This window comes from Streptomyces sp. NPDC002680 (assembly GCF_042889145.1).
In the GTDB taxonomy this organism is placed as follows: Bacteria; Actinomycetota; Actinomycetes; order Streptomycetales; family Streptomycetaceae; genus Streptomyces; species Streptomyces adonidis.
This window is the reverse complement of sequence record NZ_JBIAQP010000023.1, coordinates 115343-172673: the sequence shown is the minus strand read 5'-3', so window position 1 is coordinate 172673 and position 57331 is coordinate 115343. Positions and strand designations below refer to the sequence as shown.

The following is a 57331-nucleotide window of genomic DNA, read 5'->3' as shown; positions in this document are numbered from 1 at the left end:
GTGCCTGACGCGAAGGCGGCGGCCCGTGCCATGGCCGCGGCCGGCATCACCCCGCTCGACGCCCCACTCTCCGTCGCCACCGGCTGGACCGTCGAGATCGCCGACCCCTGGGGCAACGTCATCGGCTTCACGGACTACCGGAAGCGGCCGGAGTTGGGGCGGTCATGAGGTCATGACGGGGACGGGCGCCAGCTGTTGATCGTCGTCAGGTCGATGTCGATGCCGAAGGGCGCGGACACCTTCAGGCGGTCGTGGAAGATGCCGGTGAGGCAGTAGGCCTTGGTGGCCGGGTCCAGTTCGTAGACGTACACGACCGGGAGACCCTTGTCGCCGTCCTCCTCGACCCGCCAGAAGTGCGGCACCCCGGCTGCCGCGTACTTACGGGGCTTGACCTCCCGGTCGCGTTGCAGGGTGTCGGCGGCAACGACCTCGACGACCAGGAGGATGTCCGTCGCCTCGTACCAGGTCTGGTCCGGGCCGGTGTTCGCCGTCTCCGGGAAGACCATGACGTCCGGTTCGGGGCGGTTCTTGGCGTCCAGCTTGACGGTCATCCGCGACAGGACGTCGAGGCTGTCCGGAGCCTGCCGCAAGAGAGCGTGCTCCAGCAGACGCAGCGCGCGGGAATGGAACCGTGTCTGCGGGCTGATGAAGACGAGGCTCCCGTCGAGCAGTTCCGTGTGCGACGGGAGACCCGGGATGCGGTCGAGGTCGTCGGCGGTCCAGCCTTCCGGGGGCGGGATCGGCCAGCGGTACGGGAGTTCGGCGTCGAACCACCACTCCCGCTCCCCCCTCTCTTCGGGTGCAGCGCCCACAACCCCTCCTTCCCCATGACCCGGTCCCGTCATCGGTTCAACGCGACCAGCCCGCCCCAGTTACTACTTGAACGTGTTCAAAAACAGGTCTACAGTCTCCCCCGTAAGCACTTTTGAACGCGTTCAAGTCGTTCGGATCGTGCAAGGAACACGGGGACAAGGACGAAGAGACATGGACCTCACAGTCGTCGCATACGTCATCTATCTGCTGGTCAGCGTCGCGCTGACCGTCTGGGTCGCGCGGACTCTCAGCAGCAACGGGCGGGTCTTTCTCGCCGATGTGCTGCGTGGGAACGAGAAGCTCGCCGATGCCGTCAACCATCTGCTCGTGGTCGGGTTCTATCTCGTCAACCTCGGGTTCGTCGCCCTCTATCTGAGCGGGGACGGGGACATCGGCAGCACCCGGGAGGTCTTCGAGGCCCTCTCGACCAAGCTCGGGGTCGTGCTGCTCGTCCTCGGTGTCATGCACCTCGCCAACGTGTTCGTGCTCAGCAAGATCCGGCGGCGGGGTGTCATGGAGCGGGAGCAGGTGCCGCCCGTCGCGCCGCAGGGGTGGGTCGCTCCCACCGCCGGGGCGTGAGCACCATGAGCCATCCGGACGCGGTGGGGTCGGGGGACACCATCGCCCGCGCGGACCGGCACGCCACGGGGGGCGTGCCGGTCCGCCGGCTCACCGTCCTGTACGACGCCGACTGCGAGTTGTGCGTCTTCGTGCGGGAGTGGCTCGCGCGGCAGTCGCAGTTGGTGCCGTTGGTGCTCGTTCCGGCTGGGTCCGAGCGGGCTCGGGCGCTCTTTCCCACCCTCGACCACTCCGCCACCCTCGCCGACATCACCGTCGTCGGGGACTCGGGGCAGGTCTACCGGGGCGCCGGTGCCTGGGTTGTGGTGCTCTGGGCCCTGCGTGAGCACCGAGCGCTCGCTCATCGGCTCAGCACCCCGGCCGGGGCCCGCGTCGCCAAGGCCGCCGCTCTGGCCGCCGCCAAGTGGCGCGGGGCGCAAGGGGGTGACCACAGGCGTGGTCGGCGTACGTACCAGCGGCCCGACGGATGGTCGTACGATCCCAGCCTCGGGTGGATCCACAGCCCGCCCGGCTGTGACAGCGGCTCCTGCTCCACTGGTTAGGCTCCTTTCCGTGCCAGCAGCAGCGAAAGACAGCCCCAGTCCTAGCCCCAGCCCCAGTCCCAAGAGCGAGCAGACCCGTGCGCTCATCCTGGAGACGGCCATGCGGCTGTTCAAGGAGCGCGGGTACGAGAAGACGACCATGCGGGCCATCGCTCAGGAGGCCGGAGTCTCCGTCGGCAACGCCTACTACTACTTCGCCGGCAAGGAGCACCTGATCCAGGGCTTCTACGACCAGCTCGCCCGGGAGTACCAGGTGGCCGCTCGGGAAGTCCTGGACAGGGAGACCGAGTTGGAGGCCCGGCTCGCCGGGGTGCACCGGGCCTGGCTCGATGTCGCCGCTCCCTACCATGAGTTCGCCGTGCAGTTCTTCAAGACCGCCGCCGATCCGAACAGCCCCCTCAGCCCGTTCTCCGCCGAGTCGGAGCACGCGCGCGTGCAGGCCATCGAGGTGCACAGGGAGGTGCTCGCCGGGTCCAAGGCCAAGGTGCCCGAGGAACTCAAGGACGTACTGCCCGAGTTGATGTGGCTGTCCCAGATGGGCATGGTCATGTACTGGATCTACGACCGTACGGAGGGCCGGGAGCGCACCTACCGGCTCGCCGGACGCGGTGCCCGGCTCACCGCCCGCGGTGTCACCCTGGCCCGGTTCCGGGTGCTGCGCCCGCTCGTCCGCGAAGTCCACGACCTGTTCAGCGACTTCCTGCCCGGGATGACCAACGCCCTTCCCGAGGAGACCGGGAAGGGCGCTTCGGCCACGGAGGGCTGATTCTCAGTTCACCGTGTCCATCTCGTCCTCCGACGTCTCCGACGTCTCCGTCAGCTCCACGTCGTACACCAGCGGACCGTCCTCCACCGTCACCTGGCGGGCCCGGGAGCCGTACGACGGTTCCGTCGCCGACAGCAGATACGCGCCCGGGGCCGGGACGGAGAGGATGTACGAGCCGTCCGCCAGGGAGGTGACCCGGTCCAGTTGGCGTCCGCCCTTGGTGAGGAGGGACACCGCCGCGCCCTCGACCGGCGCACCCTCCGCGTCACGGACGAAACCGTGGACCACCGAGGCGCCGCCCGCCGACCCGGCGGGTTCCCCGGTCTCCGGGGCCTCCTCCTTCGGCTCCACCGCCAGATGCGGCAGGCGCTTCTCCAGGCCCGCCGGCAGCCACCAGTTGGAGTTGCCGAGCAGATGCATCGCGGCCGGCACCAGGGCCGTACGGAGGATGAACGCGTCCAGCGCCACCGCCGCCGCGAGGCCGATGCCCGCCATCGCGCCCTCCATGTCGCCGCTCAGGACGAAGGCGCTGAACACGCAGATCATGATCAGGGCCGCGCAGTTGATGACCCTGCTTGTTTCGGCGAGGCCTACTCGGACCGCCCTCGCGTTGTCCTTCGTATGCACCCATTCCTCGTGCATACGGCTCACCAGGAACACCTGGTAGTCCATCGAGAGGCCGAAGAGCAGGGACAGCATGATTACCGGGAGGAACGCCGTGATCGGGCCCTCCTTTCCTATCCCCAGCAGCTCCGTGCCCCAGCCCCACTGGAAGATCGCGACCAGCACGCCGAACGAGGCCGCCGCCGCTATCAGGTTCATCAGTGCTGCTGTGAGAGGGACTACCAGGGAGCGGAATGCCACCAGGAGCAACAAGAAGCCCAGCGAGATGATCGCCGCCACGAAGTACGGCAGGCGGTCGCCCGTCACCGCCGCGAAGTCCTTGAAGATCGCCGTCACTCCGCCTACGTGGGCCTCCGCGCCCGACGCCGGGATGACCTCGTCGCGCAGGCGGTCGATCAGCTGGTCCGTCTGTTCCGACTGGGGTGAGGTCGTCGGGACGACCTGGATCACCGTGATCCCCTGGGACGGCGGCAGCGCCGCCGCCTGTGCCACGCCCTCCGTCGTACGGATCGTCGAGACGAGCGCGTTCGCGTCGCCCTCCGCGACCACCACCTGGAGCGGTCCGTTGAAGCCGGGGCCGAAGCCCTCCGCGAGCAGGTCGTACGCCTGACGGGTGGTCGTCGACTCCTGGTGGTTGCCCTGGTCGGTCGCGCCGAGGCGGATCGAGAGGACGGGGAGGGCCAGGATCAGCATCGCCAGCAGGGCCATTGCCGCTGTCGAGCGCGGGCGCCTTTCCACGTACGACGACCAGCGCGCCGCCAGCCCGCTCGCCTCGGCCGGTTCCGGGCCCGTCGCGGCCAGCTTGCGGCGCTGCCTGCGGCTGAGGACGCGCATGCCGAGCATGCCGAGGAGGGCCGGGAGGAGGGTTGTGGCGGCAAGGACGCTCAGGACCACCGTGAGGGAGGTCGCGATGACCACGCCGTCCAGGAAGCGCATGTTCATCACGAGCATGCCGGCGAGCGCGATGCACACCGTGCCGCCCGCGAACAGCACGGCGCGGCCCGAGGTGTTGAGAGCCGTGACCGCCGCCTCCTCGGGCTTCATGCCGCGCAGGATGCCCCGGCGGTGCCGGGTGACGATGAACAGGGCGTAGTCGATACCGACGCCCAGGCCGATCAACGAGCCGAGCAGCGGGGCGACTTCGGGGACGTCGGTGACATGGCTGAGGAGGGACGTCGCCATCAGGCCGGAGCCGAGGGCCGCGATCGCGACGACCAGCGGCAGCAGCATCGCGAAGAGGGAGCCGAAGGCGAGGAACAGGACGACCGCCGCGGCGAGGATGCCGACCATCTCGGCGATGCCGGTGGGCGGTTCCTGCGTCCTGGTGATGGCCTGGCCGCCCAACTCGACCTGGAGTCCGTCGCGTTCGGCGGACTGAGCCGTGTCGACGACGTCCTCGACCGTCTTCTTGGGTACGCCGTTCGCCTGCTCGGTGAAGGTGATCTGGGCGTAGGCGATCCGCCCGTTCTCACTGATCTGGGCGGCGCCGGTGCCGTCTGCGGCGTACGGGCTGGTGACCTCGCCGACGCCCGCCATCTTCCCGATCTCCGCCAGCTTCGGCTCGATCCGGGAGCGTACCGACTCGTCTCGTACCGAGCCCTCGTCGACCTTCCACACCACCGTGTCGGTGTCGCCCGCGCTCTGCGGGAAGGCCTTCTCCATCAGGTCGTACGCGCGGGTGGAGTCCGTGTTGGGGAGGGAGAACGTGTTCGCGTAGTCCGTGCCCGCGGCGGAGCCCGCGAAGCCCAGTCCGAACACGGCCCCCACCCATATCAACAGGACCACCAGCCGGTGCCGATAGCACCACCGTGCCAATGCCGCCACGCTCAACAGCCCCTCACTCATGAGTAGTTGATTCGGTCGGTCCCCCAGGTCCTGGCAACAGAATTGGGGGCGGAGGCCGGTGTGGACATGAGGCGGCCATGACTCTCAAGGAACTCCAAAGCACGAACGGGGGACGGCTGTCAGTGGGCCCGCCGATACTGGGGGCATGACAGCTCCGGGGACAGGTACCGGCACCGTGCTGGTGGTGGAGGACGAACCGAGCATCGCGGACGTTCTCGCGATCGCCCTGCGCTACCACCGCTTCGAGGTGATGATCGCGGGCACCGTCCGCGAGGCGCTCACGCTCGCCGAGCGCACCCGCCCGGACGTCGCCCTGCTCGACATCATGCTGCCGGACGGCGACGGCCGGGCCCTCGGGCGTGAACTGCGCTCCCGCAGGCCCGAGTTGGCCCTCGTCTTCCTGACCGCGCGGGACGCGCCGGGTGAGATCGTCGGCGCCCTGGGCTTCGGCGACGACTACATCACCAAGCCGTTCAACATCGACGAGGTGGTCGCACGGATCACCGCCGTGCTGCGGCGGACCCGGCCCGTCGACGTGCTGCCGCAGCGGCCTCCGCTGCGGTACGGCGATCTGGAGCTGGACGAGTCGACGTACAGCGTGCACCGCGCGGGCGGCACGGTCGAGCTGACGCCCACGGAGTACGCGCTGCTGCGGTTCCTGGTCCGCAACGGCGGGCGGATCGTGCCGAAGGAGCAACTCCTGCGGCACGTCTGGCAGTACGAGCACACGCCTCCCGAGTCGACCGTCGTCGAGACGTACATCAGCTATCTGCGGCGCAAGCTCGACGCGCTCGGCCCGCCGGTGATCACCACCCGGCGCGGTGTCGGGTACGGGCTGGCATGAGCCTCTTCGGGATCGGGGTGGGGTGGGGGCGTGCCTTCGGGCCTGGCTGGAGCCGCACGTTCCACTGCAAGCGCGGGATCCACTCCCTGCGCGTGAAGCTCACGCTGGCCAATGTGGCGCTGCTCGCGCTCGGCATCGTCGTCGCGAGCGGGGTGAGCGTGATGGGGATGCGGCTGTATCTGCTGGACAGCGTCGACACCCAGTTGATGAGTACGCGGGACTCGATCGGGGGCTCGCGGGTCACGTTGGAGCAGATCGACTCGCTCACCGCGTTCGCCGCGCTGACCGACAGGTATCGGTCGGCCTCCGGGGATGGTGGCGGGGGCGGCAGCGGTTCGTCCGGGGTCGGGTCCTCCAACGCCGACTCTCTTGTGTCCGACGGCATCTTCGTGGTCATCGGCACCGGCGGGCGGCCCATGACCGTCGCCGGGTTCGCGCCCACCGACGATCAGCGGGCCCTCGTCGCCGCCGTGTCCGACCCCGACGCCCTCGCCGGCGACGACGCCCCGCACGACATCCGGGTGCGGCACGCCCCGTACCGGGTCACCGCCGCGCATCTCGCCGACGGTTCGACCGTGCTCCTGGCCACCTCGACGGACGCCCTGCACGACGTTCTCGGCAAGGCGCTCAAGCTCGATCTCGCCGTCGGGACGCTGCTGCTCGCGCTGCTCGCCGTGCTGACGATGTTCAGCGTGAGCCGGCGGATGGCGCCCCTGGAGGACATGGTCGAGACGTCGACGGCCATCGCGGAGGGTGATCTGACCCGGCGGGTGCCGTCCAGTCGGGAGGCCACCCTTGAGGTCGAGCAGTTGCGGGTCGCCCTCAACACCATGCTCCACCAGGTCGAGTCGGCGTACCGCACGCGCGAGCGCAGCGCGGCCCAGTTGCGGCGGTTCGTCGCCGACGCGTCGCATGAGCTGCGTACGCCGTTGTCCGCGATACGGGGCTATCTCCAGCTGTACGACAAGGGGATGCTGACGGATCCGGTGGAGCGGCGGCGGGCGTGGGACCGGATGAACGGTGAGGCGGATCGGATGGGGCGGCTGGTGGACGAGCTGCTGACGCTTGCTCGGCTCGATCAGCGGCCCGAGCTGCGGTTGCGGAATGTGGATCTGAGCCGGTTGGTGCGGGATGTGGCGGAGGATCTGCGGGTGCAGGAGCCGGAGCGGCCGGTCAGTGTGTCCGCGGAGGGGGCGTTGCTGGTGCGGGCGGATGAGTCGGGGTTGCGGCAGGTGTTGGGGAATCTGGTAGGGAATGTGCGGACGCATACGGCTGGGGATGTGGCTGTGCGGTTGGGGGTTGAGCGGGTGGGTGGGGTTGTGCGGGTGTGTGTTGCGGATGAGGGGCCGGGGGTGGCGGAGGAGGATGCGGGGCGGATTTTTGATCGGTTCTTTCGGGCGGGGGGTGGGGCTGGGAGTGGGTTGGGGTTGGCGATCGTGCAGGGGGTTGTTCTTGCGCATGGGGGGTCTGTGGATGTGCGGACCGCGCCTGGGGAGGGGTTGGCTGTGACGGTTACTTTGCCTGAGCGGGGGGTTTGCTGAGGGGCGGGTGTTGGGTGCGGGTGCGTTGTGGTTTTTTGCGCAGTTCCCCGCGCCCCTTAATCGGACCGGCTTTCGTCTGCGGGTGCGTTGTGGCTGGTCGCGCAGTTCCCCGCGCCCCTGAAAGGCTCCCCTGCGTGGTGTCGTGTCAGATCCAGCCCAGGCTCCAGAGGCGGAAGACTCCCGTGCCGTCCGAGAGGTACTGGCCGCCGCCTACGTCCTCGCTGCTGACTACGTACTCCTTGCGTTGCCACAGGGGGATGACCGGCACGTCCTGGGCTATCTGTTGCTGGAGTGTGCGGAAGTCCTGGGCGGCTCGGGTGCGGTCGGCGTACTGGCGGCTGTCCAGGATCAGCTGGTCCACCGTCTTGCTGCCGTAGCCGTTCTTCATGCTGTTGCCGGTGCCGACGAGGGGGCCGGTGAAGGTGTCCGGGTCGGGGAAGTCGGCGACCCAGCCTACGGCGTAGGCGTCCAGTTTTCCGGCCGCGTAGCGCTTCTGGTAGTCGGTCCACTCGTAGCCCTTGACGGTGACCTTGAACAGGCCGCCCGTCTCCAACTGCCTTTTGAGCAGGGCGGCTTCCTCTGCGGCGGCGCCGCGTCCCTCGGCGTAGCCGTAGGTGAAGCGGACCGGGAGTTCCACGCCGGCCTCGGTGAGCAGGGCGCGGGCCTGGGTGACGCTGGGCCGGGGGTAGGAGTCGAAGAACGAGGTGGTGTGGCCGGTGATGCCCGCCGGGATCAGTGAGTAGAGGGGGTCGGCCGTGCCCTCGTACACCGTGCTGACGAGTTCCTCCCGGTTGACCAGCCAGGCCAGGGCGCGGCGGACGAGCGGGTCGTGGAGGGGGGAATTCGTACGGACGTTGAGGATCAGGTTGCGGGTTTCCGCGCTGTCGTCCTCTATGACGCGTTGGCCCGGGTCGCTGGGCGAGAGGCCGGCGAGGACCTTGGGCGGCAGCTGGCGGGTGGCGACGTCGATGCTCTTGGCCTTCCAGGCCTTGTCGAGGGCCGCCGGGTCGGCGTAGTAGCGCAGGAGGACGGGCCGGCCGGTGTTCTTCACGGCACCCTTGTAGCCGCCGTTGGGTTCGAGGACGGCCTGCTTCTCCTTCGTGTACGACTTCAGGACGTACGGCCCGGTGCCGTCGGCGCCGGTGTCGGTGCGCAGGCCGTTCTCCGGGTAGCGCTCGCGGTCGACGATCGCACCGGCCCCGGTGGCCACCTTGAACGGGAAGGTGGCGTCGGGCGAGTTGAGGTGGAAGGTGACCGTCAGGTCCTTGGCGTCGACCGAGCGGAGGGTGCCGAGCAGGGAGGCGGGGCCCACGTCGGAGTTGATGCGCTTGACGCGCTCGAAGGAGAACTTCACGTCCTCGGCGGTCATCTTCCGGCCGCTCGGGAAGGTGAGGTCGTCGCGCAGGACACAGACGTAGGTGCGCAGGCCGGAGCCCTTGAAGGAGCAGTTCTTCGCCGCGTCCGGGACGGGGGTGGCCCCGCTCGGCTGATAGGTCAGCAGTGTCTGGAAGACGTTGCTGAACAGGGCCCAGGAGCCGGCGTCGTAGGCACCGGCCGGGTCGAGGGAGGTCACGGCGTCGGTGGTGCCGACGGTGATCGTCCTGCCGTTGTCCTCGCCGTCCGGCATCAGCTGCCAGGCGACCGCGCCCGTGGCGGCGACGATGAGAAACGCCGCGAGAATCCGTATGCGTACCGAGCGCATCGGTGTGCCCTCCCCAGGACCCCTGCACAGGTCACTCCCCTGTGGTGTTGATCACCTAACCACAGGTGTTTCGGGTGGGGGAAGGGACTTCTTGCGAGATGGGAAAGACGTTACCGACGGCTTGTTACCAATGGGAAAACCCGTGTGGGGCAAGGCAGTTGCGCCTTGCCCCACACGGGGTGTGTCCCTCACGGAGAATCCGTCACGACAGCTGTCGCCGGCGTTCCTCGATCAGCGTCCGGTACTCGGCGTACCAGGGCTCCTGCCCGGACCGCTCGCGCAGCCGACGGGCCTCGCGGACCTCCTGTTCCTTGCGCCACCCCGACCACAGCGCCCACAGGGCCGCCGCGCCGACCAGGTACCGCAGCCAGGACTCCGGCACCAGCAGGGCACCGGCCAGTGCGAGCGCCCCGCCGGCGGCGTAACCGAGGACGAGTCCCCGCGTGTACGCCGTCACCGACGGGCGGTCGGCGATCTCAGAACCGATCTCCGAGTAGAGCCAGGCGTCCCGCCCGAGGATCCGGGCGGCGACGACGCCGGTGACCGGCAGGATCAGGGTCTCGATCACCGTGACCGGCCGGACGGCGGAGTCCGGCAGGAACCAGACCGCCACGGCGACGCCCACGCACAGGGCCACATGGACCCGGGGCTTCAGGACCCGCGTGCCCTCGATCAGCCTGTCGGCCGCCGCGAGTCGCGCGAGGGGAGACGGACTCTCCGTCATGCTCGGTGCCTCCTCACATCACTTGTTGGCCGGGAGATCTACTTGTTGGCCGGGTAGATCATCATCAGCGGGTAGTAGCAGACCCAGCAGCCGCCGTGCCAGATGCCGACGGTGATCCGGACACCCTTGCCCCTGAGCTTCGCCGCGTTCTTGATGACGTTGCCGAGCTTCTCCATTCCCCAGCCCAGCGCTTCCGCGGCGACCCGCAGCAGCTTGATGGCCCAGTGGGAGGGAGCCATGTTGAGGTAGTTGGCCAGGACGTCCAGCATCTTGCCGCCGCGGATCAGGGCCTTGCCCAGCTTCTTGGCCTTGTCGTCCCTCAGGTACCAGGACTTCTTCTTGTACCACTCGCGCCCGTCGAGGTCGTACGCCATGACCGGGTCGACCGGGTAGCCGTAGTGGTTCGGCGAACCGTAGACGACCGGGTCGGTCTGCAGGAAGCGGCCCGTGGCCGGGTCGTAGACCCGCGCGCCCATCAGGGTGTAGCCGCTGAGGGTGCTGGTCCGGCGCTGGTAGGCGCCGAGCCAGCCCTGCGCGGTGAGCGCGGTGGCCTGCGGGTTGCCGTACTCGTCGTAGTGCTGGACCGTGGCGGCCACCGTGGTGTCCAGCGGCTGCTGGACGACCACGTCACCGTGGATGTTGGTGAGCTGGAGGACCGTGTTCCCGGTCGCCGACGTGGTGGCACCGAGGTCGCCCGCGATGTCGCGGAGGCTGCGGCTGACGGTGTCGGCGGTCTTGGTCCAGGTGGGGCTGTCGCAGTCGCAGCCGTAGTGGCTGGTCGTACTGGCGCCGACGGTCCAGGTCCCGTCGGTGGCCTGGGTCTGGGCGGTCTGGACGGCGAGGCGTCCGGCGGCGTCCAGGGCCCAGGAGTTGCGGCTGGTGCCGACGGTCTCGGTGGCGACCAGGTCGTTGGTGAAGTACGACAGGGTCGTGGCACCGCTGGTGGTGGTGCGGCCGAACGCGTCGTACACATAACCGGAGTTGACCAGCCGGTCGGCGCTGTCGTAGGCGTACGACGTGGTCGCCGTGGTGGCGTCGTCGGTCGTGGCGCTGTCGCAGTCGTCCGAAGTGGCCGTCAGGGCCGTGCGGTTGCTGTTCGCGTCGAAGGTGTAGGCGCGGGTGGCGCAGCCGCCGGTCGTGGTGTCGGCGGCCTTGGTGAGGCGGCCGGCACTGTCGTAGGTGTAGTCGGTCTGGGTGGTCGAGCCGTCGGTCTGGGTGTGGCCCGCCTGGCGGCCGGTCACCGTGTAGCCGGCGGTGTCGGAGGCGACGGTGGTGCCGTCGGCGGTGGCGTACTCGCGGCCGGTCTCCTCGCCGGCCGGGTCGGTGCTGACGGTGAGGGTGTGGTCGCCGGGCAGGGTCTGCGTGGCGAGGGTGCCGTCGGCGTCGTAGGTGGCGGTGAAGGTGCCCGCGACCGAGTCGGTCATGGTCGTGGCGGTACCGGTGGTGCCGTACGCCCAGGTCACCGTCGACGGGGCCGAGTCGGTGATCTGTACCGGCCGGTCCAGGGCGTCGTACGAGGTGGTGGAGGTGTTGCCCGCGCCGTCGGCGTAGGTCAGCACACGGCCCAGGCTGTCGTACGTGTAGGCGATGGTCTGGCCGTTCGCGGTCTGCGAGGCCTGACGCCCGTTGGCGGTGTTGTACGTGTAGGTGGTGGCCGGCGTGCCGGTGCCGACGCCGCCGGTGACCGCGGTCGCGGTGACGCGGCCCGCGCTGTCGACCGTGTTGGTGGTCGTGCGGGTCACGCTGTTGGCGGTCTCGGCCTTGGTCGCGACCTGGCCCCAGCGGTCGTACGTGTAGACGGTGGTGACCGCCTCGGTCGGGTTGGTGCCGCCACCGGTGATCGTGGCGGCGGGAGCGGTCTTGCAGAGCAGGCCGGTGGAGACGGCGGAGACACAGGTGCCGCTGCCGGTGGCCGTGTAGTAGGTGTACGCCAGCGTGCCCGCGTCCGAACCGGTCGAGCCCGTGGTGCGGGTGGTGGCCACCCGGCCCGCCGAGTCGAAGGTCGTCACGAGGTTCGCGGTGTCGTCACCGGTGACCGTCTTCTCCTGGCCGGTGGTCCAGTCGTAGGTGGTGGTCGTGGTGCCGGTGTCGGCGTCGGTGGCGTAGCCCGGGATCGCCGCGCCGGTCACGGCGGAGGTGACCAGGCCGGAGACCTCGGCGCCGCTGGGCCGGTTCTCGTCGTAGGTGTACGAGGTGTGCGTGCGGGCCGGGATCACGGTGCCCGCCGCCAGGGTCGACTCGGCGGTGGAACCGGTGAGTTCCTTGGTGAGCGTGACCTCGTGCAGCGGACCGAACTCGTCGGTGAGCTGCTCGCCGTCGGCCGAGTACCGCAGTTCGGTGGCCAGCAGCTGGGCACGGTCGGCGGTCGACAGTCCGTCGAGGCCGAGCGCGGCCAGCTTGTCGGCGGCACCGGTGGCGGTGCCGAGCGCCAACGCGCGGTTGGCGGCGGTCAGTTCGGCGACCGTGTTGCCGTAGTCGTCGTGCTCGGTGGTGGTGATGAAGCCACCGGGCCGGGCGGTGTTGGTCTCCTGGCCGTTGGCGTTGATGTACGTGACGGTGGCTCGCGAGTACGAGGTGGCCGTCAGGTCGCCGCCGGTGTTGGAGGTGGGGACGGAGTCCGCCGGGAAGACGGCGGTCGCGTCGGTCGGTGCCTCGTCCTGTGCCCAGGTGGCGGCCGTGGTGGCGTCCAGCTGGTACGGAGCCGTGGTGCCGGAGAGCGGCACGTCGTAGACGACGGTGGTGGCCGCCGTACCGGACGTGGTGCTCGCGGTACCGGGCGTCAGGGCGGCGCGGGAGGCCTTGAGCAGCATGCCCGTGCCCGAGGTCAGCGCGGAACCGGCCTTGCCGTAGGTGAACGTCCAGGGCAGCTCGCCGGGCTTGGTGTACGTGACGACGCGGCCGTCCGAGTCGTAGGTGTACGTCGTCTTCAGCGCGGTGGTGATGCGCGGGTCCCAGGCCTGGGCGAGCCGGCCGGAGCTGTCGTACGTGTAGGACTCGACCGTCTCGGCGGTCGCGGCGGAGGCGCCGGGGCTGGTGGCCCACAGCTTGATCGCCTTGACCTGGCCGGTGTAGTCGCCGACGGCGCTGGAGGTAGCCGTGGTGGCCGTCGCGTAGACGTACTCCAGGACGCGGCAGCCCTTGGTGGCCGGGGTAGCCTGGCAGGTGGCGGCCGTGGCCGCGCCGGTCGCGGAGATCACGTACTTCGGACGGGCCAGCGTGCTGCTGCCCGAGGTGACCGTCTCGGAGGCGACGGTGACGGTGGAGTCGTCGACCGCCGTCGCCGAGGAGGACAGGGTCCAGGTCGCCACGCCGGTCGCCGCCTTGGCGAACACCGTGGTGCCGCCGTCGGTGTCGGTCAGCGTGAAGGCGGTCCCGGACAGGGTGCCCGTCAGGGTGAGGAACTCGGCGCCGGTCTCCGGCTGCCAGCCACCACCGCTGGTCGCGGTGAAGGCGACCGAGCTGCCGTCCGCGCTCAGCAGTTCCACCGAGGTGTCGGAGGTCTTGCGGAGCTGGGTGAAGTCGGTGCCGACGGCGTCGACCGACGAGGTCCAGCCGGTACCGAAGATCTGCGCCTGGCCCTCACTGTCGGTGCTGTTGGCCCGCGAGGAGTAGGTGCGCTCGACGCTCGCCTCGAACTCGGAGGCGTCCGTGGCCGACAGCGTGAAGTCACCGGTGAGCTGGTTGACCTGGCCCGGACCGACCTGGGCGGCGGGCGCGGTACCGGCGTCGCGGTCGAGCGTGACGTCGACGGTCTGCGAGTACCCGGTGGTGGTGCCGTCGGTGAAGGCGGCGCGCAGCTGGATGACACCGTCCTCGGCGAGCGAGGAGACCGTGTTCCAGACCAGCTTGGTGGCGGTGCCGCCGGTCACGGCGACCGGCCAGGCGGAGACGGCGGAGCCGGAGGCGGTCACGTCACCGACCGGCACGGTGTGCCAGGAGTCGGTCTCGCCGCGCCGGTACTGCCAGGTGGCGCCCGTGTAGGAGGTGAGGCCCTTGGCGGACAGCGTCAGCCGGCGGGCGGTGGTGTCACCGGCGGCCGGGGAGAGGATGGCCGCGCCGTCGGCGCCGACACCGAACGAGTAAGCGGTGGTCGCCGTCGAGAGGTTGCCGCCGGAGTCGATGGTCCGCGCGTACAGCGTGTGCCAGCCGTTGGCCGGGTTGATGCTGATGGTCTGCGCGTCGCCGCCGGTGCCGTTGGCGGTGTCGAGCTTCTTGTTGGGCAGGGACGAGTCGTCCAGGCCCCACTGGAAGCCGGCGCCGTCGGTGGAGGTCGTGTCGAGCGTGCAGGACACGGCGGCGGAGGCCTTCGCGGTCCAGCCGTTCTCGGTGTACGTGTCACAGCTGACGGTCGGCGCGACCGGCTTGGCCGTGTTCAGCACGAACGTCGTGTAGCCGGTCCAGGAGCCGTAGTCGGTCCCGTCGTACGCCCGCACGCGGTAGCGCAGATGCGAACCGGCCGGGAAGGCGCTGGCCGAGGGGATCGTGAACGGCACCTGCGACCCGGAGGCCACCGAGACGGACGCACCGGTGTACGTGTACGTGGTGTCGGCGTACGTCGGGTCGGGGGTGATCTCGAACTGGGCCTTGGTCTTCGACCCGTCCGGGTCGGTCACCTTGGCGGACAGGGTCGGGGTGAGCGAGGTGACGTACCGCTTGCCGTTGTAGGCATTGACCTGCGAGGGCGCGATCGCGGCCGAACTCGGCACCGCCGGGTAGGAGTTGTACGTCACGGTCAGGTGCGGCTCGGTCGAGCCGTCGCCGGAGACGTAGTTGGCGGAGCGGTAGCGGCGCCAGGTGGTGGAGTCGGTCTCCGAGGCGCCCGCGATCCGCACACCCTGGTTGGTGGAACCGTCCGCCCACGCCTGCACGATGGCGTCGATGTCGAAGTTGACCGTGCCGGCCGGGCAGGAGTCGCTGTAGCCCTTGGCCGCCGTGCTGGTGACCGCGCCGGTCGCGGTGGTGGCCGGCTGATCCGCCCAGGTGATGTCGGCCGAGGTCCAGGTCCCGGTGATCCGCCGCACCTGCGTACCCGCGCCCGACGTGTCGCACGTCGAGGAGTAGTACGAGTACAGGGCCAGGTTGGTGTCGGTGATGTGCTTGCCCTTGAAGGGCGACACGTCGAACTTCATGTAGGCGCGGGCCTTGGTGGTCCCCGCGTCGTACGTGCCCGACTTCAGCTCCGTGGAGGAGATCTGGGAGTCGGTGTAGTTCGTCGCCACCCAGGTGTCGGTGGTGACGGCGAGCGTGGTGGTCGGGTCGACCGTGACCGGGTAGGTCAGCTTGTTCTCGGTGAAGTAGCCGGCGTCCGGGGTCAGCACGAGGGTCTGCGAGCCGTCCTCGGCCGTCTCGACCTTCGTCGCGACCCTGGCCTGATACTTCGACTCGCCGGACTTACGGTCCTTCGAGGAGTCCCACATCATCGGCGCGGGCGCCTCGGCGACCAGCTTGCCGGCCTTGTCCTTCAGCAGCAGGTGCCCTGATTCGGCCACCGACAGGACAAGTCCCTTGAGCCGCATCGGTATTCGGTACTCCAGCGGCCCCTCGGGCGCCTTCTCCAGAACCACGTTCTGGCTGAAGCCCTGCGACAGCGCCGTGACCGTCAGGGTCTCGCCGTCACCGAGGTCGTAGGAGGCGGTGTCGTCCTTCACCGACGGCGTCGGAAGCTTCGACTCCCAGCCCATCCCGAACGACCTGGCGCCCTTGGTCACCGACGCCAGCGCGGTGTCCCCGCCGTCGGAGAGCGCGATGTCCGCCGCCGCCACCTCCGGCTCCAGGGCGCTGCCCCCGTCGGACAGGGCGGTGTCGATGTTGCGCCACACCCCGTCGACCTGCTGCCGGATCGGCGCCGCGTACGTCGACGTCTGCATCTGCCCGTTCGGCAGCGCGTACGTCGTCGAACTGGCCGAACGCTCCGACAGCACCTCGATCTTGCGGCCCTGCGTACGGGCCATCAGCAGCGCCGCCGCGGCCGAATCCGCCGACGACGCGGCCGACTTGGCGGACTTCGCGGCCGCCGATGTCACCTGCGACGCGGTGGCGGAGTCCGCGGCAGCGAAGGCCTGCCCGGTCCCCAGCGACACCAGCGCCGCCTCGGCCGCCAGCACGGCGGCGACGGCGAGCGCGGTGCGTCTCGGCGATATGCCCGCGGCTCTCGCCTTTCCCCGTTGTCTAAGTCTCAACACAGCTCCTGTGATCACCCCATGACGCCTGGTGCGCCATGAGTGGACGTGATCAAAGCAGCAGCTTGTGAAGGAACCTCCACGAGTCGATCAGATGTCGCTCACGGTTACCCTCAGATCTCCCTCAATACCCTTGACTGGAAAACGATCACCAAGTTTCGGCCACGCGGAATTTTCCGCTCCACTGTGCCCAACCTGTGGGCCGATTCCGGCGAATGGGACGCCTCGGCGCCAACTCTCCTCGACCCGGGGTCGATGGACGGACCGCCACCAGGGTTCCATCCACCCGATTTCTTTACCGACCCGTGACCTTCACTGGCGGTGATCAGGCCTGCGCGGACGCCAGTTCCACCACGGTGATGTCCGACGGCGCCCCCACCCGCGTGGGCGGACCCCAGGCGCCGGCGCCCCGGGAGACGTACAACTGCGTGTCCCCGTACCGCTCCAGGCCCGCGAGGGTCGGATTGGCGAGGTCGGCGATGAAGTTGCCGGGCCACAGCTGGCCGCCGTGGGTGTGGCCGGAGAGCTGGAGGTCGACGCCGTGGTCGACGGCGTCGTGGATCTGCACCGGCTGGTGGGCCAGCAGCACGCTCGCCCGTGAGGTGTCCCGGTCGCCGAGCGCCTTGGCGAAGTCGGGACCCTGGCCCTCGCTCTCACCGGCCACGTCGTTCACACCCGCGAGGTCGAAGGCGGGCAGTTCGACACGCGTGTTCTCCAGCGGGCGCAGCCCGAGCCGCCGGACCTCCTCGACCCACTCCTCGGCGCCGGAGAAGTACTCGTGGTTCCCGGTCACGAAGAACGCCCCGTGGCGTGCCCGGAGTTGGGCGAGGGGCGCGGCGGCCGGGCCGAGGTTCTTCACACTGCCGTCGACGAGGTCGCCGACGACCGCGATCAGATCGGGCTGCGTGGAGTTGATCGTGTCGACGACCTTCTGCGCGAACCCCCGCCCGAGGACGGGCCCGAGGTGGATGTCGCTGACGACGGCGATCCTGAACCCGTGGGCGCCGCGCGGGAGCTTGGCCAGCGGCACGGTGACCCGCTTCACGCGGGGGCCGCGTACGACGCCGTAGGTGCCGTATCCGACGGTCCCGACGGCTGCTGTAGCCGCGGCTCCGGCGACGACCCGGGAGACGAAGAGACGGCGGGAGGGGGCGGCGAGGAGACGGGGGCCGGCGCTCGGGTCGGGGGCCGGGTCCGGAGTCTCTGTCCCACCCGGCGGTACGGTCTCCGACTTCCGGAGCGGTACGGGGGGCGCCGCGGGTGCCTCGGCCGGGCGGCGCCGTTCCAGGAACCGTCGCAGCAGTGGCCGTACGGCCTCGCCCGCGATCAGGGCCAGGCCCAGGTAGATGAACAGGGCCAGCCACAGGAAGCCGGGCCAGGCCAGCGTCTGCTGGAGCCAGAAGGGCGCGCCGCCGCGCTCGGCGACGAGGGCCCCGATCATCAGGACCGGCCAGGCGACGAACGCCACCGTGCCGATACGGCGGGCGAGGCCGGGACCGGCGGTCGTGTCGCGCACCAGGCGGCGCCAGACGTACCAGTGCAGGCCGACCAGGGCGGCGACCACGGCGAGCAGGAAAACGATGACCATGCGGGGGTGTCTCCCGTTGTTCCCGTTGTGAGGTCCGGTGTTGCGAGATCGGGTGCGTCGAGTGCTAGGAGATCGGGCGTTACGAGGTCTGGCGCAAAGCGCGCAGTCCGCGCAACCCGATGCCGCCGACGATCGTCCCCAATACGAAGGAGACGACCGCGAGCACCAGATGCACCCAGAAGTACGCCGTCGGCGTGCCCGCGTCGTCGAACGCGAGCCCGCTGCCGTCCTTGACCAGATTCTTGATGAAAGTGACCCAGATGACCCAGCTCCACACCCCGAAGGCGAGCAGGAACCAGGAGAGGGGGCGGCTGAGCTTCATGGGTCCAGTATCGCGGGCCTGTACTGGATCCCTCGGCCGGGGTGGGGAGGGGAGTGCGACTTCGTGGGCCAGTACATGTACGTTCTCGATCGTGTCCGCCTCCACGAAGACCGCCAGGCGAAGCCTGCTGGTCACCTCCGCCGCCCTGTTGTCCGCCGCGCTGACCACGCCCGTACCGGCGTTCGCGGCCCCCAAGCCGACGCCGAGTGCCACGCCGTCGGCGACTCCCCCGGCGAACATGTCGACCGTGGGCGGGGAGCGGCTCGGGAAGGCCGGGACACAGGTGAACCTCTCCGACGGGGTGCCGGTGATCCCCAAGGACATCAGCGCCCGCTCGTGGATCGTCTCGGACGCCGAGTCCGGCGATGTGCTCGCCTCGCACAACGCGCACTGGCGGCTGCCGCCGGCGAGCACGCTGAAGATGCTCTTCGCCGACACCGTGCTGCCGAAGTTCCCCAAGACCATGGAGCACAAGGTCACCTCCGCCGACCTGGCTGACGTCGGGGCCGGGTCCAGCATGGTCGGCATCAAGGAGAAGGAGACGTACACGGTCCACGATCTGTGGCTCGGCGTCTTCCTGCGCTCCGGGAACGACGCGGTGCACGTGCTGTCCCACATGAACGGGGGCGTCGCGGCCACGGTCAAGGAGATGAACGAGCACGCGGAGGAGCTCCAGGCCCTCGACACGAACGTCGTGAGCCCCGACGGCTACGACGAGCGGGGCCAGGTGTCGTCCGCGTACGACCTCACGCTCTTCGCGCGGTCCGGGCTGCAGAAGAAGGACTTCCGTGAGTACTGCTCGACGGTGACGGCGAAGTTCCCGGGCGAGACGAAGAAGAACAAGCAGGGCAAGACGGTGCGCGGGACCTTCGAGATCCAGAACACCAACCGGCTGCTGGCGGGCGACTCGGACGTCTCGGTGTACCAGGGCATCGCGGGGGTGAAGAACGGCAACACGACGAACGCGGGGGCGACCTTCACGGGGGTCGCCGAGCGGGGCGGCAAGGTGTTGCTGGTCACGGTCATGAACCCGTCGGAGGAGGAGCACAACGAGGTCTACAAGGAGACCGCGCGGTTGCTCGACTGGGGGTTCAAGGCGGCGGGGAAGGTGCAGCCGGTGGGTGAGCTGGTGGCTCCGCAGGGGGCGGCGGGGTCGAGCCCTCAGCCGGGGGCGACCGACGGTGACACGGACTCCGGTGAGGCGGGGGGCGGAGCCTCGGACGGTGGCTCCGGTGACGCCTCGGCGTCGCCGGTGGCGAACGCGTCGGCCGAGGTGGACGGGGGTGGGATCGGGATCGCGCTGGGGATCACGGGTGGGGTGCTGGTGCTGTTGGCGGGAGGCGCATTCCTGATCAACCGCCGCTGGCCACTGCCGGAACTGGTGCGGCGCCGACGGTAGTTGGGGGGCTTTTCCCTCGCCCCCGCCGCCCCTACCCGTCCCATCCTTCTGGGGGCTGCGCCCCCAGACCCCCGCTACGGCCCTGAACGGGCCTTGTCCTCAAACGCCGGACGGGCTGGAGGGGCGGGCCTGGGTTGATGTTTTAGCCCGTCCGGCGTTTGAGGACGAGGCCGTTCAGGCCGACAGTGGGGGTCTGGGGGCGCAGCCCCCAGGGATGGGAACGGGTAGGGGCGGCGGGGGCGAGAAAGCGCTTATGCGTTCGGCGGGTCGGTCGGTTCCGTTGCTGTCCAGGCCGCGCAGAACAGGACAAGTTTTGATGTGAAGTTGATCCACAGCAACAGGGCCACCGGGACGCCGAACGCGCCGTACATGCTCTTCGCCGCCACGTCCTGCATGTAGCTGCTCAGCAGGAGTTTCAGCAGTTCGAAACCCGCCGCCCCGATCAGCGCCGCGACCAGCAGGCGGCGCCTTGTCGGCTCCACCCCCGGCAGCAGAGTCAGGACGTACAGGAGCAGCAGGAAGTCGGCGAGCACGGCGACGGTGAACGCGGCGGCTCGGAGCAGTACCGCACCCCAGCCCGCCTCGTCGACACCCAGCCCCCGCGCGGCCCAGCCGACCGCCGCCGAGGCCACGGTGGACGCGGCGATCGTGACGAGGACAGCGCCGCCGAGTCCTACCAGCACACCGGTGTCCTTCACCTTCTCCAGGAGAGGGTTCCCCTCGTCCTCGGGCAACTCCCACACCGCCCGCAGACACTCCCGCATCGACCCGACCCACCCGATCCCCGTGAACAGCAGCACCGCACCCGCGATCACCCCGACCGTGCCCGCGTTCTGGACCAGACCCTCGATGTTCAGCTGCTCGGAGATGCCGGGCACCTGCTCGGCGATCTTGTCCTCCAGCTCGTTCTGCCGCTCGGTGCTGAGCGTCGCCGCGGCGATCGCGGCGGCCACGGTGAGCAGCGGGAACAGTGCGACGAAGCTGATGAAGGTCATCGCCGCCGCCAGCCGCGTCCACTTCACGCGGTCGAGTCGCTCGTACGACCGCCACGCGTGCGTGGCCGTCAGGCGGACGACGACCGGTCCGACTCCGGGGAGCTTTTTCAGCCAGTCCATAGCCATAGTGACCTTGTACCCCGGAAACGCCGGTCCGTGTGGCGGTTCTACCTGGTCGGAAGGGTGCCGCGCTCCACATCATGGGTCGCCTGCGGCGGTACCACGGTCCCGCCGAAGGTGAACTCGCGCAGCTTGCGCCACACCGCGTCGGCCCCCTGCTCGTAGAGCGCGAAGCCGGTGCAGGGCCAGTCCGCCTCGTAGTCGGCGAGTTCCGCGAAGGCGCGGTCCATCGCCTCCTCGGCGATGCTGTGCGCGACCGTCACATGCGGGTGGTACGGGAACTGGAGTTCACGCGCCACCGGACCGGAGGCGTCACGGACCTGCTTCTGCAGCCAGGTGCAGGCCTCCGCGCCCTCGACGATCTGGACGAACACGACGGGCGACACCGGCCGGAAGGTGCCGGTGCCGGAGAGCCGCAGCGGGAAGGGGCGGCCGGCGGCGGCCACCTCCACGAGGTGCGCCTCGATGGCGGGCAGCGCCGCCGAGTCGACTTCCGTGGGCGGCAACAGGGTGACGTGGGTGGGGATGCCGTGAGCAGCGGCGTCGCCGAAGCCCGCACGCCGCTCCTGGAGCAGGCTGCCGTGAGGCTCCGGGACCGCGATCGACACACCGATCGTTACGGTCCCCACGTCGTCTCCTGTTCGTCGTCTCGGTGTTGCTCGTACTTATGTCGCTCGTACCGGTCGGCTATCGACTGTACGGGCAGGGCGGGTCTGCGGGCAGGCGCACGCGTAGTGATGTGCAGCGCTCTGATTGCCACGGTGTGCGCCGTGCGGTGGTGGTACGGACGAAGGTGCCTGTTCGGGTCAGTGCTTCGCCGGGAGGAAGCCGACCCGCTCGTACGTCTGGGAGAGCGTCTCCGCGGCGACCGCCCGTGCCTTCTCCGCGCCCTTGGCGAGGATCGAGTCGAGTGTCTCCGGGTCGTCCAGATACTGCTGGGTGCGCTCCCGGAACGGCGTCACGAAGTCGACCACGACCTCGGCGAGGTCCACCTTGAGCGCACCGTAGCCCTTGCCGTCGTACTTCTGCTCGAGTTCGGCGATGCCCGTGCCCGTGAGGGTCGAGTAGATGCCGAGCAGGTTGCTGACGCCGGGCTTCTCGGCGGGGTCGAAGCGGATCACGGTGTCCGTGTCCGTGACCGCGCTCTTGACCTTCTTCGCGGTGACCTTCGGGTCGTCGAGGAGGTTGATGAGGCCCTTGGGCGTCGACGCCGACTTGCTCATCTTGATCGACGGGTCCTGAAGGTCGTAGATCTTCGCCGTCTCCTTCAGGATGTACGGCTTCGGGATCGTGAAGGTCGCGCCGAACCGGCCGTTGAAGCGCTCGGCGAGGTCGCGGGTCAGCTCGATGTGCTGGCGCTGGTCCTCGCCGACGGGGACCTCGTTGGCCTGGTAGAGCAGGATGTCCGCGACCTGGAGGATCGGGTACGTGAAGAGGCCGACGCTCGCGCTCTCGGCGCCCTGTCTGGCGGACTTGTCCTTGAACTGGGTCATACGGCCGGCCTCGCCGAAGCCGGTGATGCAGTTCATGACCCAGGCGAGCTGGGCGTGTTCGGGGACGTGGCTCTGGACGAACAGCGTGCAGCGCTCGGGGTCGAGGCCGGCGGCGAGGAGCTGGGCGGTGGCCAGGCGGGTGTTGGCCGTCAGTTCCTTCGGGTCCTGCGGGACCGTGATCGCGTGCAGGTCGACGACCATGTAGAAGGCGTCGTGGGTCTCCTGGAGGGCGACCCACTGGCGTACGGCGCCGAGGTAGTTGCCGAGGTGGAACGAGCCGGCGGTGGGCTGGATTCCGGAGAGCACGCGGGGACGATCTGAGGCCATGTTTTTTATTGTCTCAGAGGTGTGGGGTGGTTTCGGTACGCGGGGAGCTGCGGGCCGGTGGGGGCTTGTCGCGCCCCGCGGCGGAGCCGCAAATAGATGCGGCCCCGCGCCCCTGGGTGGGCTCAGCCGAGGTCGATCTCGGGGTACAGGGGGAAGCCTGCCACCAGGTCTGTTGCCCTCTGGGAGATCTCGGTCGACACCTTCTCGTCCAGGACATGAGAGGCCTTGCTCGGCGCGCCCGACTTCGTCGTGCCCGGCTCCGCCGCCGTGAGGACTCGGTCGATCAGGGACGCCACCTCGTCCATCTCCGCCGTGCCCAGGCCCCGCGTGGTGAGCGCGGGCGTGCCGATGCGGATGCCCGAGGTGTACCAGGCGCCGTTCGGGTCGGACGGGATGGCGTTGCGGTTGGTGACGATGCCCGAGTCGAGGAGGGCGGTCTCGGCCTGGCGGCCGGTGAGGCCGTAGGAGGAGGCGACGTCGATCAGGTTGAGGTGGTTGTCCGTACCGCCGGTCACCAGGGTCGCGCCCCGGCTCATCAGGCCTTCCGCCAAGGCGCGGGCGTTGTCGACGATGCGCTGGGCGTAGTCCTGGAAGGCGGGCTGCCTGGCCTCCGCCAGGGCCACCGCCTTCGCCGCCATCACGTGCGGGAGCGGACCGCCGAGGACCATCGGGCAGCCCCGGTCGACCTGGTCCTTGAGGGAGTCGTCGCACAGGACCATGCCGCCGCGCGGGCCGCGCAGGGACTTGTGGGTGGTGGTCGTCACGATCTGGGCGTGCGGGACCGGGTCGAAGTCGCCGGTCAGGACCTTGCCCGCGACCAGGCCAGCGAAGTGGGCCATGTCGACCATCAGCGTCGCGCCGACCTCGTCGGCGATCTCACGCATGATCCGGAAGTTCACCAGACGGGGGTACGCGGAGTAGCCCGCCACGATGATCAGCGGCTTGAACTCGCGGGCCGACGTGCGCAGCGCCTCGTAGTCGATCAGGCCGGTCGCCGGGTCCGTGCCGTACGACCGCTGGTCGAACATCTTGCCGGAGATGTTGGGGCGGAAGCCGTGGGTGAGGTGGCCGCCGGCGTCCAGGGACATGCCGAGCATGCGCTGGTTGCCGAAGGCGCGGCGCAGCTCGGCCCAGTCGGCGTCGGAGAGGTCGTTGATCTGGCGGACGCCGGTCTTCTCCAGGAAGGGCGCCTCGACGCGGTCGGCGAGTACGGCCCAGAAGGCGACGAGGTTGGCGTCGATGCCGGAGTGCGGCTGGACGTAGGCGTGCCGGGCGCCGAACAGCTCACGCGCGTGCTCGGCGGCCAGCGCCTCGACGGTGTCGACGTTGCGGCAGCCGGCGTAGAAGCGGCGGCCGACGGTGCCCTCGGCGTACTTGTCGCTGAACCAGTTGCCCATCGCGAGGAGGGTGGCCGGGGAGGCGTAGTTCTCGGAGGCGATCAGCTTGAGCATCTCGCGCTGGTCGTGGACCTCCTGGCCGATGGCGTCGGCGACGCGCGGCTCGACGGCGCGGATCACGTCGAGGGCGGCGCGGAAGGCGGTGGATTCGGTGGAGAGGGGCTGCTGCTCTGACATGTCGTCGGCCTCCGGGTGGCGTGGGTGCTGGAAAGCGGTCACGGGGTCACGGTTCGGCCCAGGCGCACGGCACTCTTACTGCTCGCGGGCCGCTCCCCGATGGTCCGTCCCATCCCAGCGCGCCAGTCACGGCCCGCCGGTCAGCCTACCGGGCACGACATGGGCCCGAGGTGCCACGTCCACCATGCGAGCGACGATAGAAGGGAGGGGGCGGGTGGCCATTCGTACCCCGGGAGGTGCCGTGACCACTACCGAGGCACTCATCGCGGCGGCCGACGCGCACAGCGCCCACACCTACGCCCCCTTGCCTGTGGTGGTCGCCACCGCGGACGGCGCCTGGATGACGGACGTCGAGGGCCGCCGCTATCTGGACCTGCTGGCCGGTTACTCCGCGCTGAACTTCGGCCACGGAAACCGGCGGCTGCTCGACGCGGCGAAGGCGCAGCTGGAGCGGGTGACGTTGACGTCGCGGGCCTTCCATCACGACCGGTTCGCCGCGTTCTGTACGGAGCTGGCGGCGCTGTGCGGCATGGAGACGGTGCTGCCGATGAACACGGGCACGGAGGCCGTGGAGACCGCGGTGAAGACCGCCCGGAAGTGGGGGTACCGGGTCAAGGGCGTGCCGGACGGGATCGCGAAGATCGTGGTCGCGGCGGACAACTTCCACGGCCGTACGACGACGGTGATCAGCTTCTCCACGGACCCGGCGGCACGCGCGGACTTCGGCCCGTACACGCCGGGCTTCGAGATCGTGCCGTACGGCGATCTGACCGCCCTGCGTTCGGCCGTCACCGAGAACACGGTGGCCGTGCTCCTGGAGCCGATCCAGGGCGAGGCGGGAGTGCGGGTGCCGCCGGACGGCTATCTGCGGGGCGTACGGGAGCTGACGCGCGAGCGGAACGTGCTGTTCGTGGCGGACGAGATCCAGTCGGGGCTGGGGCGCACGGGACGTACCTTCGCGTGCGAGCACGAGGGTGTGGTGCCCGACGTGTACGTGTTGGGGAAGGCGCTCGGGGGCGGGATCGTGCCCGTCTCGGCGGTGGTGTCCTCGTGGGCGGTGCTCGGGGTGTTCCGGCCGGGTGAGCACGGGTCGACGTTCGGTGGGAATCCGCTGGCGTGCGCGGTGGCGCTTGAGGTGATCGCGATGCTCAGATCCGGCGAGTACCAGGCGCGGGCCACGGAACTGGGCGCGCATCTGCACCGGGAGCTGGGCGCGCTGGCCGGCACCGGCGCGCTGACCGAGGTGCGCGGGCGGGGCCTGTGGGCGGGCATCGACATCGCACCGGCGTACGGCACGGGCCGGGAGGTCTCCGAGCGGCTGATGGACCGGGGCGTCCTGGTGAAGGACACCCACGGTCCGACGATCCGCCTCGCACCGCCCCTCGTCATCAGCGAGGAGGATCTGGACTGGGGGCTGGCGCAGTTGCGGGGCGTACTGAGCGGATGAGAACCGGGGGCTACAGGATCACGTGGGGCAGGAAGCGGGCGTACTCGTCCGTGATCAGGCCGGCGGACTCCCGGATGCCGAGGCCCGCCGACTCGTCCTCCACGACCCACGCGCCCAGGACGACCCGGTTGCCGTCGAAGTCGGGCAGCGGGGCCAACTCCTGGTAGCAGCAAGGTTCTTCGAGTACGACGGCTGCGGCGCCCTTCTCATGGACGGTGACGCCCGCGCCCTCCCTGCCAAGCAGCGGCTTGGCCACGTAACCGGTCGTGTGCGCCAGTTCCCGTGGGCCGTCCAGGTAGGCGGGGAGGAGGTTCGGGTGGCCGGGGTACAGCTCCCAGAGGATCGCGAGCAGCGCCTTGTTGCTGAGCAGCATCTTCCAGGCGGGCTCGATCCACAGCGTCGTACCCGTGCCGCCGCCGTTGTCCAGGGTGTCCAGGACGTGATCGGCGAACGTGTCGGTGGTGAGCCACTCCCACGGGTACAGCTTGAAGCAGCTGCGGATGAACCGGAGTTGGTTGTCGACGAAGCGGCCGGAGAGGGAGTCCCAGCCGATCTCCTCCATGGCGAGCCAGTCGGTGTCGAGGCCCGCCTGCTCCGCGGTCTCCTTCAGATACGCGACGGTCATCAGGTCCTCGCCGAGTTCGTCGGCGGCGGAGTGCGCGAAGTGGAGGGGGCTGCCGGGCGGGAGGAGGGCGGCCTGCTTCTTCCAGGCGGCGACGAGGCGTTCGTGGAGGGAGTTCCACTGGTCGGCGCCCGGGAAGCGGTCCTCCATCCAGAACCACTGGGGTGAGGCGGCCTCGACGAGGGAGGTGGGGGTGTCGGCGTTGTATTCGAGGAGCTTCGCAGGCCCCGTCCCCGTCCCCGTGCGGCCGTCGTAGCGGAGGTCGAAACGGCCGTAGACGGACGGGAGTTCGGCACGGCGGTGCCAGGCCTCGGCGACCGCTGCCGCGATGCGCGGGTCGGTGATGCCGAGGTCGGCGAAGCGGTTCGCGGTGACGATGTGGTCGGCGGCGGCGAGACACATGCCGTGGAGTTCCTCGACGACCTCCTCCAGCGCCTCCACCTCGGGGAGCGAGAAGACGTAGTACGCGCTCTCGTCCCAATAGGGGCGCAGGGTGCCGTCGGGGTGGCGGGTGAGCGGGTAGATGAGCCCCTGTTCCTCGACGGTTCGCTGCCAGTCGGGGCGGGGTTCGATCGTGCGGCGTTGCATGTCGGGCTCAGCCGCCCGAGCTGCTGTCGCCGCCGCCGAGGCCACCGCGGTGTACGCCGGTGCTCGAACTGTCGCCGTCGTCGCTCGAACCGCCGCTGCTCTTGCCGGACTTGGTGAAGGAGCCGCCCTTGACCCAGCCGGACTTCTTCTTGCCGCCGTAGTAGTAGGCGCCGTTGGTGCTCGTGACGGTCTTGCAGTTCTTGTCGGCGACGACCTGGTAGCCCTTGGCGGCCTTGTAGCTGTCGCGGTCGACGCAGCGCTTGTCGGGGTCGTCGGAGGAGCAGGCGGTGAGGGCGGCGGCGAGCAGGCCCATGCCGCCCAGTACGACGGTGCCTGAGCGGAGTTGTCGGCGTGACTGTCTGCGTGCGTCGGCCATGTTCGTGTCTCCCCGTTGGTGTTGCGCCCGGTGGTGTTGCGCCCGGCTTGAAGTTTGCTCAGCTTAAAGATCGTTCAAGGACGGGTGCACGCCCACCCCCCTGTGCCTCCCGTCCACCTAGAGTCACTTTGTGCTCTTTGGAATGGTGTGCGCGCTCGGCGCTGCGGTCTGCTTCGGTACGGCGACGGTGTTGCAGGCGATGGCCGCGCGGGCAGCCACCGCTGAAGCCCCTGGCCGAGGGGGCGACGCCGCGCTGCTGCTGCGGGCGGTGCGGCAGTGGCGGTACATCGCCGGGCTGGCCCTGGACGGGCTCGGCTTCGTCTTCCAGGTCGCCGCGCTGCGGTCCGTTCCGATCTACGCGGTCGGCGCGGCGTTGGCCGCGAGTCTCGCCGTCACCGCGGTGGTCGCCGCCCGGTTGCTGCGGGTGCGGCTGAGCGGGGTGGAGTGGGCGGCCGTGGGGGTGGTGTGCGCCGGGCTGGGGATGCTGGGGCTCGCCTCGGGGACGGAGGGGGAGCGGGCGGGGTCGGACGCGTTGCGGTACGCGATGCTCGCGACTGCCGTGGGGGTGCTGGTGCTGGGGTTGCTGGGCGGGCGGTTGCCTGAGCGGGGGCGGGGGTTGGTGCTCGGGTTGGGGGCGGGGTTCGGGTTCGGGGTGGTCGAGGTGTCCGTGCGGCTCGTGGATGACGTGTCGGTGGGGGCGATGGTGAGCAACGTGGCTGTGTACGCGCTGGTGGTGGGGGGTGGGGCGGCGTTTGTGGCGTTGACGTCGGGGTTGCAGCGGGGCTCTGTGACCGTGCCGACGGCGGGGATGGTGATCGGGGAGACGATCGGGCCGGCGGTGATCGGGGTGGTGTGGCTGGGGGATCGTACGCGGGAGGGGTTGGGGTGGCTGGCGGTGGTGGGGTTCGGGGTGGCGGTGGCGGGAGCGTTGGCGCTGGCCCGCTTCGGCGAGGCACCGGAGTGAGTTTTCGCCCCCGCCGCCCCTACCCGTTCCCATCCTCGGGGGCTGCCGCCCCCGAACCCCCGCTCCGGCCCTGAAGGGGCCTTGTCCTCAAACGCCGGACGGGCTGAAATACCTGGGCCTGGGCTGAAAGATCAAGCCCGGCCGGCACCATCCAGCCCGTCCGGCGTTTGAGGACGAGCGCGTTCAGCGCGATAGAGGGGTCTGGGGGCGCAGCCCCCAGGGATGGGACGGGTAGGGGCGGCGGGGGCGGATCTCACCGCATCGCACCCACCACCCCGTCCCACAACCGCACCCTCGCCTCCAACGCGTCCATCGCCGTCTCCGCCGCCTCCGCCCAGTGCTTGTCACTCGTCCCGCACAGATCCGCGACCATCTGCATGGCCATCGGAGTGTGCTCCTCGCCGTCGACCTCGATGTGCCGGGACAGGTAGTCGCAGAAGAGGGGGAACCGCTCGGTGCCCTCCTTCTTGATCACCTGGTCGAACATGTCCGGGATGAGGTCCTCCCGGGAGAAGGCGAACGCCGCCGCGCGGCAGTGCAGCGGACGGTCTTTGATGATCTCGAACGTCGTGCGGACGAACTCCGCCGCCGGGCCCGGGACTTGGGCCACCCGCAGGGCCGACGTCACGTCGTGACCCTCCCCCACCAGCCCGATGAACGTGTCGATCCGCGTCGGATCGGCATCCGCCTCGGCCATGCCGGCCCGGTACAGCTCGAAGTGGCTGGTGAAGCCCCCGTTCAGCTCGTCGCTCTCCTCGACGAGCACGATGTCGTTGATGAGGCGGCGGCTCACCTCCGACCCGCGCGGCACCCAGGGGACGTCGACACAGGTCAGCTCCCGCTGCAGCGACTTGAGCAGGGACATGAAGTCCCACACCGCGAACACATGATGTTCCATGAACGTCGCCATGTGTTCGCGGGTGTTTATCCGCTGGTAAATCGGGTGGGCGGTCACTTCTTTTCGTGCCGGTTCGATCACGGACCGGGCCCGCTCGATTCCCTCGTGGGTCATATCCCAGTCGTACCTGGACATGAAATCTCCCTCGCGTTGGTCGAATGGCGATCGTGCAGCTTTACCGACCCTCCCGGCAAGCCCTTTCCTGAATTCCAGAAAGGTTACCCCGAGTATCACTCGGGTATCGATCGAAACAACACCGAAACATACCCCAAAGAATGATAAACAACCACCTTCCGGACATCTGGGCGAGGGTTTCGAAAATCTTCGTTGAAGATTTGAGCGTGACCGGATCCGGCTGCGTATAGGACGGGGTGACCAGGAATCCCGTCACCGTCACGGTGGCGTATCAAGTGATCCCGGGCCGCGAGACCGAGTTCCACTCCTGGGGGTGGGCCATGCTCCGCGCGACCGCGCGTGAGCCGGGTTTTCTGGGGGGTGGTGTGCTTGTCGACGGAGAGGCGGACTGGCATGTGGTCTACCGCTTCGACAGTGAGAGTTCGGGCCTGGCCTGGGAGAACTCCGTCGTCTGGGCCCAGTGGACGGCCAAGGCGCAGACACTTGCCCGGGAGACCGGGCGCCGGAGCGTCGAGGGATCCAAGACGTGGTTCGAGTCCCAGACGGACTCGCCGGCCACCGCTGCGCCGCCCGCTCCACCCCGCCCGCCAGAGAAATGGAAGCTCTGGTTCGTGAATATGAGCGCGGTTTTTCCACCCGTGCTCATATTCAATCTCACCATTCTCCCGTACCTTGGCGGCCTCAATCCGCTGATTCGCACTCTACTGCTGTGTCTGTCCGTGACGGCAATCGTCACCTATATCCTCATGCCGCGCCTCCAGCGTTTCTTCAAGAAATGGCTCTATCCACCGCTCCAGGCACTGCGTGGACGGCACAAACGGCGAACCGCTTGATCGACGGCATGAACGATGCAAGGGAGGTGGGCGGGTGAAGACCCTGCTCATCGACAATTATGACTCGTACACGTACAACCTTTTCCAGCTGATCGCGGAGGTCAACGGCGAGGAGCCGGTGGTGATCCGCAACGACGCGCCGACCAGCGCATTCGACACTCTTGCCGAATTCGACAACGTGGTCGTCTCCCCCGGGCCCGGCCACCCCGCCGCCCCCCGCGACTTCGGGATCAGCGCACGTGTACTCGCCGAGTCCCCGATCCCCGTACTGGGCGTCTGCCTGGGCCACCAGGGGATCGCGCTCGGCGAGCGGGGCCGGGTCGTGCCCGCCCCCGAGCCACGCCATGGGCATCTCTCCACGATCCGGCACGACGAGCAGGACCTCTTCAAGGGGCTCCCGCAGAACTTCACCGCCGTGCGCTACCACTCCCTCGCCGTGCGCGAGCCGCTGCCCGAGACCCTCCAGGCCACCGCCTGGTCGGAGGACGGCGTCCTGATGGGCCTGCGGCACCGCACCCGCCCCCTGTGGGGAGTGCAGTTCCACCCGGAGTCCGTCCTCACCGAGTACGGCCGCCGCATGCTCATGAACTTCCGCAACCTCACGGCGGACCGCGCCCGCAAGCTCCGTACGAAGAACACCGCCGTCACCCGCCGGGCCGCGGCGATGCCCGAGCCGTCCGCCTCCCCGGCGCGCATGCCCCGCATCCCCGCCCAGCGCCGCTCCTCGTCGCAGCGCCCCACCCACCGTCTCCACACCCGCCGGATCGCCACCGCCGTGGACACGGAGGCCGCCTTCGGCCGGATGTACGCCGGTTCGCCGCGCGCGTTCTGGCTGGACAGTTCGCAGGTCGAGGAGGGGCGGTCGCGGTTCTCGTTCTTCGGGGACGACTCCGGTCCGCTCGCCGAGTTCGTGCGGTACGACGTCACGAGCGGCGTCTGTGAGATCGAGCGGGCCGGACGGCCGCCGCGCAAGGTGAAGGCAAGCGTCTTCGACTATCTGAAGAGGAAGTTGATCAGCCGTCAGGTCGACGCGACCGGCCTGCCCTTCGACTTCACCGGCGGATACGTCGGCTACTTCGGGTACGAGACGAAGGCCGACTGCGGAGCCTCGCCCAACGTCCACAAGGCCCAGACCCCGGACGCCTGCTGGCTGTTCGCCGACCGGCTGATCGCGGTGGACCACCAGGCGGGCTACACGTACGCGGTCTGTGTCGCCGAGGACACCCCGCAGGCGACGCTGGAGGCCGCCGACTGGCTCGACAGCGCGCTGGCCCAACTCACCTTCGTCGTCGCGGAACAGCCGCTCCCGCCCGTGCCCGCCACCGAGCCGGACCCGGCCGCCGCCGAGCCGTGGCTGGTGCGCGACCGCGACACCTATCTCGCCGACATCGACGCCTGCAAGCGGGAGTTGAACGCGGGTACGAGCTACGAGGTCTGTCTCACCAACGCGGCCCGGATGCCCGCCCCGCCGGACGCGTACGACTACTACCGCGTCCTGCGCCGCGTGAACCCGGCGCCGTACGCGGCCTTCCTGCGCTTCGGGGACCTCGATGTGGCCGGCTCCTCCCCCGAGCGGTTCCTGCGCATCACCCGGGACGGCATGGCCGAGGCCAGACCCATCAAGGGCACCGCGCCGCGCGGCCACGGACCGGAGGAGGACGACGCCCTCCGGGACTCGCTCGCCGCCGACGACAAGACGCGCGCCGAGAACCTGATGATCGTCGACCTGCTCCGCAACGACCTGGGCCAGGTCTGCCGCACCGGTACGGTCCGGGTCTCCCGGCTCATGGTCGCCGAGACGTACGCCACCGTGCACCAGCTCGTCTCCTACGTCGAGGGACGGCTGCGCGAGGGCACCGACGCGGTGGACGCCGTCCGCGCCTGCTTCCCCGGCGGCTCCATGACCGGCGCCCCCAAGCTCCGCACGATGGAGATCATCGACTCGCTGGAGACCGAGGCCCGTGGCGTGTACTCCGGCGCCCTCGGCTACCTGGGGTGCAGCGGCGGCGCGGATCTCAGCATCGTCATCCGGACCGCCGTACTCGCCGACGGGGAGATGCAGTTGGGGGCGGGCGGCGCGATCGTCCTCGGCTCCGACCCGGTCGCGGAGTACGACGAGATGCTGCTGAAGACGGCCGCCCAGATGCGGGCCTACGACGAGTACCGGCAGCAGCACCAGGACAGCCAGGAGTACCAGTCGTCCTCGTCCCTGTCGGCCGCCGCCGAGGAGGCCGCCCGATGACGCTCCACCAGGCCACCAGGACAACCGTTTCCCCTGCCGACGCCGACGCCCCCGGCAACCTCGCCGCCCATCTCGCCGCCCTCGCCGAGCGGCGGGGCTGGCGCGACCGGGCCGCCTTCCACCAGAGCCACCAGGGGCACCGCTCCTGGACACACGGCGAGGTGCACGAGCTGGCCGCCCGTACGGCGACGGTGCTCGCCGGGTACGGCGTGCGCGCCGGGGACCGGGTGCTCCTCGCCCTGCCCGACGGCATCACCTGGGTGACCGCCTTCCTCGCGACCGCCCGGCTCGGTGCCGTGGCCGTCCTGGTCAACCCCGAACTCCCGCCCGCCGACCACGCGTTCATGACCGAGGACGCGGAAGCCGTGCTGTGCGTGACCGGTCCGGGCCTTGAGGAGACCGAGGGAGACGAGAAGCGTTTCGCGGGGCGGCCGCTCCTGGGCGCCGATCAGCTCGCCGCCCTCGCCCCGACCGCCGAACCGACCACCACCGCCCACCCGGTGGACGCGCACACACCCCTGTACGTGCAGTACACGTCCGGAACGACCGGGCGCCCCAAGGGAGTTGTGCACGCGCACGGCGACCCGAAGACCTACCACGACCTCATCGGGCGCCGGCTGCTCCGCATCACCGAGGACGACGTCACCCTCTCCGTCTCGAAGATGTTCTTCGCCTACGGCTTCGGCAACGCCTTCGTCTTCCCGCTCTTCTCCGGCTCGTCGGCCGTCCTGGTGGACCGGCGTCCGACCCCGGCCGCCGTCGACGAACTCGTCGCCCGGCACCGGGTGACGCTGATCTACTCCGTGCCGTCCGCGTACGCGGCCCTCGTCTCCGACCGGGGCAGCGGCCACCAGGCCTGCTTCGCCTCCGTACGGGCCGCCGTGTCGGCCGGGGAGGGGCTGCCGGACGGGCTCGGGCAGCAGGTCGAGGAGCTGCTCGGCGCGCCGGTGCTGGAGCAGATCGGCTCGACGGAGGCCGGACACGCCTTCTGCGCCAACAGCTTCGACCACAACCATCCCGGTACGGTCGGCCGTCCCGTCCCCGGTTTCGAGGTGGAGCTGCGCGACCGCGCCGGGGCCCGGTTACCCGAGGGGAGCACCGAGGGGGCCGAGGGTGAACTGTGGGTCCGTGGGCCCACGGTGACGACCGGCTACCTCAACCGGCCCGAGGAGACGGCCCGTTCACTGGTCGGCGGCTGGCTGGCCACCCGCGACCGGGCGGTGCGTGAACCGGACGGTTCCTACCGGCACTTGGGCCGCGCCGACGACATGGAGATGGTCGGCGGCATCACGGTCTCCCCGCTGGAGGTGGAGGCCGTACTGCGCACCCACCCGGCGGTGAAGGAGGTCGCCGTCGCCGCTCTCACCGACGAGCGGGGCTTCAGCAGGCTGCGTGCCTTCGTCGTGCCCGTCGGACCGGCCCGGGCGGGCCTGGAGACCGAACTCATCGAGCTGGCCCGCGCCCGGCTCGCCGCCTTCAAGGCCCCCCGCAGCGTCAGTTTCGTCCCGTCGCTGCCCCGCACCTCGACCGGGAAGCTCCGCCGCCACCTCGTCCGCCAGGGCGCCTGGTGAGCAGCACCACCACCCGCAAGTCCCGCCGTACGACACGTACTTCAGAAGGGAACGGGCGCATGCCACAGCAGCAGCCCCTGCTCGCCGACCGCGGTTTCTATCTGGGCCCGATCTTCCGGCGGGCCGCCGACCGTCACGGAGCGGTCTTCGTGACCCTGGACCGGCCGCTGGACGTCGGCCCCGATCTCGGGGTCGACCTCAGCTACAGCCAACTGGCTGATCTGGTCGAGGAGTTGTCGGCCCGGCTGTGGGCGGCCGGGGTGCGGCCGTCCGAGCAGGTGGTCGTCCACAAGACGGACAACGTCGACATCGTGCTGCTGACCTGCGCGGTCTCCCGGATCGGCGCGGTCCCCGTGCTGCTCTCCCCCGCCCTCGCCGGACCGGTCGTCGGCCAGTTGCTGGCGCGCCTGCACCGCCCGTGGCTGCTCACCGACAGCGCCAAACTCACCGGCCCGCTCAAGGAGTTGGACCTCGCCCCGCTGGTACGCCGGACCCTCACCGTCGATGCCGGCGCCACCGCGGCCGACGCCGAGCCGCTGGAGAAGCACGCCGGCGCCGAACCCGCCGCGCCCGTCCGTCTCCACCCCCGCGAACCCGCCCTGATCACCCACAGCTCGGGCACCACCGGCGTCCCCAAATTCGCGGTGCACTGCGCGAACACCATGTGGAACAGGCTCGTACCGCAGCAGGCGATGGGCTGGCCCACGCGCGGGGAGACGGCCGCGCTGCACATGTCCTTCGTGCACTCGCGCTTCTACCATCTCCTGGGCGTGCTCCTGCACTTCGGCAGCCCGCTGCTCCTGATCACCGACCCGACCCCGGCCCACGTGGGCCCGCTCCTCGCCCGGCATCGCCCCGGCATCGTCGAGACGCACCCCAACACCTTCGTCCTGTGGGAGGAGTTGGCGGACGCGCCGGGCCAACCCCTGTCCCGCGTACGGTCGTACGGGTCGACGTTCGACGCGATCCACCCCCGTACCGTGAAGCGGCTGCTGGGCGCCTCGAAGCGCCGTAACGCCTGGCTGATCCAGCTGTACGGGCAGAGCGAGACCGGTCCGGTGGCCTTCCAGTGGTTCACCCGGCGCAGTGCCGCGAAGGCGGACGGGCGCCGGGTCGGGATCGGGATACCCGGGTTCACGCGGGTCCGGGTCACGGACGACAACGGGCGACCGGCGGCGCCGGGCAAACCGGGCCGGATCGAGGCCCGTACACGCGGACGCATCCTCACCTACCTCGGCGCGCGCGAGCAGTACGAGCGCCAGCTGGACGGCGGCGGGTGGTGGCAGATGGGCGACATGGGCTACCGGAGCAGGCTCGGCGCGCTCTATCTCATCGACCGTGAGATCGACCAGATCGACTCCGTGCACAGCAATCTGGAGGTCGAGGACACGCTGATGGACCGGCTGGAGGAGCTGCGCGAGGTCGTCATCGTGCCGGGCGCCGACCGTGAGCCGGTGCCGGTGATCTGCGTACGCGACGAGGTGCCGCTGGACCCGGACCGCTGGCGTCAGGCGACCGCAGACCTGCCGACGATGGCCGAGCCGCGTCAGTGGCGGTTCGAGGAGCTGCCGATGACGGCGACCTGGAAGGTGAAGCGGGTGGAGATCAGCCGCATGCTGGCCGAGGGCGCACGCGCGTGACCACCTCGGAGCGGGTGATCGTGGTGGGGGCGGGTCCCGTCGGTCTCTCCGCCGCCCTCGGTCTGCGCGCCCACGGACTGCCCGTCGTGGTCCTGGAGTTGGACCCCGAGGACCGTGAACGCCCGGGCAGCCGCGCCCTGTTCGTGCACCGCGAGACCCTGCGCCTGCTGGACGGGATGCGCCCGGGCCTGGCCGCCGAGTTCACGTCGTACGGGCGGACCTGGCACACCAGGCGCACGCTGTACCGGGGCCGCGAGGTCTACTCCCGCACTTTCCCCGAGACGCCCAACTCCCCTGTTTTCATCCCGCCGTTCACCAGCCTGCGCCAGGTGGACACCGAGCGTTTTCTGCGTGCCGCGTGCCGGGACGCGGGCGTGGAGTTCGCGTGGGGCGTGCGCGTGACGGGCGTACGGTCCTCGCCGACCGGGGTCACGCTCACCGACTCCGACGGGGGCGTCTGGCACGGCACGCACGTGGTCGCGGCCGACGGCGCCCGATCCGCCGTCCGGGCGGAGCTGGGGATCACGATGGAGGGGACGCGCTCCGAGGGCTTCCATGTGGTCGTGGACGTCGCCGACATCCCCGGCGCCGAACTGCCCCTGGAGCGCGTCTTCCACTACGAACACCCGGGCGTGGGCGGCCGGAGCGTGATGCGGGTGCCCTTCACCGGCGGCTTCCAGGTCGACCTCCAGTGCCACGACGACGACCGGCAGGAGGCGTACGGCACGGAGGAGGCCGTACGGGACTGGCTGCCGTCGGTCCTGGAGGCACCCGGGTACGGGTCGCAGATCCTGTGGGTGTCGACGTACCGCTTCCTCCGGAAGGTCGCGGACGCGTTCACCGATCCGCACCGGCGGGTGCTGCTCGTCGGGGAGGCGGCGCATCTGTTCCCGCCGTTCGGGGCGCGCGGCATGAACAGCGGGATCGCGGACGCGGCGGCAGCGGCGGAGGCGATCGCGGCGGTGGCGAGGACGGGGTTCGTGGGAGCGGTCGCCGAGTTCGCCGAAGTACGGCGTGCGGCGGCCCTGTTCAACAGCGCGGCCGCCGGTACGGCACTGGACCACCTCCGTCCCCACCGCCGGATCGTCCGGGCCAAGCAGCGCGCGGCGGCGGCCCTCGCACCGGTCCTGCCGTGGTGCGGATCATGGCTGGAGCACGCGCCGTACGGGCCGCGCAACGGGGCACCGGCGGTGGCCGGCCGCAAGTACTGACCGAGGTATGAGGTACGAGGTCTCAAGAAAGAGCACTTGATGACGCACCCAGCAACACAAGCAGTGGTCACGGAGGGGCTGTTGGCCTGGTCGCCGCGCCGTGGGCTGACCGGTCCCGGCTCCGTGGACTCCGTACCGACGGTGGGCGAGCGGCTGGCGGTCGCCGACTCGTGGCTGCTGCGCGACGGCCGGGTACGGGGCCTGGCCCGCCACCGGGAGCGCTTCCTGCGGGCCTGCGGTGACTCCGGTGGCCCCTCGCTGCGCCACCTGGTGGACTTCTGGCGGGACATGACCGCGGCACTGCCACGCACCGGGGAGTGGTTCCCCCGGGTGGAACTGGGCGCTGAATCAAGGGAGTTGAGACTCCTTCTCCGGCACGCTCCGCCGCTCGGCACGGGCGTACGGGTCTGGGCGACGGGCCAGTCCGATCCGCGTACCGTCCCCCGCCGCAAGGGGCCCGACCTGGACATCCTGGCCCGGGTCCGGCAGCGGGCGGCCGGCGCGGGGGCGGACGAGGCGGTGCTGATCGCGCCCACGGGTGTGGTCCTGGAGGGCGCCACCTCCAGCGTCCTGTGGTGGGAGGGCGACACCCTCTGCTTCCCCTCCCCGCAGCTCCCCGTCCTGGCCGGGGTCACCCTCTCCCTCATCCAGGAACGCGCCCAGCGCACCGGCATCCGCGTCGCCCACCGCGAACGCGTCCTCGCCGACCTGGACGGCCACGAGGTGTGGCTGGTGAACGCCCTGCACGGAATCCGCCCGGTGACGGAATGGACGGGCGGAACGGAAACTCCGCTGCGGGCCGGACCTGCGACACGGGCCGCCGAATGGCGGCAATGGCTGGAGGACCTGATGGAGCCGCTGCAATAAACGAAGAAAGAAAAGGTGGGGCAGGGCGTCGAATTCGCCCCGCCCCACCTTTTCACGCCCGAATTCAGCTGCTTTTCGTTCAGCTGCTCTTCGTTCAGCTGCTCTTCTTTGCCGCCGGCTGATAAGCCCCCGGAACCATCCGCGTCGCGATGGCGATCCGGTTGTACGCGTTGATGACGGTGGCCGCCCAGATCAGCGCGGCGACCTGCGCCTCGTCGAAGACGGCGGCGGCCTCCGCGTACACCTCGTCGGGCACGTGACCGTCGTGCACCAGGGTCACTGCCTCGGTCAACGCCAGTGCGGCGCGCTCCCGTTCGGTGAAGAAGGGGGTCTCCCGCCAGGCGCTGAGGGCGTAGATCCGCTGCTCGGTCTCCTCCTGGGCGCGGGCGTCCTTGGTGTGCATGTCGAGGCAGAACGCACAGCCGTTGATCTGGGACGCGCGAATCCTGATCAGTTCCAGGAGTTCGGGTTCGACCTTGGCATCTTGCGCGGCGGAAACGGCGGCGCCGTGCAGGGCACCCATCGACGCGGAGACATCAGGGGTGATTTTCTTGAGGGCGACTCGGGATATGGGTTCAGTGGTGGTCATGGGATTACTATATCCACGAAAAGGGAAACATTGTTCGTCCCGCATCGTATTGAGGACCCGCAAGTGACCCCGTACTCCCTGGCGTTCTACGTGGACGTCGTCACCACCGGCACCGTGCTCGGGGTGGGCCCCGCGAACTCTCCCGAGCAGATCGCCGAAGCGCTGGGGCCGGACTTCGCCGAGGACACCTTCAGCGACCGCAGCATGTGCCTCGGCTACGGCTTCGTCGAGTTCTTCTGGGACCGCGCCTCCGCCGACGACCCCTGGTCGGGCCACCACTTCACCCTGCAAGTGCGCCGACTCGCGTACCGGAACCGCGTCGACGTCCACGACGTACTGCGTGCCCGGTACGGGCGCTTCACCCCCAGGCTCCGGTTCGAGAAGCTCCGGCGACTGCTGACGCGGCGCGGTGTGCCCCTGGTGGAGATCCCGGCGATCCCGACGCTCGGTCCGTATTTCCGTACGTTCTGGCAGCCCGACTCCCGGGTGGCCGTCACCGTCATCGGCACCTACGGCGAGCACGAGACGCCGGACAATCTGCGGGTCGGTGACGTGTACAGCGTCCACGGCCCGTTGGCCGCCGAGGAAGTGGCGTGGCGTAGGGCGCAACTGGCCTAGAAACCGGCCGGGGAGACCGTCGCGCACAGTTCCTCCAGCGCCCCCGCCCACCCGTGGTCCGCCGGTGTCCCGTACCCCACCACCAGCGCGTCGGTCCGCTCGGCGGTGGAGTCCGGGTGACGGTAGAGGTCGAGACCGTGCACCGCCAGTCTCCGCCGGACGGCTGCCCGTACCACCGACTCCTCGGTGCCCGGCGGGAGTTGGAGCACCGCGTGCAGTCCGGCCGCGATGCCGGTCGCGTGGACCTGGGGTGCCCTGGCGGCCAGGGCCGCGACCAGCGCGTCCCGTCGACGCCGGTACCGCAGCCGGGCGGCGCGCACCTGACGGTCGTACGCACCCGAGTCGATGAACTCGGCGAGGGTCAGCTGGTCGAAGACACCGCAGGACCAGTCGATCCTGCCCTTCGCCGCGACGACCTCGCCGACGAGGGACGGCGGCAGCACCAGCCAGCCCAGCCGCAGGCCGGGTGCCAGCGACTTGCTGGCCGTACCGAGGTACACCACCCGGTCGGGGTCCAGCCCCTGGAGCGCGCCCACCGCCTGCCGGTCGTACCGGAACTCGCCGTCGTAGTCGTCCTCCAGGATCAGCCCGTCCCCGCGCCGCGCCCAGTCGACCACGGCGGCCCGCCGGTCGGGATGCAGCGACTTGCCGATGGGGAACTGGTGGGCGGGAGTCAGCAACACGGCGCGTACGTCCGCCAGTTCCCCTTCACCTCCCCCTCCCCCTCCCGTCAACTCCTCGGTACGGGTGCCCAGTTCGTCGAGGCCGAGCGGTACCGTCCGCAGCCCCGCGCGCTCCAACAGCCGCCAGTGGGCGTCCAGTCCGTACGACTCCACTGCCAGTGAGGTGAGCCCTCGGGCGTGCAGGACCCCGCCCAGCAGCATCAGCCCGTGCACGAAGCCGGAGCAGATGACGATGCGGTCGGGGTGGGTGTGGACGCCCCGGGCGCGTGCCAGATAGCCGGCCAGGGCGGTGCGGAGTTCCACGCGTCCGCGCGGGTCGGAGTAGCCGAGGGCGTCGTTGGGGGCGGCGGCCAGGGCGCGGCGGGATGCCCTGAGCCAGGCGGCGCGGGGGAAGAAGGAGAGGTCGGGGCTGCCGGGGATCAGGTCGTGCACCGGCGGGAACGGTGAGCGCGGATGCCGGGTGGGCCCGGCGGAGGGGCGGGGCACTGGGCGTTCCGCCACGCTGGTGCCCGAGCCCTGGCGGGCGGTGAGCCAGCCCTCGGCGACCAGGTCGGCGTACGCGTCGGCGACCGTGTTGCGGGCGATGCCGAGGTCGGCGGCGAGGGAGCGGGAGGAGGGCAGGCGGGTGCCGGGCGTCAGCCTGCCGCCGCGCACGGCTTCCCGGATCGCGTCGGTGAGCCCCCGGCGTACGCCGGTGCCGGTCGGAGCGGGGCGGAGGTGGAGGTGGAGATCGACCCCCGAAGTGGCCCAGGATTCTGCCATGGAAATGGACCATACCGTTGGGCTACTGGCTGCCTACAGTCGATGGCATGACCACCGATGAGAAAGCCCCCCGTCTCCCCTGGGCCGAGCTGGCCCCCGATGTCTTCAAGGCCATGATCCGGCTGGACTCGTCGGCCCGGCAGGGCCTCGACCCGGTCCTGTGGGAGCTGGTGAAGATCCGGGCATCACAGATCAACCACTGCGCCTACTGCCTGGACATGCACACCAAGGACGCGCTCGCGGCGGGCGAGAGCGTGGAGCGGATCGTCCAGCTGAGCGCGTGGGAGGAGTCGGCGCACTTCTACACGGAGAAGGAGCTGGCGGCGCTCCGGCTGACGGAGGCGGTGACCGTCCTGACCGACGGTTTCGTCCCCGACGCGGTCTACGACCAAGCGGCCCGCCACTTCGAGGAGGCCGAACTGGCCCACCTGATCGCGGGGATCACCGTCATCAACGCCTGGAACCGCTTCGCGGTGACGACCCGTATGGTCCCCGGCCACTACAAGCCCGGCGGCACCGGGTGAGCGTGGACACCTTCCACGCCCTGCACCAACACCGCCTGCCGCACGACCCGTTGGTGCTGCCCGGCCCCTGGGACGCGGTGAGCGCACGGGAGTTCGCCGCCGCCGGGTTCCCCGCCCTCGCGACGCCCAGCGCCGGGATCGCGGCCTCGCTCGGATACGCGGACGGGGCCACGCCCGTCGACGAGATGTTCGCGGCGATCACCCGCATCGCCCGGTCCGTGGACGTACCCGTGTCGGCGGACGTGGAGGACGGATACGGCCTGGAACCAGGGGAGTTGGTGGAGCGACTCCTGACCGCGGGCGCCGTCGGCTGCAACCTGGAGGACTCCCACGCGGGCATCCTGACCGACCCGCACGCCCACGCCGACCGACTCGCCGAGATACGGGCCGCGGCGGGCGACCGCCTCTTCCTCAACGCCCGCGTCGACACGTTCGCGTACGGCGACCAGAACCCCGAACAGGCCATCGAGCGTGCCGAGTTGTACGTGACGGCGGGCGCGGACTGCGTGTACCCCATCGAGGCACCGCTCGCCACACTTCCGCTGCTGCGGTCAGCCATCAGCGGTCCACTCAACGTCTTCGCCACACTCGACGGCCCTTCCCCGGCCGAACTAGGCACCCTGGGCGCCACCCGAGTCACCTTCGGCCCGGGCTTCCTTCAGTGGGGGGCGAAGGCGCTACGGGGGAGAGCGAGCGCGCTGATCGCGGGCGGAAGCGGGGGCGGGACCGGGGTCTGAAGCGGGGCCGGGGCCAGGCCTGAGCCGGGGCCAGGGCCGGGTCCGGGGTCGGGTCCGGGCCAGGGCCGGGTCCGGGGGCGGGGTCGGGTCGGACCCGGGGTCGGGGTCGGGTCGGACCCGGGGTCGAAAGCGGAACGGACCCGTGCCCTGAGCCAGGGCCGGGGCCGAGAGCAGGGCGGGACCCGGGGTCAAGCCGGACCGGGAGCGGGCTCAGGCAGCCGGCGCCGGCCCTTCTCCTCGCCCCCTCAGGCAGCGGGCGTAGGCCCGTCTCCCGTGCCCTTTCCCTCCTCCCGACCTTGCTCCCGGCTCTCCTCCTCGCCCCGAACCTGCCCCTCGCCCTGCTCGTTCGCCTTGCCCTGAACCTGAGTCTCGCCCCGCCCCTCCACTTGCCCCTCCAACTGACCCCGAACCTGCCCCGTCACCTGCCCCTTCGCCGCCTCCCTCGCCTTCCTCCTCCCCTCCCGTACCGCCGTTCGGCGGGCCTCCTCCGCCTCCCAGCGGCGTTTCAGTTCCAGGGTGCGTTCGCTGAGCGGGGCCGGTTCGTCGTCTTCCTCCTTCCACAGGCCCTTCGCCTTCAGCTCGCGTGTCTGGACCTCGACCGGTGGTTCCGGGTCGAAGTCGGAGGGGCGCGGGCCCTCGGGGCCGTCGGGGCCGACCCTGATCAGGCGTTCGACGCGAGTCACGCGGTAGCGGATGCCGTCGACGGTCGCGACGTTCAGGCGCTTCTCGTCGACCCGGTCGGCGATCAGGGCGTACTCCGCGGCCTTCTCCTCGCTCAGTCGGAGCGTGAACGGCGCCATCACGCGCAGCCAGTACGCCAGGGAGTCCCGCGCGCCCTGGGGCGTGGAGTCGGAGGCGCCGGGGTTGTGCGCCCGCCAACTCCCGTCCACCCGCTCGGAGATCATGTAGACGGCGGGCAGCAGCACCCCGCCCGGGTGGGTGTGCAGCGCCCGCCGCGCCTCGTCCCGCACCTCCTGCGGCGCACCGGGCGCGATGCCCACGAACTGGATCAGGTCCAGCTTGAGGATGCCGTCGGACAGACCCGTGCCAGTCACAGGGTCGACCACGAAACCCTTCGTACGCGGCCCCACCCGGTACGCCTCGCCGACCTCCGCCGGGTCGGGGTCGGACGGGCGGGGCGGCTCGGGCCCGTTCGGCCCCATCCGGACGAAGCGTGAGGCGCGCACGATGCGGAATCTCTCGCCGCGCACCCGCAGTTCGTTCACGACCTCCCGGTCCATGCGCAGCGCCGCCGCCATCCACTTGCGCCGGGCCCCCTCGTCACCCGCCTTCTCGGCCTCGCCGGCCCGCAGCCGGAACACCGAGCCGAGCGAGTCCCGGGAGCCCTGCGGGGTGTCGCTGCCGTAGCCGAACAGCTCCCAGCCGCCCGCCTCGCGCTCCTTGGCATGGAAGAACTCGGGGATGCCCACCCCCATCAGGTCGGGGTACCGCATCGCGGCCTCCCCCGCCTCCTGCTCCGCGAAGGCCGCGATCGGACCCTCCTGCGCGGTGACCCTGATCGTCAGATACGCCGGGACATCGTCTCTGTAGTCGCCCATGCACTGAGCGTGCACACAAGGGAGTTGCCCGACACCGGGTTTCACCGAATTCACGGGGCTCCGGCGTGGAACCCTGTGGAATCTCACCGGTTCTTTGACTAAAGTCAAAGAAATCATGGATGCCTCTGTGAACGATGCGAACGATGTGAGCACCCTCCGGCAGTTCAACCGGTACTTCACCCGCCGCATCGGCGCCCTCGACGACCACTACCTCGGCCAGGACCGGCCGCTCGGCGAGGCACGGCTCCTGTTCGAGATCTCCGAGGCCGGGGACGGCGCCTCGCTGCGCGAGCTGCGCGCCCGCCTCACCCTGGACGCCGGGTATCTGAGCCGGCTGGTGCGCGCCCTGGGCAGACAGGGACTGGTCCGGCTGCGGGTGCACCCCGGGGACAGCCGGTCACGGGTCGTGGAGCTGACACCGGCCGGTGAAGCCGAGCTGACGGAGCAGAACCGCCGGGCCGACGCCCTCGCGGCGAGCCTCCTCGCCGGCCTCGACGACACCCGGCGCGGCGAACTGACGGCGGCCCTCGACACCGCCCGACGGCTGCTGCGCCTCGCGGCGATCACCGTCGAGACCGTCGACGGTGCGAGCCCCGACGCCCGCGCCTGCCTCGCCGCGTACGCCGCCGACATCGACGAACGGTTCCCCGAGGGCTTCGATCCGGCAGCCCTCGTACAGCCGCACGAGGTGTCGGGCGACGCGGGCGCCTTCCTGGTCGCGTACGAGGAGGGGCGCCCCGTGAGCTGCGGGGCGCTGCGGCGGCTCGAACCGGGGGTCGGCGAGATCCGCCATGTCTGGGTGCACCCCGGGTCCCGCCGGCTGGGCCTCGCCCGCCGCATCCTCGACGGCCTCGAACAGCAGGCCGCAGCACGGGACTTGACGGTCGTACGACTGGACACGCACACCGTGCTCACGGAGGCGCGGGCGATGTACCTGGCGTGCGGCTACTCGGAGATCCCGCGCTACGACGACAACCCGTACGCGGGGCACTGGTTCGAGAAGCGTGTTCGGCACACATGCTCCCGTCATGGGCCGGTCTCCCCCACAATGTGACCGTGTCCACCTCAACGGAATCAGAGACCACGGGATCCGGGTACGGGGAATCGGAGAACACGGAATCCGAGTACGCGGAGTCCGAGTTCGAGGACGGTACCCCCGTCAGGTTCCTGCTCAGCTCCGCCCGGGGCGAGCCTGTGCCGGTGTCCGACCCGGACCGTCCCGAGGGGATGGGCAGGGCCGTCCCCGTGGCCACCGGAGGCGGCCGGACCGTCGCCACCTTCGCCGTCGTACGACGCCGCGGCACGCACGCTCCGCGGGCTGCGCTCCGCCGGACACCGGGGACTCGTGGACAACGCGATCGTGGTGGTCACCGACATCGAGGGAACCCCGGGCCACACCCTGTCCGCCGACTTCGCCGGGAACCTGGGGATCAGGCCCGGCCAGGTGGCCACCGTCCCCTTCGACCTGTCGCTGCGCTCGCCCGGTTTCCGGGAGCTGGGGCGGCTGCGGGCGGCGACCACGCAGGCGTTCGTGAAGCTGGCACAGCTGGTCGTGGGAGACGGGACGCACTGATCCCCGGGCCGCCGAAGCCGCCCGGGGATCAGAGAGAACGCGCCGTGACTCAGAACGTGCTCCGGCTCAGATGAGGCCGAGCGCGCGGACCGCCTCGCGCTCCTCCGCCAGCTCGGCCACGGAGGCGTCGATACGGGCGCGGCTGAACTCGTTGATGTCCAGGCCCTGGACGATCTCGTACACGCCGTCCTTCGTGGTGACCGGGAAGGAGGAGATGAGGCCCTCCGGGACGCCGTACGAGCCGTCGGACGGGATGCCCATGGAGGCCCAGTCACCGTCGGCCGTGCCGTTGACCCAGGTGTATACGTGGTCGATGGCGGCGTTGGCGGCGGAGGCTGCCGAGGACGCGCCACGGGCCTCGATGATGGCCGCGCCGCGCTTGGCGACGGTCGGGATGAAGTCCTCGGCGAGCCACTTCTCGTCGCTGACGACCTCGGCGGCGTTCTTGCCGGCGATCGTGGCGTGGAAGATGTCGGGGTACTGGGTGGCGGAGTGGTTGCCCCAGATGGTGAGCCGCTTGATGTCGGAGACGGTCGTGCCCGTCTTCTTCGCGAGCTGGGTGAGCGCGCGGTTGTGGTCGAGGCGGGTCATCGCGGTGAAGCGCTCGGCCGGTACGTCCGGGGCGGCGGCCTGCGCGATGAGCGCGTTGGTGTTGGCCGGGTTGCCGACGACGAGGACCTTGATGTCGTCCGCGGCGTTGTCGTTGATGGCCTTGCCCTGCGGCTTGAAGATGCCGCCGTTGGCCTCCAGGAGGTCACCGCGCTCCATGCCCTTGGTGCGCGGGCGGGCGCCGACCAGCAGGCCGACGTTGGCTCCGTCGAAGGCCACGTTCGGGTCGTCCGTGATGTCGATGCCCTGGAGCAGCGGGAAGGCGCAGTCGTCCAGCTCCATGGCCGTACCCTCGGCGGCCTTGAGGGCGGGGGTGATCTCCAGGAGGCGGAGCCTGACCGGCACGTCCGCGCCGAGCAGCTGGCCGGAGGCGATGCGGAAGAGCAGGGCGTAACCGATCTGGCCGGCCGCGCCGGTGACGGTGACGTTCACGGGAGTGCGGGTCATGGCGTTCTCCGTATGACAGCTGGCGGTGGGGCGTCGCTGCCCCGGTTCGGATGATCGATCTCTTGGCATCAAGAGAGATCCAGCCGTCAGGCTATCGCGCATCCGGGATCCCGTACGTCCGGGTCCCATGTGGCCCGTCCCACAGAACCGGAGAGCCAGGAACAGCGACGGCCACCCGTCCGGGAGAGGTGTGACGGGCGGCCGCCGCCCGGGGACCGATCACGCCGGATCCCGTGGGGGTACTCCACCGCCTGCCCAGAACCGGGCGGGCCATTCCCCTCACACCCGGATTGAACGGAATCCGACGGAACGGAGTCCGGCGCACGGGGGAGCATCGCACCCGCACCGACCGAATGCGCGGCACTTCCCGGCCGTGTCTGCACCTGCCACGCGGCACTTCCCGACCGTCCCGCGCCTGCCGGCTGGACACTTCTCCAGCCACGCCCGTACCTACCGCGTACGGCTTTCCCCGCCGCGCGCGGCCTCGTCACCGCCGCGTACGGCTCTCCTCCGCCGCGTGGGGTTCTCCCCGCCGCGCTCAACTTTCCCTGCCACGCACGGACCCGGCACCGCCACGCACGTCTCTCCCCACGCCGCGCGCGGCTCCCCCCGCCGCGCGCGGCACTGCCCCTACTGCGTGCAGCCCTTCTCGCCGGTCGTTGCGAGGGTGACGCATGCTGTTGCGTCGCCCGCGTCCTTCACGGCCACCATCGGCGTGTACGCGTCGGTGTCCGTGTCGACCGCGCCGGTCTGCTTCGCCCCGCCGGAGGCGGTGACGTCGACCTGGTCGCCCGGGGCCGCCTGGGTGATGCGCGCCCAGGCCGCCTGGCAGGTCTTGCTGTAGCGGACCTCGACGAGCGTGGTGCCGACGGTGACGCTGTTGGCGGTCTGCGCCAACTCGCCGCCGCAGCCCATGTTCTCCGGGTCCTGGCCGGTGCAGGTGTCGCCGCTGCACTCCACCCCGACCGGCAGGTCGGGATCGGTGCCGGCCGACGTGGTCGGGGACGGGCTCGGCTTGCTCGCCGCCGGTGTGTCGTCCCCCTGGTTGGTGAAGAACAGGGCCGCCGCGACCACCACCGACGCCCCCACGACGCCCGCGAGGAACATCGTGAGCCGCCGCTTGCGCCGCGAACCGCCGGAACCACCAGGGTCACCGCCGCCCGGCCGGGCGTCCTGCGGGCCACCGCCGGGCGTCGGTACCGGCGTACCGGGAGTCCAAGGCGTCCCGCCCGAATATCCGGGCACCCCCGACGCCCCGCCCGGTCCGCCCGGTCCGCCCGGTCCGGCCACACCGGGTGATCCCGAGGGCGGGGTGGCCGTACGCCCCCCGGCACCGCCCCTCGCCCCCGGCCCCTGATACCCGGCGATACCCCAGGAGTTGGCCTCGGCCGAGGCCGAACTCGCCGATCCCGCGGAACTGGCGGAACTCACGGAACCGGCCGAACTCGCGGAACTCACCGAGCCGCCCGAGCCACCACCGCCCCGCGCCGCACCCGCCCGTACGTCGCCCACCGAGTCCCGGGAATCCGGGGTCGGCTGCGGCGGCACGGTCGGGGAGACACCGGCGGGCCCCGCGATTCCCGGAGTCACCGTCGCGCTCCGGGCGGCCCGCCCGTTCTTGCCGCTCCCGTTCTTCGTGTCGGCGGCAGGCGCCCCGAACTCCCCGAGCGCGGCGCGCGCCTGGGAGATCCGGATCGCCTCCATGGTCATGTCGTGACGCATCTCCGAGCGGCTCCACGCGCGCTCGGCCAATTCCCACATCGTGGTCAGATGCACGTGATTGGTGTTGGTGACTTCGGCCAGGGCTACGATCGCGCCCTTGGGCGCGAGAAGACGGCCGTTGAGATATCGCTCCCAGGACGTCTTGCTGTAGCCCGTGCGGTCGGCCACCGCCGCGATGTTCAGGCCACTGCGGTCCACGAGCCTGCGCAGTTGGCTCGCGAACTCCTTGACCTGCGGATCGAGATCATCCGGCAAGGCCCTCCAACGAGGCATAGCTTCCCCCCTCATTCCCCCCGGTCGTGCTGGCTGTTCTCCCGTGCGTAGTGCCGTGGATCCCTCGCCGAGTCTGTTCTGGACTGTCTTGGCTACCCAAACGGATGCACCCATTCAGGATCTCGGTTCCCGGGGTGGGGGCGCACGGGAGCATTGTCAGGCCTGGAGGTGCACCGTTGCACGCCCCTGGCTTGCGGTCCAGTGTTCCACCGGTTGCCCTCCCGGCCGGCCGGAACCCCTGGATAGTGCACGGGACGCCCCGGACCGTCCCGATTGCCCACATTAGCCGTGGCGCGTTGCGCGCCGGTTGCAATTCCTCGAACTTATCGACACATCGCCACACAGAAAGCACAAGAGCGGTCACACCGGACGCACTGTTGTCACACTCTCCCAGCGGCATCAACCAAAAGCGACAGCGCCGACCACCGCGAGCAACCCGAGCGCCAGTACGAGGAGTACGGCGACGAGCAGTACGCGACGGGAGGAGTCCCCGGAAGCGTAGAAATCCTTGGCGGCTCCGGCCCCGGCTCCGGCCCCGGACCTGGACCCGGACTCGGATTCCACCCACCAAGGAAGAGTGGGCACCTCCTCCTCGTACACCCCGCCCTGTTCCGGCGGGTCCGACGACACCGAGGCCGGTGGCCGGGGCCAGACCTTGACCGCCAACTCCCAGCGGACGCCGAAGCGTTCGGCGTCCGTCGGGGTCAGCCCCGCGACCCGGCACAGCGCGACTATCGCCTGCCGGGGCGGCGGCTGGGTCGCGTTGAGGTACCGCTGCCAGGAGGACTTGCTGTACGCGGTACGCGCACCGAGCGCGGCCAGGCTGAGCCCGGTGCGGTCCTTGAGACCCCGCACCTGCTCCACGAAGTGCCGCACCTCCGGCGGCAGATCGTCCGGCAGCGGCTGCCAGGCGCTCATCGCGCATCCTCCCGGGCATTCGTCGGCGCACAACGGCCGATCCGAGGCATTTGACGACGCCGGACGGCGGGTCGGTTCCCGCCGGGGCCGACGTGCGCCTACAGACCGCCGTGACTGCGGATCGTGTAGTGCAGCGTGTCGTCCAGGAACGGGATCTCCAGCCACGGATTCGGCTGCGCCATCATCGACAGCAGCACGATGGCCGTGCCCAGCACCGTGTACGTGACCATGTCCGTGAACCGGGACCGTACGGCGAGCATCCCGACGTCCGGCACCACCCAGCGCAGCACCGCACCGGCCAGCAACGCGGCCCCGATCAGCAGCGTCCCGTACCGGAACACGTCCAGCGCGGTGAGCAACAGCCCAAGCCCGACCGCACTCAACACAGCCAGAATCGGCCACTGCCGAGCAGGCGCCGGCGCATCCCCGGCAGCCGCCCTGCCACCACCCTCGGGCCGCGCGGTATCCCGCGTGAAAAGCGGAAACCGCCGCGTAGTACGCCGGGGCCGCCCCGCGGCATCGGGCGCGCTGACGGGGTCCACGACACCGTTCGAGTCCACAACACCGTCCGCCTCGACACCACCGGCCCGGCCACCCGACCCGGACACTCCCCCGGACTCAGGCACCACACCGTTCCTGGAGACCCCACGAGAACCCGGCGCCTCACCGAACTCCCGCACCCCAGCAGACTCGGACGCCCCGGCGTCGGACGTAGCACCGCCGGACTCGGGCACCACACCGTTCCTCGACGCCCCACGAGAACCCGGCGCCTCACCGAACTCCCGCACCCCAGCAGACTCGGACACCCCGGCGTCGGACATAGCACCGCCGGAACTCCCGCGCCCTCCGTCAGGCCCCCGCCCGCCCTCCGCCTCAGCCGGCACTGCGTTCCGCCGCCTCGACCACGTTGACGAGCAGTTGGGCGCGGGTCATCGGGCCGACTCCGCCGGGGTTCGGGGAGATCCAGCCGGCGACCTCGGTGACGCCCGGGTGGACGTCGCCCACGATCTTGCCCTCGGCCGTGCGCGAGACGCCGACGTCGAGGACGGCGGCGCCCGGCTTCACGTCCTCGGGGCGGACCAGATGGGCCGAGCCGGCCGCGGCGACGATGATGTCGGCGCGCCGGAGGTGGGCTGCCAGGTCACGCGTACCCGTGTGGCACTGCGTCACCGTCGCGTTCTCGCTGCGGCGGGTGAGGAGAAGGGGCATGGGGCGGCCGATCGTCACACCGCGGCCGACGACCACGACCTCCGCGCCCTTGATCTCCACGCCGTGCGCGCGGAGCAGGGTGAGGATGCCGTTCGGGGTGCAGGGGAGAGGGGCCGGCTCGTTCAGGACGAGGCGGCCCAGGTTCATCGGGTGGAGGCCGTCCGCGTCCTTGTCCGGGTTCATCAGTTCGAGGACGCGGTTCTCGTCGATGCCCCGGGGGAGGGGCAGCTGGACGATGTAACCCGTGCAGGCCGGGTCCTCGTTCAGCTCGCGGACCACCGCCTCGATCTCCTCCTGCGTGGCCGTGGCGGGCAGTTCGCGCTGGATGGAGGCGATGCCCACCTGCGCGCAGTCCCGGTGCTTGCCGGCGACGTACTTCTGGCTGCCGGGATCCTCACCCACCAGGATCGTGCCGAGGCCGGGCGTCACACCCTTCTCCTTCAGCGCCGCCACGCGGGCGGTCAGATCGGACTTGATCGCGGCTGCGGTGGCCTTGCCATCGAGAATCTGGGCGCTCATACCCACATCCTCGCGGATGACCGCCTCCCGGTTCCAATCCGGGTGCCCTACAAAGCACCCCACAGCCATATGCGCATGATCACGGATGTTGCACTTGCACAACACATGCACTATGCGGCTGGACAAGTATGAGCGAACTAAAGAACGATAAAAAGCTGAGCAGCACAGTGCCGCGGGCAGGGCCGGGGGGCGTACCGCACTTGCATCACCTTCCTCCGTTCGGTGCCTCGCGTCGTCCCCGCACTTGACGCATACGGAGGAAGACCCGCCATGAGTTTCGGCGACCCGAACAACCCCTACGGCCCGCCCCAGCAGCAGCCCCAGCAGCCAGCGCCCGGCTACGGCTACCCCCAGCAGACCCCGCCCCAGCAGCCCGGTTACGGCTACCCGGCGGCCCCGCCGCTCGGCCAGCAGGCGTACGGACAGCCCGGCTACGGCGGCTACCCCGGCGGCCCGCTCACGATGCCGGGCAACGTCAAGGCCGCGCGCGTCATGCTCTTCGTCATCGCGGGCTTCCAGGTGATCGGCGCCATCCTCGTCGCCCTGTCCGCGGTCGCGATCAGCGCCGCGAAGAACGACGAGGAACTGAAGGACAACGTCGACTTCCAGCAGCTCGCGGACTACTCCGCCGGCGCCCTGTGGGCCGTCACCGCGATCGTCCTCGCGTGGGGCGTCTTCGCGATCGTCCTGGGTGCGAAGTTCAGCAGCGGCGGCAGCGGCATCCGCATCACCACCATGGTGTTCGCGATCATCACCGCCGTACTCGGCATCTACCCGTTCATCGTCGTCGGCCTGGTGCACACCGTCCTCGCCATCCTCATCGCGGTGTTCGTCGGCAAGTCCGAGGGCGCGGCCTGGTTCAACCGGTCGAAGTACCCGGCGGCACACCAGTAACCACCGAGGCGACCACCGAGTTCTCGCCAATCACCGCGACCACGGCGGGTCCCGGACGTACGTCGTCGAGAAGTCGAGAACCCGGAGGGCGCGGGCGAGCACATCAAGTTGGGCCCGGGGCGGCTGGACGCGCCGGGCCCCTGTAGCCGGATCGCGCCCCGACTGAGAAGGCGAACGACACGGCCGGAGCTCCCCCGAAGGTCCATCCGCCACGGCGTACCCGGCCGGACCGGATGAGTGAGACCGAGTGAACAGGCGGCGGTCTCCGGACCCTTCGGGGAAGAACCGGACCCTTCGGGGGAGAACCGGAGGGCCGCTTCGCCGCCGGCCCTATCCTTCCCCTCAGCGGGATGGGGGGACCGTCCCCGTACGGAGGAGGGGACGACGCCATATGTACAGCGTGATCGTTGTGCCACCGTCCAACGGCGGCACCGACGGGCAGATCAAGCTCGCCACGGGTGAGCGGCTGACGTTCGGCAGGGCCGAGTCGGACGACGGCCTCGTCATCACCCACGAAGGGGTGCCCCGGATCGCCGGGGAGATCACGGCCCACCGCGTCTTCTGGCTCCTGAGCAACCTCAGCGAGGACCAGACCTACGTGGTGGAGAACCCCGAGGGCGCCGGTGAACACATCAAGGTGGTACCGGGCCGGCTGGAGGCGCCCGTCCCCTTCGAGTTCTCGCGCGTCGTCCTGCCGGCCGCGGGCGAGCTGCTCGCCTTCGACGTCTGGGCACCGCGCCACGCCTTCCGCAGCGTCGCCCGCCACGGGCTCTCCGGTGACGTCACCGCACCGGCGTTCGCTCTCGACCGCACCAAGCGGTACTTCACCGTCCTGACCGCGCTGTGCGAACCCCGACTGCGCGGCGAGCCGCACGCCCCGCTGCCCGGCGTCGAGCAGCTGGTGGAACGGCTGCGTGCCGTCTGGCCCTCGGTGAGCCGCTCCGCCGTCTACTGGAACATCGACTACCTGACCGTCAAGCTGCGGCTGCGGCCCGGCCTGGACACCGCGGAGTCGGGCCAGCGCCTCAACGGCAAGAAGGAGTCGCTGGTATCGCTGGCGCTCCGCTTCGACCTCGTCCGCGAGGACGACCTCGTCGCACTCGCCCCGGCGCCGGGTGAGGGGGGCCGATGACCGGGCGGTCGAGCGTGGTCCCCGTCCCGGAGGGCTACCGGGTCGGGCCCTGGGAGGTGCGGGAGCCCCTGGCGTCCGGCGCGTTCGCGACCGTCTACGCCGCCGCCCGGCACACCGGCGCGGAGGAGCGGGGCCTGCCCAGCCGGGCGGCACTGAAGTTCCTGCCCACCGGCACCCGCACCCCGCGCCAGCTGCACCACCTGCGCGAACTGGCGGAGCGGGAAGTGGAGTTACTGAGCAGGCTGCGCGCGCCCCGGCTGATCCGGATGTACGACGCCCTCACGGTCGACGACCCGGAGCACCCGGAACTCGACGGCGCCACCGTCCTCGTACTGGAACGGGCCGAGGGCTCCCTGGACGCCGCACTGGAGCACTCACCGAGGCCGGAGTCGGGGCCCGCCCTCCTGGCCCAGATCTGCGAGGGGCTGCACCAACTGCACCACGCGGGCTGGGTGCATGGGGATCTCAAACCGGCCAACGTGCTGTTGCTGAAGGACGGTTCGGTGCGGCTGGCCGACTTCAACCTGGCCGCGGAGCTGAAGGGCACGCACGCCTACGCCCCGGCGTTCGCCACGCCCGACTACGCCCCGCCCGAGTTGCTCTGGCCCGAGATCGACGAACGCGGCACCCGCGTCCGCCCGTCCGCCGACGTGTGGGCGTACGGCGTCCTCGCCCATCTCGTCCTGACGGACACCTTCCCGCTGCCGGGCGGCAGCACGGACGCCCGCGCCGACGCGGCGACCCGCTACGCGCGCGGCGCGGAGGAGCTACGGCTGTCCCCCGGACTCCCGGAAGCCTGGCGGGGGATCGTCCGGGACTGTCTGGCACCCACGCACGCGGACCGCGCCGCCCGGGTGCCGGACACGGGTGCGCTCCTGCGCCGGGTGGAGGCGGCCGCGGGCACCCCCCGCTCGGCCCGGCTGCCACGGCTGCGGCCCCGGCGGTGGCGGCGTCCGGCGCTGGTCGTCGGGCTCGTGGTGGCGACGACGCTCGGCGCCGCGGCGGTGACGTACACCGTCCGCGACGACGCCCCAGCCTCGGCGGCGACCCCCACCTGCGAGAAGCCCGCGATGTACGAGGACGACCAGTACGGTCGGGGCTACACCGCCGGCTGGAACGGCACCTGGGACTTCACCATCGCCCAGGGCGACGGCGGCAGCCAGGTCCGCGAACTCCAGTGCCTGCTGCTCTATCTGCACGGCATCACCGAAGTCGGCGGTGTGGACGGCGAGTTCGGCCCCCTGACCCACGGTGCGGTCGTCATCTTCCAGAAGCGGGCAGGGCTGGAGGCGAACGGGATGGTGGGGCCGAAGACGTGGCGGGCGTTGCGTCGGCCCTGACCTGGGATCCGGCCCGCACCCTGAAACTTTTCAGGTACCCCACCCTGCCCGCCCGCCCCAGAGTGTTCACCACCGCAGCACTGCCGGTGCGGTGACAGGACACGGGGGTGGACACGGCCATGAAGCGGACTCTCGCCATGCGGTGTGCGGCGGCGCTGGTGATCAGCGCGGCGGCGACGGGCTGCACGGCCGCGGCCACCGCCGTTCCGACGGGCGGTTCCGCGAGCCCGGACACCGGAAAGGTCCGTGAACCGACCGACGCCGAGCAGGTCCTGGTCCAGCGTGCCGAGAACGTGCTCGTGAAGTCGTGCATGGAGAAGGCGGGCTTCCGGTACTGGATCGGCCCCCTGCCAACGGTCGACGACCTCAAGGGCGGGGGGTACGTCCTGACCGACGTCGACTGGGCGAAGCGGAACGGCTACGGCAGCCGGCTGCGGGAGAAGGCGGCCGAGCTCCAGCGCACCGACCCGAACAGCAAGTACGCCAACTCACTGCCGCAGCAAGACCGGGCCCGCTACAGCGAGACCCTCGAAGGCGGCCCGTCCGCGGGGATGCTCACCGTGGACCTGCCCGCCGGCGGCACCGTCCGGACCCCCCGCCACAGCTGTCTCACCGAGGCGAAGGGCCGGCTCTACGGCGACTTCGAGACCTGGTTCAAGGCCGAGAAGACCGCCACGAACCTGACCAGGCTGTACGTCCCGGACCTCCTCGACGACCAGCGCCTCGTCGACGCGCTCAAGAAATGGTCCGCGTGCATGCGCGAGGCCGGTCACGACTATGACGATCCGACGGCGATACGGAACGAACTGCCGTCACTGACCAAGGGGTTGAGCCCCGACGCGGCATTCACCGCCGAAGTGCGGCTCGCGGTCGACGAGGCCGAGTGCGCGACCGGGACCTCGCTGTCCGCCACGGCACACGACCTGGAGCGGGAGTACCGCGACAAGCTGCGCGGCACGTACGGCGACGCCCTCACGACGTACGAGCGCATGCGCTTCGCCGCGCTGGAACGCGCCGAAGACATCACGGGCGACACAGCCTGAGTCCCGCCGCGCCTCGAACTTCCCCGGCGTCGCAGCCGGGGCGGACACCACACCCACCTCGCACCACACACCTTCGACACAAGGAGTGATCCACCATGCGCAGAATCCTCGCCGCGGCCGCCACACTCGGCCTCGCGGGCCTCGGCGTGATCATCCCGGCGTCCAGCGCACAGGCCTCCGTGGCGTGCGACAACGCGTGGGCCGCGACGCCGAGCGGCTCCATCCGCGCCTACCGGGACATCCACTGCTCGGTCATCCTCGGCACCGACGACGGCTCCGACTCGAACTGGAACGACGCCTCCGGCGCATTCCAGGGCGCCGACAACGACGCCGCGTCGTCGCTGGTCCACAAGGGCACGTCGGGCATGCACGCCAGGTTCTTCGTCAACGCCGGCGAGACCGGCGGCTACACCTGCCTCGCCAAGGCCGAGTACTACATGGACTCCGTCGTCGGGTTCACGTTCAGCAGTGGGGTGGCCGTGAACGACAACATCAGCGCCCACGACTGGGTATGGAGCTGTGACAGGTTCCTGGACTCCTGACCCACCGAGCGTGCGGAGGGCCCGCCGGTACACGACCGGCGGGCCCTCCGCACGCGTACGGCTCAGTGGAAGAAGTGCCGCGTCCCCGTGAAGTACATCGTGACGCCCGCCTTCTTCGCGGCCTCCACGACCAGTTCGTCCCGCATCGAACCGCCCGGCTGCACCACGGCCTTGACCCCGGCGGCCGTCAGGATCTCCAGCCCGTCCGGGAACGGGAAGAACGCGTCCGAGGCCGCGTACGCGCCCCGCGCCCGCTCCTCGCCCGCTCGCTCGACCGCGAGCTTCGCCGAGTCGACGCGGTTGACCTGGCCCATGCCGACGCCGACCGAGGCGCCGTCCTTGGCGAGCAGGATCGCGTTGGACTTGACCGCGCGGCACGCCTTCCAGGCGAAGGAGAGTTCCGCCAGCTCGGACGCGGACAGTGCCTCGCCCGTCGCGAGCGTCCAGTTCGCCGGGTCGTCGCCGTCGGCCTGGAGCCGGTCGGTCACCTGGAGGAGCACACCGCCGTCGACGGGCTTGACCTCGACGGGGTTGGCGGGCGCGCCCGCCGCCTTGAGCACCCGGATGTTCTTCTTCTTGGCGAGGGCCTCCAGAGCCCCCTCCTCGTAGTCCGGCGCGACGATGACCTCGGTGAAGATCTCGGCGACCTGCTCCGCCATCTCCTTGCTCACCGGCCGGTTGACGGCGATCACACCGCCGAACGCCGACAGCGGGTCGCACGCGTGCGCCTTGCGATGCGCCTCGGCGACGTCCGAACCGACCGCGATCCCGCACGGGTTGGCGTGCTTGATGATCGCGACACAGGGCTCGGCGTGGTCGTACGCGGCACGGCGGGCGGCATCCGTGTCCGTGTAGTTGTTGTACGACATCTCCTTGCCGTGCAGTTGCTCGGCCTTGGCGAGACCGCCACCCGTCCCGTCGACGTACAGCGCGGCGGGCTGGTGCGGGTTCTCGCCGTAGCGGAGGGTGTTCTCGCGCTCCCAGGTGGCGCCGAGGAAGTCGGGGAACCGCGACTCGTCCACGGGCGCGTAGGAGGAAGCGAACCAGGAGGCGACCGCCACGTCGTACGACGCCGTGTGCTGGAAGGCCTCCGCGGCTAGCCGCTTGCGGGTGGTGAGGTCGAAGCCGCCGGTCTGTACGGCGCTCAGGACGTCGGCGTACCGCGCCGGGCTGGTGACCACGGCCACCGACGGGTGGTTCTTGGCGGCCGCGCGGACCATCGACGGGCCGCCGATGTCGATCTGCTCCACGCACTCGTCGGGCGAGGCACCGGAGGCGACCGTCTCGCGGAACGGGTAGAGGTTGACGACGACCAGGTCGAAGGGCTCGACGCCCAGCTCGGCGAGCTGCTCGCGGTGGCTCTCCAGACGCAGGTCGGCGAGGATGCCCGCGTGCACCTTGGGGTGCAGGGTCTTGACCCGGCCGTCCAGGCACTCGGGGAAGCCGGTCAGCTCCTCGACCTTGGTGACGGGGACGCCTGCGGCGGCGATCCGCCCGGCCGTCGATCCCGTGGAGACGAGTTCCACGCCGGCCTCGTGCAGGCCGCGTGCGAGGTCTTCGAGGCCCGTCTTGTCGTACACGCTGACGAGCGCCCGGCGAAGGGCCCGCTTGTCGCTCTCGGCCGTGACAGTGATGTCGGCGGTCACTGGATAACTACCTTTCGTCCCTCAATGCGATAGCCGTTGCGGGCGAGCCGCCCCACGACATCGACGAGCAGCCTTCGCTCGACTTCCTTGATGCGCTCGTGCAGAGCGCTCTCGTCGTCCTCGTCCCGGATCTCCACCGCGCCCTGAGCGATGATCGGTCCGGTGTCGACGCCGTCGTCGACGAAGTGGACGGTGCAGCCGGTGACCCTGACGCCGTACGCGAGCGCCTCGCGAACACCGTGGGCCCCCGGAAAACTGGGCAACAGGGCGGGATGCGTGTTGACGAAGCGCCCGCCGAACAGGGCCAGGAACTCCTTGCCCACGATCTTCATGAACCCGGCGGACACGACCAGATCGGGTTCGTACGCGGCCACCGCCCCGGTGAGCGCCGCGTCCCACTCGGCCCGGGTCGCGTGGTCCTTCACCCGGCACACGAAGGTCGGCAGCCCGGCCCGCTCCGCGCGCGCGAGCCCCTCGATGCCGTCCCGGTCGGCACCGACGGCGACGATCTCGGCCCCGTAGGCCCCGACACCGGTGGCGGCGATGGCGTCGAGGAGCGCCTGAAGATTCGTACCGGATCCGGAGACCAGCACGACAAGGCGCTTGGCGGCCTGGGGCTCG

Annotated in this window: 49 protein-coding genes and 1 riboswitch (2 of these 50 cut by a window edge); of the genes, 25 read left to right on the top strand and 24 right to left on the bottom strand. The window is 70.3% G+C overall.

What is annotated here, in order from left to right; genetic code table 11:
• On the top strand, positions 1-168 hold the end of the coding sequence (locus ACFYXF_RS44100) for a VOC family protein (protein ID WP_389358524.1). The gene continues 240 nt to the left of window position 1, outside the view; only the last 168 of its 408 coding nucleotides appear in the window; its start codon lies off the left edge, out of view; its stop codon occupies positions 166-168.
• 2 nt (positions 169-170) lie between these two features.
• Here ACFYXF_RS44100 and ACFYXF_RS44095 read toward each other — a convergent pair whose 3' ends face one another.
• Positions 171-812 carry a Uma2 family endonuclease gene (locus ACFYXF_RS44095; protein ID WP_389358522.1) on the bottom strand — a complete coding sequence of 214 codons (642 nt, stop codon included), beginning with the start codon at positions 810-812 and terminating at the stop codon, positions 171-173.
• Positions 813-984: 172 nt separating this feature from the next.
• Here ACFYXF_RS44095 and ACFYXF_RS44090 point away from each other — a divergent pair, with 172 nt between their 5' ends.
• From ACFYXF_RS44090 to ACFYXF_RS44080, 3 genes are read left to right on the top strand one after another with little or no spacing between them, the layout of a single operon-like run.
• Positions 985-1392: a hypothetical protein gene (locus tag ACFYXF_RS44090; RefSeq protein ID WP_369036784.1), complete on the top strand. Its 408-nt coding sequence runs from the start codon at positions 985-987 to the stop codon at positions 1390-1392.
• A 5-nt stretch (positions 1393-1397) separates the two neighbouring features.
• A complete protein-coding gene (locus ACFYXF_RS44085; protein WP_389358655.1) occupies positions 1398-1934 on the top strand; it encodes a thiol-disulfide oxidoreductase DCC family protein in 537 nt (178 codons plus the stop codon).
• A gap of 10 nt (positions 1935-1944) precedes the next feature.
• Positions 1945-2700 carry a TetR/AcrR family transcriptional regulator gene (locus tag ACFYXF_RS44080; RefSeq protein WP_389358520.1) on the top strand — a complete coding sequence of 252 codons (756 nt, stop codon included), beginning with the start codon at positions 1945-1947 and terminating at the stop codon, positions 2698-2700.
• Positions 2701-2703: 3 nt separating this feature from the next.
• Here ACFYXF_RS44080 and ACFYXF_RS44075 read toward each other — a convergent pair whose 3' ends face one another.
• Entirely contained in the window at positions 2704-5169 is a 2466-nt protein-coding gene (locus ACFYXF_RS44075) for an MMPL family transporter (RefSeq protein ID WP_389358518.1), read from the bottom strand.
• 145 nt (positions 5170-5314) lie between these two features.
• Here ACFYXF_RS44075 and ACFYXF_RS44070 point away from each other — a divergent pair, with 145 nt between their 5' ends.
• Together ACFYXF_RS44070 and ACFYXF_RS44065 are read left to right on the top strand one after the other, a co-directional pair.
• Complete coding sequence (locus ACFYXF_RS44070) at positions 5315-6013, top strand: response regulator transcription factor (RefSeq protein WP_389358516.1); 699 nt, start codon at positions 5315-5317, stop codon at positions 6011-6013.
• Positions 6010-7554, top strand: a complete 1545-nt coding sequence (locus ACFYXF_RS44065; RefSeq protein ID WP_389358514.1) for an ATP-binding protein — start codon at positions 6010-6012, stop codon at positions 7552-7554. Before ACFYXF_RS44070 ends, ACFYXF_RS44065 begins: the two co-directional genes overlap by 4 nt.
• 145 nt (positions 7555-7699) lie before the next feature.
• Here the strand turns inward: ACFYXF_RS44065 and ACFYXF_RS44060 are convergent, their stop codons facing one another.
• The 5 genes from ACFYXF_RS44060 to ACFYXF_RS44040 all read right to left on the bottom strand — a co-directional run bounded on the left by ACFYXF_RS44060 (position 7700) and on the right by ACFYXF_RS44040 (position 18069).
• Positions 7700-9256 (bottom strand): ABC transporter substrate-binding protein, encoded by a 1557-nt coding sequence (locus ACFYXF_RS44060; protein ID WP_389358512.1) that lies wholly within the window; start codon positions 9254-9256, stop codon positions 7700-7702.
• Positions 9257-9458: 202 nt separating this feature from the next.
• The gene (locus ACFYXF_RS44055; protein WP_389358510.1) at positions 9459-9980 is read right to left on the bottom strand and encodes a hypothetical protein; all 522 of its coding nucleotides are present in this window, start codon (positions 9978-9980) and stop codon (positions 9459-9461) included.
• A gap of 38 nt (positions 9981-10018) precedes the next feature.
• Complete coding sequence (locus tag ACFYXF_RS44050; RefSeq protein ID WP_389358508.1) at positions 10019-16159, bottom strand: DNRLRE domain-containing protein; 6141 nt, start codon at positions 16157-16159, stop codon at positions 10019-10021.
• 325 nt (positions 16160-16484) lie between these two features.
• A complete protein-coding gene (locus ACFYXF_RS44045) occupies positions 16485-17747 on the bottom strand; it encodes a metallophosphoesterase (RefSeq protein ID WP_389358506.1) in 1263 nt (420 codons plus the stop codon).
• Positions 17748-17826: 79 nt separating this feature from the next.
• Positions 17827-18069: an SCO4848 family membrane protein gene (locus tag ACFYXF_RS44040; protein WP_369036776.1), complete on the bottom strand. Its 243-nt coding sequence runs from the start codon at positions 18067-18069 to the stop codon at positions 17827-17829.
• Positions 18070-18160: 91 nt separating this feature from the next.
• Between ACFYXF_RS44040 and ACFYXF_RS44035 the strand changes: the two genes are divergently transcribed.
• A complete protein-coding gene (locus ACFYXF_RS44035) occupies positions 18161-19468 on the top strand; it encodes a D-alanyl-D-alanine carboxypeptidase family protein (protein ID WP_389358504.1) in 1308 nt (435 codons plus the stop codon).
• Positions 19469-19719: 251 nt separating this feature from the next.
• Here ACFYXF_RS44035 and ACFYXF_RS44030 read toward each other — a convergent pair whose 3' ends face one another.
• From ACFYXF_RS44030 to ACFYXF_RS44015, 4 genes are all read right to left on the bottom strand, one after another.
• A complete protein-coding gene (locus ACFYXF_RS44030) occupies positions 19720-20583 on the bottom strand; it encodes a YihY/virulence factor BrkB family protein (RefSeq protein ID WP_389358502.1) in 864 nt (287 codons plus the stop codon).
• 47 nt (positions 20584-20630) lie between these two features.
• On the bottom strand, positions 20631-21212 hold the full coding sequence (locus ACFYXF_RS44025) for a 2'-5' RNA ligase family protein (protein ID WP_389358500.1): 582 nt from the start codon (positions 21210-21212) through the stop codon (positions 20631-20633).
• Between the two features lie 177 nt (positions 21213-21389).
• Positions 21390-22403, bottom strand: coding sequence for a tryptophan--tRNA ligase (gene trpS / locus ACFYXF_RS44020; protein WP_389358498.1), 1014 nt, complete (start codon positions 22401-22403; stop codon positions 21390-21392).
• Between the two features lie 122 nt (positions 22404-22525).
• Positions 22526-23977, bottom strand: coding sequence for a glycine hydroxymethyltransferase (locus ACFYXF_RS44015; protein ID WP_389358496.1), 1452 nt, complete (start codon positions 23975-23977; stop codon positions 22526-22528).
• Positions 23978-24026: 49 nt separating this feature from the next.
• Positions 24027-24117, bottom strand: a riboswitch (ZMP/ZTP riboswitch).
• A gap of 101 nt (positions 24118-24218) precedes the next feature.
• Here ACFYXF_RS44015 and rocD point away from each other — a divergent pair.
• The gene (gene rocD / locus ACFYXF_RS44010; RefSeq protein ID WP_389358494.1) at positions 24219-25424 is read left to right on the top strand and encodes an ornithine--oxo-acid transaminase; all 1206 of its coding nucleotides are present in this window, start codon (positions 24219-24221) and stop codon (positions 25422-25424) included.
• A gap of 10 nt (positions 25425-25434) precedes the next feature.
• On the opposite strand, the gene ACFYXF_RS44005 is transcribed toward rocD, so the two are convergent.
• Both ACFYXF_RS44005 and ACFYXF_RS44000 read right to left on the bottom strand, forming a co-directional pair.
• Positions 25435-26634, bottom strand: a complete 1200-nt coding sequence (locus ACFYXF_RS44005) for a glutathionylspermidine synthase family protein (RefSeq protein WP_389358492.1) — start codon at positions 26632-26634, stop codon at positions 25435-25437.
• Between the two features lie 7 nt (positions 26635-26641).
• Entirely contained in the window at positions 26642-27010 is a 369-nt protein-coding gene (locus ACFYXF_RS44000; protein ID WP_389358490.1) for a hypothetical protein, read from the bottom strand.
• 142 nt (positions 27011-27152) lie between these two features.
• Here ACFYXF_RS44000 and ACFYXF_RS43995 point away from each other — a divergent pair, with 142 nt between their 5' ends.
• On the top strand, positions 27153-27974 hold the full coding sequence (locus tag ACFYXF_RS43995; RefSeq protein ID WP_389358653.1) for a hypothetical protein: 822 nt from the start codon (positions 27153-27155) through the stop codon (positions 27972-27974).
• A gap of 253 nt (positions 27975-28227) precedes the next feature.
• Here ACFYXF_RS43995 and ACFYXF_RS43990 read toward each other — a convergent pair whose 3' ends face one another.
• Entirely contained in the window at positions 28228-29007 is a 780-nt protein-coding gene (locus ACFYXF_RS43990) for a DUF3050 domain-containing protein (protein WP_389358488.1), read from the bottom strand.
• Positions 29008-29243: 236 nt separating this feature from the next.
• Here ACFYXF_RS43990 and ACFYXF_RS43985 point away from each other — a divergent pair, with 236 nt between their 5' ends.
• From ACFYXF_RS43985 to ACFYXF_RS43960, 6 genes are read left to right on the top strand one after another with little or no spacing between them, the layout of a single operon-like run.
• Positions 29244-29840 (top strand): antibiotic biosynthesis monooxygenase, encoded by a 597-nt coding sequence (locus tag ACFYXF_RS43985; RefSeq protein WP_389358486.1) that lies wholly within the window; start codon positions 29244-29246, stop codon positions 29838-29840.
• A 34-nt stretch (positions 29841-29874) separates the two neighbouring features.
• Entirely contained in the window at positions 29875-32082 is a 2208-nt protein-coding gene (gene pabB / locus ACFYXF_RS43980; protein ID WP_389358484.1) for an aminodeoxychorismate synthase component I, read from the top strand.
• Complete coding sequence (locus tag ACFYXF_RS43975; protein ID WP_389358482.1) at positions 32079-33653, top strand: benzoate-CoA ligase family protein; 1575 nt, start codon at positions 32079-32081, stop codon at positions 33651-33653. Before pabB ends, ACFYXF_RS43975 begins: the two co-directional genes overlap by 4 nt.
• Before the next feature lie 59 nt (positions 33654-33712).
• On the top strand, positions 33713-35293 hold the full coding sequence (locus tag ACFYXF_RS43970) for a class I adenylate-forming enzyme family protein (protein ID WP_389358480.1): 1581 nt from the start codon (positions 33713-33715) through the stop codon (positions 35291-35293).
• Positions 35290-36504, top strand: coding sequence for an FAD-dependent monooxygenase (locus tag ACFYXF_RS43965; RefSeq protein WP_389358478.1), 1215 nt, complete (start codon positions 35290-35292; stop codon positions 36502-36504). Before ACFYXF_RS43970 ends, ACFYXF_RS43965 begins: the two co-directional genes overlap by 4 nt.
• 39 nt (positions 36505-36543) lie before the next feature.
• Positions 36544-37371: an aminotransferase class IV gene (locus tag ACFYXF_RS43960; RefSeq protein WP_389358476.1), complete on the top strand. Its 828-nt coding sequence runs from the start codon at positions 36544-36546 to the stop codon at positions 37369-37371.
• A gap of 94 nt (positions 37372-37465) precedes the next feature.
• Here ACFYXF_RS43960 and ACFYXF_RS43955 read toward each other — a convergent pair whose 3' ends face one another.
• The gene (locus tag ACFYXF_RS43955; RefSeq protein ID WP_389358474.1) at positions 37466-37960 is read right to left on the bottom strand and encodes a carboxymuconolactone decarboxylase family protein; all 495 of its coding nucleotides are present in this window, start codon (positions 37958-37960) and stop codon (positions 37466-37468) included.
• A gap of 63 nt (positions 37961-38023) precedes the next feature.
• On the opposite strand from ACFYXF_RS43955, the gene ACFYXF_RS43950 reads away from it, so the two are divergent.
• On the top strand, positions 38024-38578 hold the full coding sequence (locus tag ACFYXF_RS43950) for a hypothetical protein (protein WP_389358472.1): 555 nt from the start codon (positions 38024-38026) through the stop codon (positions 38576-38578).
• Here the strand turns inward: ACFYXF_RS43950 and ACFYXF_RS43945 are convergent.
• Complete coding sequence (locus ACFYXF_RS43945) at positions 38575-40023, bottom strand: PLP-dependent aminotransferase family protein (protein ID WP_389358470.1); 1449 nt, start codon at positions 40021-40023, stop codon at positions 38575-38577. The two genes, ACFYXF_RS43950 and ACFYXF_RS43945, sit on opposite strands and share 4 nt — an antisense overlap.
• Before the next feature lie 47 nt (positions 40024-40070).
• On the opposite strand from ACFYXF_RS43945, the gene ACFYXF_RS43940 reads away from it, so the two are divergent.
• Together ACFYXF_RS43940 and ACFYXF_RS43935 are read left to right on the top strand one after the other, a co-directional pair.
• A complete protein-coding gene (locus tag ACFYXF_RS43940) occupies positions 40071-40547 on the top strand; it encodes a carboxymuconolactone decarboxylase family protein (protein WP_389358468.1) in 477 nt (158 codons plus the stop codon).
• Positions 40548-40549: 2 nt separating this feature from the next.
• Positions 40550-41284, top strand: a complete 735-nt coding sequence (locus tag ACFYXF_RS43935) for an isocitrate lyase/phosphoenolpyruvate mutase family protein (RefSeq protein WP_389358466.1) — start codon at positions 40550-40552, stop codon at positions 41282-41284.
• Positions 41285-41529: 245 nt separating this feature from the next.
• Here the strand turns inward: ACFYXF_RS43935 and ACFYXF_RS43930 are convergent, their stop codons facing one another.
• Positions 41530-42843: a DUF5954 family protein gene (locus ACFYXF_RS43930; protein ID WP_389358464.1), complete on the bottom strand. Its 1314-nt coding sequence runs from the start codon at positions 42841-42843 to the stop codon at positions 41530-41532.
• 127 nt (positions 42844-42970) lie between these two features.
• On the opposite strand from ACFYXF_RS43930, the gene ACFYXF_RS43925 reads away from it, so the two are divergent.
• Positions 42971-43897 (top strand): GNAT family N-acetyltransferase, encoded by a 927-nt coding sequence (locus tag ACFYXF_RS43925; protein WP_389358462.1) that lies wholly within the window; start codon positions 42971-42973, stop codon positions 43895-43897.
• 291 nt (positions 43898-44188) lie between these two features.
• Complete coding sequence (locus tag ACFYXF_RS43920; protein ID WP_389358460.1) at positions 44189-44416, top strand: hypothetical protein; 228 nt, start codon at positions 44189-44191, stop codon at positions 44414-44416.
• A 66-nt stretch (positions 44417-44482) separates the two neighbouring features.
• Here the strand turns inward: ACFYXF_RS43920 and ACFYXF_RS43915 are convergent, their stop codons facing one another.
• From ACFYXF_RS43915 to ACFYXF_RS43895, 5 genes are all read right to left on the bottom strand, one after another.
• Complete coding sequence (locus tag ACFYXF_RS43915; protein ID WP_389358458.1) at positions 44483-45472, bottom strand: malate dehydrogenase; 990 nt, start codon at positions 45470-45472, stop codon at positions 44483-44485.
• 630 nt (positions 45473-46102) lie between these two features.
• Entirely contained in the window at positions 46103-47449 is a 1347-nt protein-coding gene (locus ACFYXF_RS43910; protein ID WP_389358456.1) for an XRE family transcriptional regulator, read from the bottom strand.
• A gap of 417 nt (positions 47450-47866) precedes the next feature.
• The gene (locus tag ACFYXF_RS43905) at positions 47867-48385 is read right to left on the bottom strand and encodes a helix-turn-helix domain-containing protein (RefSeq protein ID WP_389358454.1); all 519 of its coding nucleotides are present in this window, start codon (positions 48383-48385) and stop codon (positions 47867-47869) included.
• A 98-nt stretch (positions 48386-48483) separates the two neighbouring features.
• Positions 48484-48945 (bottom strand): DUF3017 domain-containing protein, encoded by a 462-nt coding sequence (locus ACFYXF_RS43900; RefSeq protein ID WP_389358651.1) that lies wholly within the window; start codon positions 48943-48945, stop codon positions 48484-48486.
• Positions 48946-49258: 313 nt separating this feature from the next.
• Positions 49259-50113 carry a bifunctional methylenetetrahydrofolate dehydrogenase/methenyltetrahydrofolate cyclohydrolase gene (locus ACFYXF_RS43895; protein WP_389358452.1) on the bottom strand — a complete coding sequence of 285 codons (855 nt, stop codon included), beginning with the start codon at positions 50111-50113 and terminating at the stop codon, positions 49259-49261.
• 270 nt (positions 50114-50383) lie between these two features.
• Between ACFYXF_RS43895 and ACFYXF_RS43890 the strand changes: the two genes are divergently transcribed.
• The 5 genes from ACFYXF_RS43890 (at position 50384) to ACFYXF_RS43870 (ending at position 55064) form a co-directional block, all read left to right on the top strand.
• A complete protein-coding gene (locus ACFYXF_RS43890) occupies positions 50384-51007 on the top strand; it encodes a hypothetical protein (RefSeq protein ID WP_389358450.1) in 624 nt (207 codons plus the stop codon).
• Between the two features lie 391 nt (positions 51008-51398).
• Positions 51399-52139 (top strand): FHA domain-containing protein, encoded by a 741-nt coding sequence (locus tag ACFYXF_RS43885; RefSeq protein ID WP_389358448.1) that lies wholly within the window; start codon positions 51399-51401, stop codon positions 52137-52139.
• Positions 52136-53479: a protein kinase gene (locus ACFYXF_RS43880; protein WP_389358446.1), complete on the top strand. Its 1344-nt coding sequence runs from the start codon at positions 52136-52138 to the stop codon at positions 53477-53479. The genes ACFYXF_RS43885 and ACFYXF_RS43880 overlap by 4 nt, the downstream gene beginning before the upstream one ends.
• 119 nt (positions 53480-53598) lie before the next feature.
• Entirely contained in the window at positions 53599-54522 is a 924-nt protein-coding gene (locus tag ACFYXF_RS43875) for a hypothetical protein (protein WP_389358444.1), read from the top strand.
• A gap of 95 nt (positions 54523-54617) precedes the next feature.
• Positions 54618-55064, top strand: coding sequence for a hypothetical protein (locus ACFYXF_RS43870; protein WP_389358442.1), 447 nt, complete (start codon positions 54618-54620; stop codon positions 55062-55064).
• Positions 55065-55126: 62 nt separating this feature from the next.
• On the opposite strand, the gene purH is transcribed toward ACFYXF_RS43870, so the two are convergent.
• Both purH and purN read right to left on the bottom strand, forming a co-directional pair.
• Entirely contained in the window at positions 55127-56698 is a 1572-nt protein-coding gene (gene purH, locus ACFYXF_RS43865) for a bifunctional phosphoribosylaminoimidazolecarboxamide formyltransferase/IMP cyclohydrolase (protein WP_389358649.1), read from the bottom strand.
• An 8-nt stretch (positions 56699-56706) separates the two neighbouring features.
• Positions 56707-57331: the 3' portion of a phosphoribosylglycinamide formyltransferase gene (purN, locus tag ACFYXF_RS43860; RefSeq protein ID WP_389358440.1), read on the bottom strand. It continues 5 nt past the right edge of the window; 625 of the gene's 630 nt are visible here — the last part of the coding sequence; its start codon lies off the right edge, out of view — the gene reads right to left on this strand; it ends in the stop codon at positions 56707-56709.

Bases quoted from the DNA above. Each gene is read 5' to 3' on its own strand.
- ACFYXF_RS44005 (WP_389358492.1), bottom strand. From the start codon at position 26,634: ATGCAACGCCGCACGATCGAACCCCGCCCCGACTGGCAGCGAACCGTC.
- ACFYXF_RS43930 (WP_389358464.1), bottom strand. From the start codon at position 42,843: ATGGGCGACTACAGAGACGATGTCCCGGCGTATCTGACGATCAGGGTC.
- ACFYXF_RS43975 (WP_389358482.1), top strand. From the start codon at position 32,079: ATGACGCTCCACCAGGCCACCAGGACAACCGTTTCCCCTGCCGACGCC.
- ACFYXF_RS43995 (WP_389358653.1), top strand. From the start codon at position 27,153: ATGGTGTGCGCGCTCGGCGCTGCGGTCTGCTTCGGTACGGCGACGGTG.
- ACFYXF_RS43960 (WP_389358476.1), top strand. From the start codon at position 36,544: ATGACGCACCCAGCAACACAAGCAGTGGTCACGGAGGGGCTGTTGGCC.
- ACFYXF_RS43895 (WP_389358452.1), bottom strand. From the start codon at position 50,113: ATGAGCGCCCAGATTCTCGATGGCAAGGCCACCGCAGCCGCGATCAAG.
- ACFYXF_RS43905 (WP_389358454.1), bottom strand. From the start codon at position 48,385: ATGAGCGCCTGGCAGCCGCTGCCGGACGATCTGCCGCCGGAGGTGCGG.
- trpS (WP_389358498.1), bottom strand. From the start codon at position 22,403: ATGGCCTCAGATCGTCCCCGCGTGCTCTCCGGAATCCAGCCCACCGCC.
- ACFYXF_RS44000 (WP_389358490.1), bottom strand. From the start codon at position 27,010: ATGGCCGACGCACGCAGACAGTCACGCCGACAACTCCGCTCAGGCACC.
- ACFYXF_RS43915 (WP_389358458.1), bottom strand. From the start codon at position 45,472: ATGACCCGCACTCCCGTGAACGTCACCGTCACCGGCGCGGCCGGCCAG.
- ACFYXF_RS43870 (WP_389358442.1), top strand. From the start codon at position 54,618: ATGCGCAGAATCCTCGCCGCGGCCGCCACACTCGGCCTCGCGGGCCTC.
- ACFYXF_RS43945 (WP_389358470.1), bottom strand. From the start codon at position 40,023: ATGGCAGAATCCTGGGCCACTTCGGGGGTCGATCTCCACCTCCACCTC.
- ACFYXF_RS43955 (WP_389358474.1), bottom strand. From the start codon at position 37,960: ATGACCACCACTGAACCCATATCCCGAGTCGCCCTCAAGAAAATCACC.
- ACFYXF_RS44040 (WP_369036776.1), bottom strand. From the start codon at position 18,069: ATGAAGCTCAGCCGCCCCCTCTCCTGGTTCCTGCTCGCCTTCGGGGTG.
- ACFYXF_RS44045 (WP_389358506.1), bottom strand. From the start codon at position 17,747: ATGGTCATCGTTTTCCTGCTCGCCGTGGTCGCCGCCCTGGTCGGCCTG.
- ACFYXF_RS44055 (WP_389358510.1), bottom strand. From the start codon at position 9,980: ATGACGGAGAGTCCGTCTCCCCTCGCGCGACTCGCGGCGGCCGACAGG.
- ACFYXF_RS44065 (WP_389358514.1), top strand. From the start codon at position 6,010: ATGAGCCTCTTCGGGATCGGGGTGGGGTGGGGGCGTGCCTTCGGGCCT.
- ACFYXF_RS44015 (WP_389358496.1), bottom strand. From the start codon at position 23,977: ATGTCAGAGCAGCAGCCCCTCTCCACCGAATCCACCGCCTTCCGCGCC.
- ACFYXF_RS43890 (WP_389358450.1), top strand. From the start codon at position 50,384: ATGAGTTTCGGCGACCCGAACAACCCCTACGGCCCGCCCCAGCAGCAG.
- ACFYXF_RS43970 (WP_389358480.1), top strand. From the start codon at position 33,713: ATGCCACAGCAGCAGCCCCTGCTCGCCGACCGCGGTTTCTATCTGGGC.
- ACFYXF_RS43990 (WP_389358488.1), bottom strand. From the start codon at position 29,007: ATGTCCAGGTACGACTGGGATATGACCCACGAGGGAATCGAGCGGGCC.
- ACFYXF_RS44075 (WP_389358518.1), bottom strand. From the start codon at position 5,169: ATGAGTGAGGGGCTGTTGAGCGTGGCGGCATTGGCACGGTGGTGCTAT.
- ACFYXF_RS44030 (WP_389358502.1), bottom strand. From the start codon at position 20,583: ATGGACTGGCTGAAAAAGCTCCCCGGAGTCGGACCGGTCGTCGTCCGC.
- ACFYXF_RS43880 (WP_389358446.1), top strand. From the start codon at position 52,136: ATGACCGGGCGGTCGAGCGTGGTCCCCGTCCCGGAGGGCTACCGGGTC.
- ACFYXF_RS44085 (WP_389358655.1), top strand. From the start codon at position 1,398: ATGAGCCATCCGGACGCGGTGGGGTCGGGGGACACCATCGCCCGCGCG.
- ACFYXF_RS44090 (WP_369036784.1), top strand. From the start codon at position 985: ATGGACCTCACAGTCGTCGCATACGTCATCTATCTGCTGGTCAGCGTC.
- ACFYXF_RS44060 (WP_389358512.1), bottom strand. From the start codon at position 9,256: ATGCGCTCGGTACGCATACGGATTCTCGCGGCGTTTCTCATCGTCGCC.
- ACFYXF_RS43885 (WP_389358448.1), top strand. From the start codon at position 51,399: ATGTACAGCGTGATCGTTGTGCCACCGTCCAACGGCGGCACCGACGGG.
- ACFYXF_RS44070 (WP_389358516.1), top strand. From the start codon at position 5,315: ATGACAGCTCCGGGGACAGGTACCGGCACCGTGCTGGTGGTGGAGGAC.
- ACFYXF_RS43940 (WP_389358468.1), top strand. From the start codon at position 40,071: ATGACCACCGATGAGAAAGCCCCCCGTCTCCCCTGGGCCGAGCTGGCC.
- ACFYXF_RS43875 (WP_389358444.1), top strand. From the start codon at position 53,599: ATGAAGCGGACTCTCGCCATGCGGTGTGCGGCGGCGCTGGTGATCAGC.